General features: G+C 62.6%; 46 protein-coding genes and 1 tRNA gene (1 of these 47 cut by a window edge). 32 read left to right on the forward strand and 15 right to left on the reverse strand.

Annotated elements, in window-relative coordinates:
* The 15 genes from QO207_RS07565 to QO207_RS07635 all read left to right on the forward strand — a co-directional run.
* Nucleotides 1–1015: the 3' portion of an efflux transporter outer membrane subunit gene (locus QO207_RS07565; RefSeq protein ID WP_301531864.1), read on the forward strand. The gene continues 473 nt to the left of window position 1, outside the view; only the last 1015 of its 1488 coding nucleotides appear in the window; its start codon lies beyond the left edge, outside the window; the stop codon is at nucleotides 1013–1015.
* Between the two features lie 14 nt (nucleotides 1016–1029).
* Nucleotides 1030–2214, forward strand: coding sequence for an efflux RND transporter periplasmic adaptor subunit (locus tag QO207_RS07570; RefSeq protein WP_301531865.1), 1185 nt, complete (start codon nucleotides 1030–1032; stop codon nucleotides 2212–2214).
* A 13-nt stretch (nucleotides 2215–2227) separates the two neighbouring features.
* Nucleotides 2228–3766, forward strand: a complete 1539-nt coding sequence (locus QO207_RS07575) for a DHA2 family efflux MFS transporter permease subunit (RefSeq protein WP_301531866.1) — start codon at nucleotides 2228–2230, stop codon at nucleotides 3764–3766.
* Between the two features lie 73 nt (nucleotides 3767–3839).
* Nucleotides 3840–3915 (forward strand) — tRNA-Thr (locus tag QO207_RS07580).
* A 328-nt stretch (nucleotides 3916–4243) separates the two neighbouring features.
* Nucleotides 4244–5221, forward strand: coding sequence for a glycosyltransferase family 2 protein (locus QO207_RS07585; protein ID WP_301531867.1), 978 nt, complete (start codon nucleotides 4244–4246; stop codon nucleotides 5219–5221).
* A 5-nt stretch (nucleotides 5222–5226) separates the two neighbouring features.
* The gene (gene rfbB / locus QO207_RS07590) at nucleotides 5227–6285 is read left to right on the forward strand and encodes a dTDP-glucose 4,6-dehydratase (protein ID WP_301531868.1); all 1059 of its coding nucleotides are present in this window, start codon (nucleotides 5227–5229) and stop codon (nucleotides 6283–6285) included.
* Entirely contained in the window at nucleotides 6282–7190 is a 909-nt protein-coding gene (gene rfbD / locus QO207_RS07595; protein WP_301531869.1) for a dTDP-4-dehydrorhamnose reductase, read from the forward strand. Before rfbB ends, rfbD begins: the two co-directional genes overlap by 4 nt.
* Nucleotides 7187–8068 carry a glucose-1-phosphate thymidylyltransferase RfbA gene (rfbA, locus tag QO207_RS07600; RefSeq protein ID WP_301531870.1) on the forward strand — a complete coding sequence of 294 codons (882 nt, stop codon included), beginning with the start codon at nucleotides 7187–7189 and terminating at the stop codon, nucleotides 8066–8068. Before rfbD ends, rfbA begins: the two co-directional genes overlap by 4 nt.
* Complete coding sequence (gene rfbC, locus QO207_RS07605) at nucleotides 8068–8613, forward strand: dTDP-4-dehydrorhamnose 3,5-epimerase (protein ID WP_301531871.1); 546 nt, start codon at nucleotides 8068–8070, stop codon at nucleotides 8611–8613. Before rfbA ends, rfbC begins: the two co-directional genes overlap by 1 nt.
* The gene (locus QO207_RS07610; RefSeq protein WP_301531872.1) at nucleotides 8613–9431 is read left to right on the forward strand and encodes an ABC transporter permease; all 819 of its coding nucleotides are present in this window, start codon (nucleotides 8613–8615) and stop codon (nucleotides 9429–9431) included. Before rfbC ends, QO207_RS07610 begins: the two co-directional genes overlap by 1 nt.
* Entirely contained in the window at nucleotides 9421–10770 is a 1350-nt protein-coding gene (locus QO207_RS07615; RefSeq protein WP_301531873.1) for an ABC transporter ATP-binding protein, read from the forward strand. The genes QO207_RS07610 and QO207_RS07615 overlap by 11 nt, the downstream gene beginning before the upstream one ends.
* Nucleotides 10767–11540: a class I SAM-dependent methyltransferase gene (locus tag QO207_RS07620; RefSeq protein WP_301531874.1), complete on the forward strand. Its 774-nt coding sequence runs from the start codon at nucleotides 10767–10769 to the stop codon at nucleotides 11538–11540. Before QO207_RS07615 ends, QO207_RS07620 begins: the two co-directional genes overlap by 4 nt.
* Nucleotides 11537–12619, forward strand: coding sequence for a DegT/DnrJ/EryC1/StrS aminotransferase family protein (locus tag QO207_RS07625; protein WP_301531875.1), 1083 nt, complete (start codon nucleotides 11537–11539; stop codon nucleotides 12617–12619). Before QO207_RS07620 ends, QO207_RS07625 begins: the two co-directional genes overlap by 4 nt.
* Before the next feature lie 131 nt (nucleotides 12620–12750).
* Nucleotides 12751–17469, forward strand: coding sequence for a glycoside hydrolase family 99-like domain-containing protein (locus QO207_RS07630; RefSeq protein ID WP_301531876.1), 4719 nt, complete (start codon nucleotides 12751–12753; stop codon nucleotides 17467–17469).
* Between the two features lie 265 nt (nucleotides 17470–17734).
* Nucleotides 17735–18769, forward strand: coding sequence for an acyltransferase (locus QO207_RS07635; RefSeq protein ID WP_301531877.1), 1035 nt, complete (start codon nucleotides 17735–17737; stop codon nucleotides 18767–18769).
* Nucleotides 18770–18863: 94 nt separating this feature from the next.
* Here the strand turns inward: QO207_RS07635 and QO207_RS07640 are convergent, their stop codons facing one another.
* From QO207_RS07640 to QO207_RS07655, 4 genes are read right to left on the reverse strand one after another with little or no spacing between them, the layout of a single operon-like run.
* A complete protein-coding gene (locus QO207_RS07640; RefSeq protein ID WP_301531878.1) occupies nucleotides 18864–19100 on the reverse strand; it encodes a phosphopantetheine-binding protein in 237 nt (78 codons plus the stop codon).
* A 3-nt stretch (nucleotides 19101–19103) separates the two neighbouring features.
* Nucleotides 19104–20036: a ketoacyl-ACP synthase III gene (locus QO207_RS07645; protein WP_301531879.1), complete on the reverse strand. Its 933-nt coding sequence runs from the start codon at nucleotides 20034–20036 to the stop codon at nucleotides 19104–19106.
* Between the two features lie 12 nt (nucleotides 20037–20048).
* On the reverse strand, nucleotides 20049–20633 hold the full coding sequence (locus tag QO207_RS07650) for a hypothetical protein (protein WP_301531880.1): 585 nt from the start codon (nucleotides 20631–20633) through the stop codon (nucleotides 20049–20051).
* 10 nt (nucleotides 20634–20643) lie between these two features.
* Nucleotides 20644–21693, reverse strand: coding sequence for a DapH/DapD/GlmU-related protein (locus QO207_RS07655; RefSeq protein WP_301531881.1), 1050 nt, complete (start codon nucleotides 21691–21693; stop codon nucleotides 20644–20646).
* Nucleotides 21694–21822: 129 nt separating this feature from the next.
* Between QO207_RS07655 and QO207_RS07660 the strand changes: the two genes are divergently transcribed.
* The 7 genes from QO207_RS07660 to QO207_RS07690 all read left to right on the forward strand — a co-directional run bounded on the left by QO207_RS07660 (nucleotide 21823) and on the right by QO207_RS07690 (nucleotide 32676).
* The gene (locus tag QO207_RS07660; RefSeq protein WP_301531882.1) at nucleotides 21823–23655 is read left to right on the forward strand and encodes a cache domain-containing protein; all 1833 of its coding nucleotides are present in this window, start codon (nucleotides 21823–21825) and stop codon (nucleotides 23653–23655) included.
* The gene (locus QO207_RS07665; protein WP_301531883.1) at nucleotides 23652–25046 is read left to right on the forward strand and encodes a sigma-54 dependent transcriptional regulator; all 1395 of its coding nucleotides are present in this window, start codon (nucleotides 23652–23654) and stop codon (nucleotides 25044–25046) included. The genes QO207_RS07660 and QO207_RS07665 overlap by 4 nt, the downstream gene beginning before the upstream one ends.
* Before the next feature lie 587 nt (nucleotides 25047–25633).
* Nucleotides 25634–27085, forward strand: a complete 1452-nt coding sequence (gene arcD / locus QO207_RS07670) for an arginine-ornithine antiporter (protein ID WP_301531884.1) — start codon at nucleotides 25634–25636, stop codon at nucleotides 27083–27085.
* Nucleotides 27086–27101: 16 nt separating this feature from the next.
* Nucleotides 27102–28358 carry an arginine deiminase gene (gene arcA, locus QO207_RS07675; protein WP_301531885.1) on the forward strand — a complete coding sequence of 419 codons (1257 nt, stop codon included), beginning with the start codon at nucleotides 27102–27104 and terminating at the stop codon, nucleotides 28356–28358.
* A gap of 138 nt (nucleotides 28359–28496) precedes the next feature.
* Nucleotides 28497–29507, forward strand: a complete 1011-nt coding sequence (locus QO207_RS07680) for an ornithine carbamoyltransferase (protein ID WP_301531886.1) — start codon at nucleotides 28497–28499, stop codon at nucleotides 29505–29507.
* A 72-nt stretch (nucleotides 29508–29579) separates the two neighbouring features.
* Nucleotides 29580–30512: a carbamate kinase gene (gene arcC / locus QO207_RS07685; RefSeq protein WP_301531887.1), complete on the forward strand. Its 933-nt coding sequence runs from the start codon at nucleotides 29580–29582 to the stop codon at nucleotides 30510–30512.
* A gap of 265 nt (nucleotides 30513–30777) precedes the next feature.
* Entirely contained in the window at nucleotides 30778–32676 is a 1899-nt protein-coding gene (locus tag QO207_RS07690) for a beta-ketoacyl synthase (protein ID WP_301531888.1), read from the forward strand.
* A 235-nt stretch (nucleotides 32677–32911) separates the two neighbouring features.
* Here the strand turns inward: QO207_RS07690 and QO207_RS07695 are convergent, their stop codons facing one another.
* Complete coding sequence (locus tag QO207_RS07695; protein WP_301532076.1) at nucleotides 32912–33736, reverse strand: HDOD domain-containing protein; 825 nt, start codon at nucleotides 33734–33736, stop codon at nucleotides 32912–32914.
* Nucleotides 33737–33926: 190 nt separating this feature from the next.
* Here QO207_RS07695 and QO207_RS07700 point away from each other — a divergent pair, with 190 nt between their 5' ends.
* Together QO207_RS07700 and QO207_RS07705 are read left to right on the forward strand one after the other, a co-directional pair.
* A complete protein-coding gene (locus tag QO207_RS07700; RefSeq protein WP_301531889.1) occupies nucleotides 33927–34466 on the forward strand; it encodes a type 1 glutamine amidotransferase domain-containing protein in 540 nt (179 codons plus the stop codon).
* Between the two features lie 88 nt (nucleotides 34467–34554).
* Nucleotides 34555–35751 carry a class I SAM-dependent rRNA methyltransferase gene (locus QO207_RS07705; RefSeq protein ID WP_081515305.1) on the forward strand — a complete coding sequence of 399 codons (1197 nt, stop codon included), beginning with the start codon at nucleotides 34555–34557 and terminating at the stop codon, nucleotides 35749–35751.
* 144 nt (nucleotides 35752–35895) lie between these two features.
* Here the strand turns inward: QO207_RS07705 and QO207_RS07710 are convergent, their stop codons facing one another.
* Nucleotides 35896–36210 (reverse strand): hypothetical protein, encoded by a 315-nt coding sequence (locus QO207_RS07710; protein WP_301531890.1) that lies wholly within the window; start codon nucleotides 36208–36210, stop codon nucleotides 35896–35898.
* Between the two features lie 374 nt (nucleotides 36211–36584).
* On the opposite strand from QO207_RS07710, the gene ilvD reads away from it, so the two are divergent.
* Entirely contained in the window at nucleotides 36585–38423 is a 1839-nt protein-coding gene (gene ilvD / locus QO207_RS07715) for a dihydroxy-acid dehydratase (protein WP_301531891.1), read from the forward strand.
* A gap of 56 nt (nucleotides 38424–38479) precedes the next feature.
* Here ilvD and QO207_RS07720 read toward each other — a convergent pair whose 3' ends face one another.
* A complete protein-coding gene (locus tag QO207_RS07720; RefSeq protein ID WP_301531892.1) occupies nucleotides 38480–38923 on the reverse strand; it encodes a prepilin-type N-terminal cleavage/methylation domain-containing protein in 444 nt (147 codons plus the stop codon).
* A gap of 269 nt (nucleotides 38924–39192) precedes the next feature.
* Here QO207_RS07720 and QO207_RS07725 point away from each other — a divergent pair, with 269 nt between their 5' ends.
* Both QO207_RS07725 and QO207_RS07730 read left to right on the forward strand, forming a co-directional pair.
* Nucleotides 39193–40584, forward strand: coding sequence for a nucleobase:cation symporter-2 family protein (locus tag QO207_RS07725; RefSeq protein WP_301531893.1), 1392 nt, complete (start codon nucleotides 39193–39195; stop codon nucleotides 40582–40584).
* Between the two features lie 48 nt (nucleotides 40585–40632).
* The gene (locus QO207_RS07730; protein WP_301531894.1) at nucleotides 40633–41100 is read left to right on the forward strand and encodes a metallophosphoesterase family protein; all 468 of its coding nucleotides are present in this window, start codon (nucleotides 40633–40635) and stop codon (nucleotides 41098–41100) included.
* Nucleotides 41101–41187: 87 nt separating this feature from the next.
* Here QO207_RS07730 and QO207_RS07735 read toward each other — a convergent pair whose 3' ends face one another.
* Both QO207_RS07735 and QO207_RS07740 read right to left on the reverse strand, forming a co-directional pair.
* Nucleotides 41188–42561, reverse strand: coding sequence for a GTPase/DUF3482 domain-containing protein (locus QO207_RS07735; protein ID WP_301531895.1), 1374 nt, complete (start codon nucleotides 42559–42561; stop codon nucleotides 41188–41190).
* Nucleotides 42554–43939, reverse strand: coding sequence for a DUF2868 domain-containing protein (locus tag QO207_RS07740; RefSeq protein ID WP_301531896.1), 1386 nt, complete (start codon nucleotides 43937–43939; stop codon nucleotides 42554–42556). The genes QO207_RS07735 and QO207_RS07740 overlap by 8 nt, the downstream gene beginning before the upstream one ends.
* A gap of 164 nt (nucleotides 43940–44103) precedes the next feature.
* On the opposite strand from QO207_RS07740, the gene QO207_RS07745 reads away from it, so the two are divergent.
* The 4 genes from QO207_RS07745 (at nucleotide 44104) to QO207_RS07760 (ending at nucleotide 47356) form a co-directional block, all read left to right on the forward strand.
* Nucleotides 44104–45126, forward strand: coding sequence for a hypothetical protein (locus tag QO207_RS07745; RefSeq protein WP_301531897.1), 1023 nt, complete (start codon nucleotides 44104–44106; stop codon nucleotides 45124–45126).
* On the forward strand, nucleotides 45123–46190 hold the full coding sequence (locus tag QO207_RS07750; RefSeq protein WP_301531898.1) for a hypothetical protein: 1068 nt from the start codon (nucleotides 45123–45125) through the stop codon (nucleotides 46188–46190). Before QO207_RS07745 ends, QO207_RS07750 begins: the two co-directional genes overlap by 4 nt.
* 20 nt (nucleotides 46191–46210) lie before the next feature.
* Nucleotides 46211–46723, forward strand: coding sequence for a dihydrofolate reductase (locus tag QO207_RS07755; protein ID WP_301532077.1), 513 nt, complete (start codon nucleotides 46211–46213; stop codon nucleotides 46721–46723).
* Between the two features lie 336 nt (nucleotides 46724–47059).
* A complete protein-coding gene (locus QO207_RS07760; RefSeq protein WP_301531899.1) occupies nucleotides 47060–47356 on the forward strand; it encodes a zinc ribbon domain-containing protein in 297 nt (98 codons plus the stop codon).
* A gap of 37 nt (nucleotides 47357–47393) precedes the next feature.
* Here the strand turns inward: QO207_RS07760 and QO207_RS07765 are convergent, their stop codons facing one another.
* Both QO207_RS07765 and QO207_RS07770 read right to left on the reverse strand, forming a co-directional pair.
* Entirely contained in the window at nucleotides 47394–49184 is a 1791-nt protein-coding gene (locus QO207_RS07765; protein WP_301531900.1) for an acyl-CoA dehydrogenase C-terminal domain-containing protein, read from the reverse strand.
* A 2-nt stretch (nucleotides 49185–49186) separates the two neighbouring features.
* On the reverse strand, nucleotides 49187–50422 hold the full coding sequence (locus QO207_RS07770; protein WP_301531901.1) for a 3-hydroxyacyl-CoA dehydrogenase: 1236 nt from the start codon (nucleotides 50420–50422) through the stop codon (nucleotides 49187–49189).
* 104 nt (nucleotides 50423–50526) lie between these two features.
* On the opposite strand from QO207_RS07770, the gene QO207_RS07775 reads away from it, so the two are divergent.
* A complete protein-coding gene (locus QO207_RS07775) occupies nucleotides 50527–51426 on the forward strand; it encodes a LysR family transcriptional regulator (protein ID WP_301531902.1) in 900 nt (299 codons plus the stop codon).
* A 128-nt stretch (nucleotides 51427–51554) separates the two neighbouring features.
* On the opposite strand, the gene QO207_RS07780 is transcribed toward QO207_RS07775, so the two are convergent.
* The 4 genes from QO207_RS07780 to QO207_RS07795 form a co-directional block, all read right to left on the reverse strand.
* On the reverse strand, nucleotides 51555–52157 hold the full coding sequence (locus QO207_RS07780; RefSeq protein ID WP_301531903.1) for a nitroreductase family protein: 603 nt from the start codon (nucleotides 52155–52157) through the stop codon (nucleotides 51555–51557).
* 143 nt (nucleotides 52158–52300) lie between these two features.
* Nucleotides 52301–53800 carry an NAD(P)/FAD-dependent oxidoreductase gene (locus QO207_RS07785; RefSeq protein WP_301531904.1) on the reverse strand — a complete coding sequence of 500 codons (1500 nt, stop codon included), beginning with the start codon at nucleotides 53798–53800 and terminating at the stop codon, nucleotides 52301–52303.
* 127 nt (nucleotides 53801–53927) lie between these two features.
* On the reverse strand, nucleotides 53928–55853 hold the full coding sequence (locus tag QO207_RS07790) for an ATP-dependent DNA helicase RecQ (protein WP_301531905.1): 1926 nt from the start codon (nucleotides 55851–55853) through the stop codon (nucleotides 53928–53930).
* A gap of 190 nt (nucleotides 55854–56043) precedes the next feature.
* Entirely contained in the window at nucleotides 56044–57585 is a 1542-nt protein-coding gene (locus tag QO207_RS07795) for a phosphoenolpyruvate carboxykinase (RefSeq protein WP_301531906.1), read from the reverse strand.
* Nucleotides 57586–57671: the final 86 nt, after the last annotated feature.

Raw genomic sequence — 57671 nt, forward strand, 5'->3', positions numbered from 1 at the left:
CGCCTGGGAAGCCGCTCTTGGCCAGGCCAATGCCGCCGAAGTCGACCGCCAGGCCGCCGCCATCACCCTCTCGACCAACGTCGCCCGCTCCTACAGCGAACTGGCCCACGCTTTCGTCGCCCGTGACCTGGCCAAGGACGAACTGGACCGCTCGCAGCATCTCTTCCAGCTCAGCCAGAAGCGCATGGACGCCGGCCTCGACAGCAAGGTCCAGCTGCAACAGACGCAATCCCAGGTCGCCAGCGCCAAGCAGCAACTGGCAGCGGCGGAACAGGACATCGCCAGCGACCGCATCGCCCTCGCCGTGCTGCTCGGCCAAGGCCCGGACCGCGGCCAGGAACTGCAGCGCCCGCAGGTGCTCAAGCCCGGCGCGCTGAGCCTGCCGTCGAACCTGCCGGCCGAGCTGCTGGGCCGCCGCGCGGACATCGTCGCCGCACGCTGGCGGGTCGAGGCTGCCTCGAAAAGCATCGATTCGGCGAAGACCGAGTTCTATCCCAACGTGAACCTGGGAGCGATGGTCGGCCTGGCCGCCATGCACACCAGCGACGTGCTGAAGGCGCCGAGCCGGTTCTTCCAGATCGCCCCGGCGATCTCCCTGCCGATCTTCGATGGCGGCCGCCTGCGCGCCAATCTCGCCGGCAAGGACGCCGACTACGACCTGGCCGTCGCCCAGTACAACAAGACCCTGGTCAACGCCCTCGGCGAGGTCAGCGACGACCTCGGCAAGCTGCGCTCACTGGAGCAGCAGATCGACGACCAGCGCGATGCCCGTGATATCGCCAAGTCCAACTTCGACCTGGCCATGCGCCGTTACGGCGAAGGCGTCGGCAACTACCTCGACGCCCTAAGCGTGCAGCAACAGCTGCTCCTTGCCGAACGCCAGCTGGCCAGCCTGGACGCCCAGCGCATCGACCTCTCGGTGCAACTGGTCCAGGCCCTGGGCGGTGGCTACCAGCCCGACACCACTTCCACTCCCGCCCCGCTCGCCCAGGCGAACGCGGCCGCCGCGCACTGAACGAGGCACCCGACATGAGCACCGCCACCCAAGAAACTCCCACCAGCAATCCCAAGCGCAAACGCTGGTTGCTGATCCTGCTCGCCGTGGTGATCCTCGCCGGCATCGCCAGCCTCGCCTGGGAAATCCTCTACGGCCGCTGGCACGAAGACACCGACGATGCCTACGTGAACGGCAACGTCGTGCAGATCACCCCGCAGATCACCGGCACCGTAGTCAGCATCGGCGCTGATGACGGAGACCTGGTGCAAAAGGGCCAGGTGCTGGTGAAGTTCGACCCCAGCGACGCCGACATCGCCCTGCAGCAAGCCGAAGCCAACCTCGCGCGCACCGTGCGCCAGGTGCGCGGTCTGTTCAGCAACGTCGACGGTTACAAGGCCGACGTGGCCGCCAAGAAGGTCGCCCTGACCAAGGCCGAAGCCGACTTCAAGCGCCGGCAGAACCTCGCCAACGATGGCGCCATCTCCCAGGAAGAACTGGCCCACGCCCGCGACGCCCTGGACACCGCGCGCAGCTCGCTGACCAGCTCCGAGCAGCAACTGGACACCAACCGCGCCCTGGTCGACGACACCGTGATCGCCTCGCACCCGGACGTCAAAGCCGCCGCCGCGAAGCTGCGCCAGGCCTACCTCGATGACGCCCGCGCGGTGATCATCGCACCAGTCACCGGCTACGTCGCCAAGCGCACCGTGCAGGTCGGCCAGCGCGTGCAGCCGGGCGCCGCGCTGATGGCGGTGATCCCGCTGGACCAGGTGTGGATCGACGCCAACTTCAAGGAAACCCAGCTCAAGCACATGCGCATCGGCCAGCCGGTGGAAATCCGCTCCGACCTCTATGGCGGCGAAGTGAAGTACTCCGGCACCGTCGACAGCCTCGGCGTCGGCACCGGCAGCGCCTTCTCGCTGCTGCCGGCGCAGAACGCCACCGGCAACTGGATCAAGATCGTCCAGCGCGTGCCGGTGCGCATCCGCATCAACTCCGAGGAGCTGGCGAAGAACCCGCTGCGCATTGGCCTGTCCATGGACGTCAACGTCAGCCTGCATGACCAGAGCGGCCCAGCCCTCGCCCAGCAGTCCCCGCACGAGGCGGTGTTCTCCACCGACGTGTACCAGGAGCAACTGGCTTCGGCGGACCATCTGATCGAGAAGCTGATCCAGGCCAACCTGGCCGATGCCAACCACAGCACCGCGCAGCGCTGATCCGACTGCCACCATGAGCCAGCCCAACAGCAGCAGTTTCAGCCCGCCCAGCCTGGTGATGGCCACCATCGGCCTGTCGCTGGCGACCTTCATGCAGGTGCTCGACACCACCATCGCCAACGTCGCCCTGCCGACCATCTCCGGCAACCTCGGGGTCAGCTCCGAGCAGGGCACCTGGGTAATCACCTCGTTCGCGGTGAGCAACGCCATCGCCCTGCCGCTGACCGGCTGGCTGAGCCGCAAGATCGGCGAGGTGCGGCTATTCATCGCCGCCACCCTGCTCTTCGTGATCGCCTCGTTCCTCTGCGGCGTCGCCCAGCAGATGGGCATGCTGGTGGGCTTCCGCGCCATCCAGGGCTTCGTCGCCGGGCCGCTCTACCCGATCACCCAGACGCTGCTGATCTCCATCTACCCCCCGGCGAAAAGGGGGATGGCACTGGCACTGCTGGCGATGGTGACGGTGGTCGCACCCATCGCCGGGCCGATCCTCGGCGGCTGGATCACCGACAGCTACAGCTGGCCGTGGATCTTCTTCATCAACGTGCCCATCGGCCTGTTCGCCGCCATGGTGGTCTACCAGCAACTGCGCGCGCGCCCGGTGGTGATCAAGCACGCCCCCATGGACTACATGGGCCTGGCGATGCTGGTGATCGGCGTCGGCGCCCTGCAGATCGTGCTCGACAAGGGCAACGACCTGGACTGGTTCGAATCCGGGTTCATCATCGGCGGCACGGTGCTCGCGGTGATCGCCCTGGCGGTCTTCGTGATCTGGGAGCTGACCGACAAGCACCCGATCGTCAACCTGCGACTGTTCGTGCACCGCAACTTCACAGTGGGAACCCTGGCGCTGGTTGGCGGCTACGCCGGCTTCTTCGGCATGAACCTGTTGCTGCCGCAGTGGCTACAAACACAGATGGGCTACACGGCAACCTGGGCCGGCCTGGCGGCGGCGCCAATCGGCATCCTTCCGGTATTCCTCTCGCCACTCGTCGGACGCTACGCGAACAATTTCGATCTTCGCCTGCTCGCCGGCCTGGCGTTCCTGGCGATGGCGGCGACCTGCTTCATGCGCGCCGACTTCACCACCGACGTCGACTACATGCACATCGCCCTGGTGCAGCTGTTCATGGGGCTGGGTGTGGCGTTCTTCTTCATGCCGATCCTGAGCATCCTGCTCTCCGACCTGCCGCCAGACCAGATCGCCGACGGCTCGGGCCTGGCAACCTTCCTGCGGACCCTGGCCGGCAGCTTTGCCGCGTCCTTGACCACCTGGATCTGGAATCGCCGCGCCACCATGCACCACGCCTACCTGACCGAAAACCTCAGCCAGTACGACCCGGCCACCCGCGCCACCGTCGAACAACTGGGCGGCCCCGGCCAGCACAGCGCCGCCCTGCTGGAGCGCATGGTGGAGAGCCAGGCCTACATGATCAGCACCATCGACTACTTCACCCTGCTGGGCTGGCTGTTCCTCGCCATGCTGGTGGTCATCTGCCTGGCCAAACCACCCTTCGGCGCCAAGCCCGGCGCGGCAACGGCGGGCGGCCACTGACCGAGACCTGCATCACACTGAAAAATCAGTGGTTTACACCCGGGGCGGCGTGGCTATAATGGCCGCCCTCCTTGCCGGTATAGCTCAGCTGGTAGAGCAACTGACTTGTAATCAGTAGGTCCCGGGTTCGACTCCTGGTGCCGGCACCACGTATAGAGACATGACAAAGGCCCACTACGAAGTGGGCCTTTGTCTTTTTCGGGGCTTGATTTCTGACGGACGGATGCTGGACTTTCAGAACCTTCCTCGTCACGAACCATCTAATACGCGCTTTGTACCGAGCACCAACAGCACGACTGTGCTGGGGGCGGCGCACCGAAAAAAGACATAGGTTTACGGACCTGTCTGCATGAATATAATGACCGCACTCACGCCAAGGCCAATGCCATACGGCCAGCAGATAAACCTGCCTGGAGCATCCCGAAGCACCAACAGGAAACACATTAGAAAGCGGATGGAACCGCCGGGGGCAGTAAAGTGATCGCCAACACTGCGGTACAGGGATACTTCGACCAAGTCGCCAGTAGCCGGCAGGAAATGCGGGTTGCCATTCTCCTTTCTACCTACAACGGTGCTGCCTTTCTCAAGGAGCAGCTCGACTCGCTGATTTCCCAGACCCACAAGAATTGGGTCATTTTCGCGTCAGACGACGGCTCAAGCGACGCAACCCTGGAGATTCTGGCCATCTACAAGGAAAAGCTGGGCGAGGACCGCATGAATATTGTCAGCGGCCCACGCAGAGGTTTCTCGGCGAATTTCCTTTCTCTGCTCAAGCAGCCCTTGGCAAACGCCGACTTCTATGCATTCTGCGACCAGGATGATGTCTGGGCGGCAAACAAGTTAGAGCTTGCACTGAGCTGGTGCATGACCATTCCGTCCGAGCAGCCGGCGCTGTATTGCGCGCGCACCCAACTGATCGACGAGTCCGGCGCGCCCATCGGGCTTTCTCCGCTGTTCTCTGCACCGGCGAGTTTCCGCAATGCGTTGGTGCAAAGCATTGCCGGCGGCAACACCATGGTTTTCAACAGATCTGCACGACATCTGCTGATGAAGACCCGGGAAGGCGATCACATAGTCTCCCATGACTGGTGGGCGTACCTGGTCGTGTCGGGGTGCGACGGGGCGATCCGTTACGACCCCACTCCCAGCGTTGGCTACCGCCAGCATGGCAATAATCTGATCGGATCCAATGCCCGCCTCCGTGATCGCCTTCAGCGCCTCAAAAGGATGTTCCATGGTACGTTCAAGGAGTGGAACGACTCCAACCTGCATGCCATGCAGGCCATCCATCCGGATCTGAGCTCTGAAAACCGCCAGACGCTTGTCCTCTTCGAGCAGGCACGGCATTCGCCTTTCCTAAAGCGCCTTGCATTGATCATTCGATCCGGCGTCTACAGGCAGACTCCCCTCGACAATATTGGCCTGACCGCTGCCGCCATTTTCCAGAGGCTATGACCTAAATGACTATTCTCGTAACCGGCAGCGCCGGGTTCATTGGTGCAAACTTCGTCCTCGACTGGCTATCCGAACACGATGAGCCCGTCGTAAGCCTCGACAAGCTGACCTATGCCGGAAATCGCCAGAACCTGGGCAGCCTGGTAAATGACCAACGCCATCTGTTCGTTCAAGGCGATATTGGCGACTCAGATCTGGTGACCGAGCTGCTCAGCACTCACAAGCCTCGCGCAGTGCTCAATTTCGCTGCCGAATCCCATGTGGACCGCTCGATCCACGGACCGGAAGACTTTATTCAGACCAACATCGTCGGCACTTTCCGATTGCTCGAAGCCGTACGGACACACTGGAGCCAACTCGGCGAAACCGAAAAGGCCCAGTTCCGCTTCCTGCATGTATCTACCGACGAAGTCTACGGCTCCCTGGGCCCCACTGATCCGGCGTTCTCCGAGCAGAACAAGTACGAGCCCAATAGCCCGTACTCGGCGTCCAAGGCGGCCTCCGACCACCTGGTACGTGCCTATCATCACACCTACGGCCTTCCCGTCCTGACCACTAATTGCTCGAACAATTACGGTCCGTATCATTTCCCAGAAAAGCTGATTCCGCTAATCATCCACAACGCACTGGTAGGAAAACCTCTGCCTATCTACGGCGATGGTCAGCAGATTCGAGACTGGCTGTACGTCAAGGACCACTGCTGCGCGATTCGCCGAGTCCTGGAAGCAGGCGAACTGGGCGAAACCTACAACGTGGGCGGCTGGAATGAAAAAGCCAACATCGATGTCGTGCACACTCTTTGCGACATTCTGGATGAAGAGCAGCCGCGCACCGATGGAAGGACCTACCGCGACCAAATTGCCTTCGTCAAAGATCGACCGGGACATGACCGTCGTTATGCAATTGACGCCACGAGGTTGGAGCGCGAGCTCGGCTGGAAACCGGCCGAGACTTTCGAAACCGGCATTCGGAAAACGGTACGCTGGTACCTGAGCAATCAGGATTGGGTCACGAACGTAACCAGCGGCGCATACCGTGAGTGGGTCGGCAAGCAATACGCATGAACAAGATTCTACTTCTCGGTGCTAACGGCCAGGTCGGTTGGGAACTCCAACGCTCTCTGGCGCCTCTGGCGCAGCTTACGATCTGTGACCGGCAGCATGCCGATCTCTCGGATCTAGCCGGCCTGAAGCAGCTGATTGTCGATGAACAGCCCGATGTGATCGTCAATGCCGCCGCCTACACGGCAGTGGATAAAGCCGAAAGCGACATGGTGGCCGCTCGGCGAATCAACGCCGAGGCAGTGGCACTCATAGCGAGTGTTGCTCAAGAACAGAATGCACTGTTCGTGCATTACTCCACTGACTATGTATTTGACGGCAGTGGCGATGTGCCGTTCTCCGAGCAAGCAGCTACTGGCCCTCTGAGCGTATACGGCCAAACCAAGCTCGAAGGTGAGATTGCAATCCGCGAAAGCGGCTGCAGCCACCTGATCCTGCGGACAAGTTGGGTATTCGCCGCCAGAGGGGCGAACTTCGCCAAGACCATGCTGCGCCTGGCGAAAGAGCGCGACGCACTCAACGTCATCGCCGATCAGTTCGGCGCCCCAACCAGCGCGGAGCTGATAGCCGATGTCACCGCGCACATTCTCAAGCATCTTGCTGCAGCCCCTGCGACGCTTAGAGAAGCTGCCGGTACCTACCACCTGGTAGCAAGTGGCGAGACGAGTTGGCACGGCTATGCCCGCTTCGTTATCGAGGAAGCTGGGCAGCTAGGCTGCGAGTTGCGTACCAGGGCAGAGAACATTGCACCCATTACTACCAGCCAATATCCGCTGCCCGCCCAGCGACCGGCCAACTCGCGCCTGTCCAACGACAAGCTACAAAACACCTTCGACCTGAAACTTCCCCCATGGGAATTCCATGTCCGTCGAATGATTAGAGAATTGGTGGATCAGGACGCCATATGAAGCGCAAAGGAATCATCCTCGCCGGAGGGTCTGGAACCCGCCTGCATCCAGCAACACTGGCAATCTCCAAGCAGTTGCTGCCGGTTTACGACAAACCGATGATCTATTACCCGCTGAGCACTCTCATGCTCGCCGGCATCAGGGATATCCTGATCATCTCCACCCCGCTGGATACGCCGCGCTTCGAGCAATTGCTGGGAGATGGAAGCCAATGGGGACTGAATCTGCAGTACGCCGTCCAGGCGTCACCCGACGGGCTAGCTCAGGCGTTCCTTATCGGCGAGCAGTTCATTGGTAACGATCTCAGCGCTCTCGTTCTTGGCGACAACATTTATCACGGGCACGACTTCCAGGAGTTGCTGCTCAACGCAATGCAGCGTAGTCAAGGCGCCAGCGTCTTCGCCTACCATGTGCACGACCCTGAGCGTTACGGCGTAGTTGAGTTCGATCAGCTTGGCAAAGCCATCAGCCTGGAAGAGAAGCCAGCCAATCCCAAGTCCAATTACGCGGTCACCGGTTTGTACTTCTATGACAAGCAGGTCGTCGATATTGCCAAGAGCATCAAACCCTCCGCTCGCGGCGAGCTCGAAATCACCGACGTGAACAAGGCTTATCTCCAGCTCAACTCGCTTTCCGTGGAGATCATGGGCCGCGGTTATGCCTGGCTGGATACCGGCACCCACGACTCTCTGCTGGAGGCCAGCCACTTCATTGCCACGCTGGAAAACCGGCAAGGCCTGAAAGTGGCGTGCCCGGAAGAGATAGCATTCCGCCAGAAATGGATCAGTGCAGAGCAGCTTGAAGCACTCGCGGCTCCACTGACCAAGAATGGCTACGGCCAATACCTGAAACGCCTGCTGGTTGAGACAGTCTACTGATGAAAGCTACCCGCCTTGCGCTCCCCGATGTTGTTCTGTTCGAGCCCAGAGTGTTCGGCGATGAGAGAGGCTTTTTCTTTGAAAGCTTTAACCATCGTCAGTTCGAGGAGGCAGTAGGTCGCTCCGTGAACTTTGTACAAGACAATCACTCCCGCTCTTCCAAGGGCGTCCTGCGCGGCCTGCACTACCAGATCGTCCAGCCCCAGGGAAAACTGGTCCGCGTGGTGTCCGGCGAGGTATACGACATCGCAGTGGACTTGCGGCGCTCCTCACCCACATTTGGCCAGTGGGCCGGTGAATACCTCAGCGCGGAAAACAAGCGCCAGCTTTGGGTTCCCGAAGGTTTCGCTCACGGCTTTCTTGTGCTTTCCGACCACGCCGAATTCCTCTACAAGACAACCGACTACTATGCACCGGGGCACGAGCGCTGCATCGTCTGGAATGACCCCGACCTGGCTATTACCTGGCCTGGATCCGAGGCCCCCATACTGTCGGAGAAAGATGCACGAGGTGGCCGCTTCGAATCTGCCGAGGTCTATGACTGATGCAGAAGCATCCTGTTTCACCACGGGAATTGCTCGCCAGCCTGTGGCGTAATCGAGTTCTGATTCGCGCAATGATCAAAAGGGAAGTGCTCGGCCGCTACCGCGGATCCTTCCTGGGTGTGCTCTGGTCGTTCTTCAATCCGGTCTTCATGCTGATCGTCTACACATTCGTTTTCAGCGTGGTATTCAAAGCTCGCTGGAGCGCCGGCAGCGACTCCAAGACCGAGTTTGCCCTGGTGTTATTCGCTGGCCTTATTGTTTTCAATCTTTTTTCCGAGGCCATAAACCGGGCGCCCGGGCTTATCCTGTCAAACGTAAACTACGTCAAGAAGGTTGTATTCCCGCTCGAAGTGCTGCCGTGGATATCGCTAGGCTCTGCCTTTTTCCACTTCATCATCAGTCTTTGCGTGTGGATAACCGGCTATATCGTGTTGTTCGGCCCCCCCCCTGCCACAGCCGTATACCTTCCCCTGGTACTTCTGCCATTGGTTCTGCTGACGATGGGCCTTTCCTGGTTCCTGGCCTCCCTTGGGGTGTTCATGCGCGACGTGACGCAACTGATTGGCATCATCACGTCGGTGATGATGTTCCTGTCACCCATTTTCTATCCCGTCTCCGCACTACCTGAGAAGTATCAGCACCTGATATTCATGAACCCCCTCACCATTGTCATTGAACAGGTAAGGGCCGTTCTATTCTGGGGAACAGCTCCCGACTTCGGCAACTTAGCGATCTATGTGATCGTCGCTTCGTGCATCGCTTGGCTGGGTTTCAGCTGGTTCCAGAAAACGCGCAAGGGGTTCGCCGATGTCCTCTGAGACTGCAATCAGGATCGAAAGCCTGAGCAAGTGCTATCAGGTCTACGCGCAGCCTCGGGATAGGCTCAAGCAATTCCTTCTACCCAATCTCCAGCGCTTGGCGAAGCTTCAGCCCAGGCAATATTTCCAGGAGTTCTGGGCACTTCAGAATGTCTCATTCGAGGTAGGAAGAGGCGAAACGGTCGGTATTCTCGGGCGAAACGGCAGTGGAAAATCAACGCTTTTGCAGTTGATCTGCGGAACACTGAATCCCACCGCCGGCACCATCGAAGTCAACGGCCGCATCGCGGCTCTGCTTGAGCTGGGTTCGGGTTTCAACCCCGAATTTACCGGGCGTGAAAACGTCTACTTGAGTAGCACCCTGCTTGGCATGAGCCTCGAAGAAATCAATGAGCGCTTCGATAGCATTGCCGCCTTTGCGGATATCGGCGAGTTCCTCGACCGCCCGGTAAAAACCTACTCCAGCGGCATGTTCGTTCGCCTCGCCTTTGCTGTGAATATCATGTCGCAACCCGAAATCATGGTGGTCGATGAGGCCCTGGCCGTGGGTGACATGAGTTTCCAGGCAAAGTGCATGACCGCATTGCGCCGAATTCAGGATAACGGCGCTACCGTGCTATTTGTCAGCCACGACATTGGTAGCGTCAAAAGCCTGTGCTCACGCGCCGTTTACCTTGAGCGAGGCAATCTGGTCGCGGTTGGCAAGGCTGCAACTGTGGCAGAAGACTATGTCCGCATGATGCGCGAAGAGATGAATTCGCAGCACCGGGATTCGTTGCAAATCAAGGCCGACGTTGCAGAAGAGCCTCTCGAGACCAGCGATCCGGAAACGGCTTCGCTGTCGGAAAGCGAGTCGCAGCACGACGCCTTCGAAACACGAGTAGCGCAGTTCCGTTATGGCACCGCCAAGGCGAAGATCATTTATGCGGAATTGCTCGACATCGATGATGAACCAGTACTGTCCATTGAATTCAATCAGTCGGTAAAAGTCCGTTTCCGATTCCGGGTGACTGAAGAAATGACTCTGGCACCGAGTTACTACATCCTTGATGACAAGAAGAACCTCATTGCCGGTGCAGGCCCCCGTCAATTGGACATGGCGCTCCCGGTTTGCAAGCCAAACACGGAGTACGTAGCGACCTATCTGACTGAGCTTCCATTGCACGAAGGCAACTACAGCATCCAGATCCAGCTCAATCGGCCGATCATTCTGGACGAAACCGCAGAGTTTCTCGACGTTATCGATGATGCCATCCTGTTCAATGTGCAGCGCAGGCGCAATGGGCGCATCTGGACGAAGACCCTGCTCCCTAATCGCCTGGAGATCGTCGGCGCATGAAAGCTCTGTTATCCCGCATTAGCAGAGCTTTCCAGGCGAGCAAGGCTCAGCTCCAATGCCCTCTTTGCAAGACCGCCGATATCTCGTTCACCCCGTTGGACAGTTACTACCGAGATAACGCCAAAGCAAACGGCTACCAGTATTTTGGCCAAGGCGAAATGACGGCTGTCGACAGTTACTCCTGCAGCGCCTGTGGTGCATCGGACCGCGAGCGCCTATACGCCTACTGGGTAGAGCAGATGATTGCCTCTGGTCGGCTACATGAAGGGCACCGGCTTATCCACTTCTCTCCGGAACCAGCTCTGGGCGCCCTTATCCAGCAGAAAGGCCTATTCGATTATTCGACAGCCGACTTGGTCATGCCAGGTGTCGACTATCACGCGGACCTGATGGATCTGCCATTCGAGGATGAAAGCGTCGACTTCTTCATATGTAGTCACGTACTTGAGCACGTGCCCGACGATCGCCAGGCTATCCGCGAGTTGCACCGGATCACACGCAAGAGCGGAGTCGGCATTCTCATGGCCCCCATCATTCTCGGCCTGAAGCACACTGACGAAGAGGCGTCGCCCTGCTCTCCCGAAGAGCGATGGCGCAGATTCGGCCAGGACGATCATGTACGTCTCTATGCGCACAACGATTACGTTCAGCGCATTCAGGAAAGTGGTTTCAAGTTGAAGCAACTGGGCCAGGCTCACTTCGGTGCGCAACTATTCAGAAGCCTCGGCCTCAAGGACACCAGCATCCTCTATATAGTGAGCAAGTCATGATTCCAGTGACACGCACCTTCCTGCCAACCTTCGAGGAGTACATGGAACAGGCGAAGGGCATCTGGGAGAGTGGCCAACTGACCAACAACGGCGCTCAAGTTCGCTCGTTGACCAGCGCAGTGAGCCAGTACCTGGGAGTCAGCCACCTCGAATTGATGAGCAACGGTACGCTCGCCTTGCAACTTGCCATCCGCGCGCTGGATCTTCGAGGCGAGATAATCACCACCCCCTTCAGCTACGTGGCGACGACCAATGCCATTCTCTGGGAGGGCTGCGAGCCGGTATTCGTCGATATCGACCCGCAAACACTATGCATCGATCCACGACTGATCGAAGCAGCCATCACGGATAAAACCTGCGGCATCCTGGCGACCCATGTCTACGGCTACCCCTGCGCCATTGAGACCATCGAATCCATCGCGAAAAAGCATGGCCTCAAAGTCATCTATGACGCCGCACACGCCTTCGGCGGCAAGCTCAACGGCTCCTCGCTGGCCTCTTTCGGTGACTGCAGCACTCTGAGCTTCCACGCCACCAAACTTTTCCATAGCGCAGAAGGCGGAGCAGTCGTTGCAGCGGACCCGGAAGTGGCACGCAAGCTCTTTCTGCTGAGCCGATTCGGCCACATTGGAGAGGACAACTACCTCTGCCTGGGAATCAACGCAAAGATGTCGGAGCTGCATGCCGCCATGGGCATGGTCATGCTCCCCAAGGTCGACCAGATCATTGCTGCACGTCGGCAATGCTCCTTCTGGTATGACGAGCATCTGCAAGGCTGTCACCTCGCCCGCCCTCATGCGCCGGAGGGGCTCGAATATAACTACGCCTACTATCCAGTGGTGTTCGATGACGCCAGAAGCATGAAGCTTGCGCTGGCCAAGCTGATCGAACATGACATACGTCCGCGGCGCTACTTCCATCCTGCCTTGAACACTCTGCCATTCCTAGAGCAGCCTGGGCGCTATAGCTGCCCGGTCGCGGAAAGCATGGCCGAGCGGGTACTCAGCTTACCGATGTTCGTTGGTCTGACTGAAGAATCGATCAAGCAGATAAGCGGCATACTGCGCAGTTGCAATTGACGCACCATGCCGCCTCGTGTGCTCGTCCTTCGCGACGGCAATACCGGCACGCTTCCGGTTAACAGCACATGCAGCGCGGAATGACCAGGCGATCAGCATTTTCAAAATTTCAAGAAGCAAGGCACTTGATGATGGACAAGCTCCCCCCAAAGGTTTCAGTTATTCTCACCTCGCTTAATCACGGCAAGTATGTGGGTGAAGCTATCGAGAGTGTGCTTGCACAAACCTTCGCCGATTTTGAATTGATCATTTGGGACGATGCATCCGACGACGACTCATGGGAAGTCATCCAGCGTTACTCGGACCCCCGCATCAAGACATTCCGCAACACGAAGCGCGGTCGAGCAATCGTTGGCATCAACCGCTGCATTAGCGAAATTGCACAAGGTCAACTCCTAGCGATCCATCACTCCGACGACGTCTGGCACTCTGAAAAACTAGCCCGACAAGTCGCGTTCCTGGAGGCGAATCCGGAAGTAGGTGCAGTCTTTACCAACGCCAATATCATTCTCGAAAACGGCGACCCGCTTCAGGACGAAAATCACTTTTATTACAATGTCTTCGCGCAACCCAACCGCAGCAGGCATGAGTGGCTCAGGCAGCTTTATCTTCAAGGCAATGTGCTGTGTCACCCCAGCGTCCTGATCCGCAAGGAGTGCTACCGGACGTGCGGTGCTTATCGCCATGGTTTCGGCCAACTGGGTGATTTCGACATGTGGGTTCGGCTGTGCCTGCACTACCCCATTCATGTGCTTCCACAAAAGCTGGTCGACTTCCGCATCCTGAATACTCAGCGCAATAACAGCGGCAACAGGTTCGACAGCAGAGTTCGAAGCGATGTCGAACTTGTCCATGTGCTGCGCCATTTCCTGGCGCTCGAAAACTTTGACGAGTTGGTACAGGTTCTTCCAGACACGCGTATGTACAAGGCGGGCGAGCACTCCAGCATACCGTTCGCTTTGGCCATGGTCACTCTGGAAATCAGTTCGAATCCTGTATATCAACTTTTCGCCTTTGACATCCTGTTCAAACTTATCTTCGACCCGCAGAGTGCTCCGGAGATTAAACAGGTTTACGATTTCGACTATCAATCACTGATCGTGCTGACCGGCAGATATGACATATTCCGGGATGAGGCGCTTACACAACTGAAAGCTGAAATGACAGAGCAAGTCCGACTGCACGAAGAAAGCAGGAAAGAGCAGGAACTCCTCCTGAATACCGCCCGCTCGGATATTGCGCGAAGCAGCTTGAAAGTCACCGACAGAGATCAGCAGATTTCCGAACGCGATCAGCACATCGAAGAATTGAAGACGGCGCTAGCCAATCTTATCGAGCAGAACCAAGAAGCGAGCCATGCCAGTTACTTGGAAATTGACCGCCTGAGCTACAACCTGGCGGCAATGCGCAACTCGACCTCCTGGCGAATGACAGCTCCGCTGCGGTTTCTGATTTTTAACGCTAAGCGGATCGTACGCCTGCTGAGAAGACTGCCGGGAATGATCCAGCAGGCAGGCGGAGTGAAGGAGTCGTCGGCAAAGGCGATCCAGGTACTTCGACAGGAAGGCCTGACCGGGCTCAAGATGCGTATCCGCCGTCAAGGTGCATTGGTTCAGCAAAAGGAAGTTTTACAGGCTGCATTGATTGCGCAAAGCAAAGTCATGGAAGTCCAGCCGTACTACCTGGACCCCAACGAGAATGTCGCCGTTGCTGCTCCCAGTAACCGCCGCATAGGTGTTCACCTGACAGTATCCGGGCCTGGTGATGTACAGGGCTTCATTGCCAGAACCAGTCAATGGCAATTACCACTCTCTGTCTACGTCACAATACTCGGCAATGGCCATAATGACGCCGTCGAGCAACTGCTTCGACAAGCACTACCAAAGCTGGAAAAGCTTGTCATCCAGGTCAGCACTGGCGTAGCAGGGTTCCCGGCGAGCACAGGGCAGTATTACAGCGAATTGCTGGAGCATGAATGGCTCGGTCTGTTCGACCTGACCCAACCACACACATCCTCAACGCTGGATATCATGCTCGGCGCCCCAGGTGGTTCCGCGCAGCACATCTACAAGTTGCTCGGGGAGCTTGCTCAGGATTCGAGTGTTATCTACCCAGAGTTCCACTCATCACAACCTCAAGAGCCCACCGGCTGGGGTAACGAGCATCAGCGTAGAGAGTTGGAGCTTTTGCTCGAACAACTGGGCGCCACTCAGTTGCAAGAATTCTCCAGCATCGACTTCCCGCGTCAGGGCATGCTCTGGGGCCGTACACCCGCTCTTCAGCAATTCCTGGAGCTGAGTCGAACGAACGCCGACGTCGTTCATCTGGATACATTGAAGCGCCTGCCATTATTGCTGGCCGGTCTTGCCGGCGGCAGCATCAAGTGCTTGCACCAGGGAGACTCGATCAGCGACTTCCGCCATTACGAAGAATCACACGACTTCTCGGGCTCGATCGTCCACGACGATGTGAAGGTGCTGTCGTACTATCTTCCGCAATTCCACCCTACTCCTGAGAACGACCTTTGGCACGGCAAAGGATTCACCGAGTGGACCAAGGTTCGAGCTGCCAATCCGCTGTTCAAGGGACATTTCCAACAGCATATTCCCCATCCTGACAGTGGTTACTACCTGCTGGACTCGCCTGAAACGTTGCGAAAGCAGGCAGAACAGATGCGCGCTGCCGGTGTGTATGGTCAGGTCTTCTATCACTACTGGTTCACCGGAAAACTGATCCTCGAAGAACCGGTGCGCATGCTGCTGGACACGCCTGATATCCAGATGCCCTTCTGTTTCTGCTGGGCAAATGAAAACTGGACACGCCGCTGGGACGGTAATGAAAGTGAAATCCTGCTCGGCCAGAACTATTCCGCCGATGATGCCAAGGCTTTCATTCAGTACCTGATTCCGTTCTTCAAGGACCCGCGCTACATCCGCGTCAACGACCGCCCGGTACTGTCCATTTATCGTCCATCCTCTATCCCCGATACAAAAGAGTATCTGGATATCTGGGAGAGCGAATGTGCCGCTCATGGGATCGCCCGTCCATATGTAGTCGCCGTGCTCACCCGCGGCACAGTTGACCCGCGCGACCATGGCATGGACGCAGGGACCGAACGCGTCCTGCATGACTGGACTGACGGTGCAGTAGCCGAGCGCAAGCACGAACTCCAGCAGTACACCCATATGGCAGGCAGTGTGTTGGAGTACGCCAACGTCGCAGATTTCTACATGGCCCAGACCGATGCCAAGGAGTTCCCCTACTACCGTTCGCTGGTTCCAACCTGGGACAACACGGCGCGCTATGGCGATCGCGCACTGCTTCTGCACGGCAGCACCCCAGAGAAATTCCAGCAGTGGCTGGAAAGTTCCATCCAATACAGCAAGAAGCATCTTCCGTCCAATGAGCGCTTCATCCTGGTCAATGCCTGGAACGAGTGGGCAGAGGGCGCACACCTGGAGCCCGACACTCGCTTCGGATATAGCTACCTCAACTCTGTTGGCCGCGCTCTTTCAGGCCTTTCCTATGGGCGCCAGCTTACGCCGGTAGAGCAGCAAAGCCGGCCGACCAAACTGGCCATGCAAATCTCTACCGAAGCGCAGGAACTGCTGCATCAGGACAGCGATCTGCATCGCCGCTTCCTGCTCTGCCTGGGTGCAGCAGTTTCCGAACTGAAGAACTGCAGCGTTGGCGCTGTAGACAAAGCCCTCGCTGCTCATCTCGCACTTCCTTGTGTGACAGCAGACGAGTCCGACTTCGTGCTATCGATCACACGGCCGGCGCTTTTCGACCATGAGCTTCTGCTCAAACTGCTCGACATGGCGCAATCAGCTCCTGGCTCAGTCGTCATTCCCAACGATTACAGAGCCGGAACATCCCTGGTTCAGTGCACGGAAAACGGCTCGGTAACCGAAGCCGAGGCTTACCAGAGCTCCATGCGCCTGGCGCCCTCGCACCTGCCTGAAGGCAGGCTCAAAAATATTCGCCTGAGAACTGAGGCCTATTGCTTCCCGAGCCATCCCTGGTCGAAATCGGCGGATAGCGCTCCTCAGGTAACCACCATCATGCGCTTCCACAAATCCGGCAGCCTCGCCCCGCTGAAGAACGCCCTGTACTCCTTGGCGGCCATGCACAACTGCACCGTCACACCGCTGATTACCGCCCAGGATCTCAGTGTGCAGCAGAAGGCGGATCTAACCGTTCTGCTGCAGACGATTCCGTTGCCCCATGGTGCAGTCCCCCGCGTGGAGTACTACGAGACCCTCAATGGAAAGGGGGACTTGCGCTCGAAGATGCTGAACCACGCGCTGAGCCTGGTGAGCACACAGTATGCGGCCTTCCTCGATTATGACGATCTGATGATGCCCCACGCTTACGACTGGATGGTTTCTCGGCTTGAGAAGACGGGCAAGGCCGCGACTTTCGGCAGGATCTACGCAACGCTCTACAACGGCCATACCGGTGAAATCCTGGAGCGAAAGGCCAACTTTGAGTATGGCTATAGTTACGACGATTTCGTCAGCAACAACCACACCCCGCTGCATGGCTTCCTCCTGGACATCCAGAAGATGGATGTCACCAGTTTGATCTACCACGATGATCATCGCTATATGGAAGATTACTTCCTTACCCTGCAATTGTTCACCCGTGAAAACACCGACTGGGAAAGCCTGCGGGACAACGTATACGTAGGCGATTACATTCACAGCATCGAGCGGGAACACACGCTAGCCATCACCGACAACGCCGAGCGGCAAAGACTGCTGGCAGATCCGGAGTACCAGGCTTGCGACAGGCGTATCAATGACCTGCGCAAGAAGTTGAGCAGCGGAGAGCGGCTGAGCAACTGACACCAGTAACATCCGGACAATCAACCGATTGTCCGGGCATCTCCTTGCGCCCAAACCCCGAAAGCTCCATTCAGCCGGCAAGCCTGGCAGCCCCCATCGAACCTGATAAGCTCCTAGCTTCTAGGTGCGATGAAGGCAGGCCGTCAACTGGCCAGCATGGTCTGCGTTTGCTGATGGAAGGGCCTGTACAGACAGGTCTGCTCCTATCAATTGCAGTGACCAAGCATCGTGCAAATTTCAATGCAAGAGCTTCAATGGGCCGCGAATGAAAGCAGGTGATTGGGCAAGGAATGCATTTGGACAACTGACACAAGTCATCTACCAGACCGCGCCTGCTGCAAAGGAGCGCGTGGCCAGGTACCCCAACTTTGACATTCTCCGACTGCTACTGGCAGTTGAAGTAGCCTTTGTGCATGCCTGGGCAACAGTGGAGCCAAGCTTCAATTGGAACCCATACATCATGGCCGTTCCGGCATTTCTGGCGATCAGCGGCTTTCTGGTTCTGCAAAGTTATGCGGAGTCCGGCGCCTGGGGAGTGTTCCTGAGAAAGCGAGCCCTTCGCATTCTCCCCGCCCTGCTGGTATCACTGGCGCTCTGCCTGGTCTTGTTCGATCTCCGCGCTGCTTACAACTCGTTCCTGAACTGGATTACCGGTGGCATTTATACGCTACCCGGAATAGCCAATGGCCCTCTCTGGTCGCTGGCCTGGGAGGAGGTCGCCTATCTGGTGCTCGCTGGGCTCTGGGTAATCGGCGCATACAAACGCCCCTTCACCATCTGGGCGCTGTTAGCACTGTCTTTGCTGATCTGCTGGGTAACCTTGGGTATTGACCCGCACACTCGGATGATTCTGTTCCTGGGCCCAGCATTCTTCATCGGAAATCTCATGTATCTGTACCGTGATGCTCTGCTGAAGATACACCCGATCGTTCCATGGATATTCTTTTACATCATGCTGCAGTGGCGCTTCGTACCAGACGCCAATCTCATGGGCGGGGCATTTCTATTGATGGTCCAGGCATTTGCCGTGGTCTGGGCAGGAATGGCGGGAGCACGAATAATACCATTCAAACTTCCCGACCTCAGCTATGGTGTTTATATCTACCACATGCCAATCATCTTGTTCCTGTTTACCCGTTTCAATATAACCACCCTGCCGTCAATGCTCCTGCTACTGGCAGCTTCGGTTATCCCTCTGTGCTTGGCCAGCTGGTATCTCGTTGAGAAACCAGCACTTCGCTTGAAGAAAAAGAGCGCCACAATCAACAAGGCCTACACTGTCGCTGCCACCTCGCAGTAGAAAATTCGCAACTTGAGTACCGAGGTAGAAAAAAATCAGGAGCCCATAGGCTCCTGATTTATCTCTACTACTTAGTACCCCCAGGGTTCTGCCATTATGCATTCGCCTGCAGGAAAGCTATAATTTGCGCAGGAGTCTTCAGCAAGTCAGCCTGCTCCTCCGGAATGGTGATGCCCGTCTTCTCCTGGACATCTACCAGAACCAGCATGACATCGAGGGAGTCAACTCCAAGGTCAGCCAGGGTGAGCCCCATTTTATCTTCGCTCAGCTTTAGGCCAGCAACGTTACGCTCAATTGCTTCAATGACCTCGGCATAAAACTTTTCCGCCATGAATTACCTCGTTACTCTTGAATAAATTGCGCTGGCCCATGATAGCCCCACGCCGAAGCCGGAAAAAACAAGGGTCTGCAGAGCAGGTTCATCCAGGTACTTTTCCAGCAAAACAGGAATAGATGAGGAGACCAGGTTACCAGTGAACTCCAAATTGACGGGAGCACGATCCTGGATATCCCCGATTCTCTTGATCGTATTCTCCAGCATGAACCGACTTCCTTGATGCAGCAGGAAAAGATCAATCTCTGACTTATCGACCTCCTCCGACTCCAACAGTTCTTGAATCTGCTTTGGAACGTCCATCAAGGCAAAGTTGAAAACAGCGCGACCGTTCATCACAAGTTTCCCGTCGACCTTTATAAGTGCCGATTCTCCGCGAGTGGAGAATTTGCAGGCCTGAGAAACGAATTTTGGCGTGTCACTCAATAACGTGACAGTTGCTCCGTCCCCGAAAAGCAGCGAGGTGTTCTTGTCTTCGGGATCAAGAATTCGAGAGTAAGGATCACAAGTGAAGAGCAAGCCCTTCTTCATCCCATGCATCTGCATGAATGAAGCGACTACCTGCAGCCCGTATACATACCCGGAGCACCCCAGCCCTATATCAAAGCCGGCACATTGCTCAGGTGCATCAATAGCCGCCTGAACCAGAGCAGAAGAATGGGGAATCCCCCCATGATCAGGCGTTTGAGTACACACGACGATGCACTCGATGGACCGCGGATCAATCCCCGTGCGGGCACTGAGTGCCTCGAATGCTGCCTGGCAGGCACTGGTGACCGTCTCATCATCACTCAGGCGCGGCAACGTTCTGCAGCCAATCTTGTCGAGCACGAAGCCTTCATCGACATCGAATTGGCTACCCTGCTCCAGATTATCGACTGCTGTGGAGGGGATATAGGATGCAACCGCCTCGATACCGATATTGAATTTCATGTTTCCCCTCATTCAGGCGATGCAAGAAAAATAGATCTCACCGACCTTCTGGCCTGCGCTGTAGACATCGCTGCAAGTCAGTCGCGTACCAATCGACTTGACGATGGAAATACTAATGTCACCTGTCAACGCCAAAGGAATACGCCCCCGATAGCGGCTGAACACCCAGCGCGACGCCTGGCCTTGATAATGCTCCAGGTGGAGCCGTTTGCAGAGCGCCACCATGTTCTCAGCATCCGAATGGGTATCAGCCAGCGGAGAGGCGATAGTGCTCGCATCAATACGGGCAAACCGGGCGATGGCATCCTCGTCGTAGTCGACACGCTCCGCAGAAGCGGAGACCTCCAGCGGATTGAAACAGAGCACAAATCCATCGCCATCGCTGGGCGCCAGCCTTGCCACCACACAGTCACCAGACCTGGCGTCGCGGCGCTCAATGCTGCAGGTGAAGCCGTGCATCATCTGGTGAAAGACCAGGTCCAGCGACGCGGAAGCCACACCCTCTTCCACCAATAATCGCCCCAGCTCATCGAAAACACTGGTGCCATGGACATAGTCGCGTGCTCCCTTGAGCGGAAACGTCACTCGGTTCTTCATGCAGATCACCTCAACGCGTCGGACCTGTGTTCAAGCTTGGCACACGCTTGGCCGGATTACCGAACACCGACGTTCCAGCCTCAACATCCTTCACGACAACACTCCCCATACCGACGGAGGCTTTCCCTCCCACGTGCCGGTTGTCACGAACCCTGACACCCATCCCCAGAGTGGCGCCGGCTCCTATCAGAGAGTGCCCGCCGATCAGATTTCCGACTGACATCCAGACGTTGTCTTCAACCGTTGCACCATGACCGATATTGCTCAGATTGCCGATGATGACACCGTCGCCGATCCTGGTAGACCCGAGCACGCCGCGAGGGATTACGCAGTTGGATCCGATTTCTACATCGCTACCGATCATCACCCCGCAAAGGTGGGGAAACTTCAGGCGTTCGCCATGCAGGCTTCGATAGACAATGATGCCATTGCAGCCAATCACGGTGTTCTCGCGGATAACGCTGCCGCGACCGATCTGCGTCCCAGTCTTTATGACACACCCCGCGCTGATGACCACATCGTCCTCGATGCGGACGCCAGGTTCGACAACTGCGGAGGGATGGATATTTGCCGAACCGGCGATCGTGACTTCGGGGGACATGATTGAGGTGTAAGGGAGAATTTCATTCTCCCGCAGCAGGTCCATGAGTAGTCGGATCAGTCCACCACGCGCATCGTCCACCTGAACGTAACAATTGCGCAAATTCGCAGCTTGAGCACTGCCCTGGGTGATGATCAGGCAGCCCGAAAGATGCTCTTCGCAGTGGTCAAGATCCAGCGCTGCGCAGAAACCGATGGCTTTCGAGCCACCCTTGCGAATATCACAGACGCCCTCCAGACGAGAAACGTCAGCGCCCCATACGCTGATTACCTCGGCCGCGGTAGAATGGCGTAACCTTTCTATTATGTCCTGGCCCGACACTGAGCGTGAAAAGAAGGAAATTTCCATTTTAGATAGACCACCGCTCAGCTGTTCAAGGAGATAGGCTGGGATTCTAATCACGAAGCCCGACCTCTCCAAATACCGGTGATCCAACAGCCGGCTGTTATCCAGCCACATGGCCAGTCTTTGCCAATTGCCTCACGCCGCAACGTGCTGCTAGCCTCCTCGAAACTCAATGTCCTGCGCCGCCCTGCAAAAAGCTCTTCCCACTCTTGCGCCGTCCGAGGCATCTGATCAGGGCCGGTTATGATCTCTCTCAAGCGCATAATTTATTCCTCCACACTGCTCGCACCACGCAACAGGTACCCCCTGGTGCTGGCAAGCTTGCTGCTGGCCTCTCTGCTCTGGCCCCTGCACCACTTCGCCCAGCGCTACTACAGCGAACAACTGGCCGAACAGAACCAGCAGACCCTCGACCTCTACGTCGCCAACCTGCTCGGCACCCTGCGGCGCTACGAAGACCTGCCGCCGATCCTTGGCGAGCTGCCGACCCTGCGCGCCGCGCTGCAGGCGCCTGACAGCCTGGTGGCGCAGAACGCCGCCAACCTGGAGCTGCAGCGCATCCGCGGGCGTACCGGGGCCGATGTCATCTACCTGATCCAGGCGGACGGCATGACCCACGCGGCGTCCAACTGGGACCAGGCCGACAGCTTCGTCGGCCGCAATTTCGCCTTCCGCCCGTACTACAAGGAAGCGACCCAGGGTCGGCCGGGGCGTTTCTTCGGCCTGGGGACCACCTCCAAGCGGCGCGGCTACTATTTCGCCAGCGACGTGCGCGACGGCGGCAAGCTGCTCGGCGTGCTGGTGGTGAAGGTCGACCTGGAACACATGGAGCAGCTCTGGGGCAACACGCCGGAGCAGTTGCTGGTGATGGACTCCAACGGCGTGGTCATCCTGTCGTCCAGCAACGCCTGGCGCTTCCACACCGGGAAAGAACTGTCGCCCGCCAAGCAGCGCGAAATCGCCGAGAACATTCCTTACCCGGTGCTGCACCCGGCGCCGCTGAAGATCGACCAGCGCCGCTGGATCAGCCAGAGCCGGCATCTGCCGGAGACCGGCTGGACGGTGAGCATCTATACACCGCGCACTCAGGTCGATGCTCCCGTGCGCAGCGTCGTGTTGATCGGTGCTGCGACCCTGGTCGCCCTTCTTCTATTGCTGTCGCTGCTGACCATCAGCCGCCGCCACTACCTCGAACGCATCGCCCTGGAAGCCCAGGCCAAGCACGAGCTGGAGCTGCGTGTGCAGGAGCGCACCCAGGAGCTGGAGGGCGCCAATACCCGGCTGCTGGAGGAAGTCAGCAACCGCGAGCAGGCCCAGCGCGAGCTGATGCACGCCCAGGACGAGGTAGTACAAGCCGGCAAGCTCACCGCCCTGGGCACCATGTCCGCCAGCATCAGCCACGAACTCAACCAGCCGTTGGCAGCGATCCGCAGCTATGCCGACAACGCCCGCGTGCTGCTCGACCACGAGCGTTACGACGACGCCCGCGGCAACCTGCAGCAGATCGGCGAGCTGACCGGACGCATGGCCTCGATCATCGGCCACCTCAAGGCCTACGCCCGTGGTGCCCGCCGTGCGCCGGAAAACGTTGCGCTGCAGCCGGCGATCAACGACGCCCTGGCGCTGGTCGCCCAGCGCCGCCAGGCGATGAACGTGGAGCTGCTGCGGGATCTGCCGGATGCCGCGATCTGGGTCCAGGCTGGCGAGACGCGGCTGCGGCAGATTCTCTCCAACCTGATCTCCAACGCTCTCGACGCGCTGACCGAGAAGGGTCTGCCCCGGCGCATCTGGCTGACGGCGGAGCAGACACCCGAACGCATCATCCTGTCCCTGCGCGACAACGGGCCGGGCTTCTCTGAACAGGCGCTGGCCCACGCCCGCGAGCCGTTCTTCACCACCAAGACCAGCGCCAAGGGCCTGGGTCTCGGCCTGGCTATCTGCGACACGCTGCTGCGCACGCTCGGCGGACATCTGGAATTGGGTAATCACCCCGAGGGCGGCGCTCTCGTACAATTGCACCTGTTGCCGGGGATTCCCGGCGTGACCCTGACGCCGCAAGAGGAAACCCGCGCATGAGTTCGGTCGAGCCATTCGACGCCACCACCCAGGTCCTGCTGGTCGACGACGACCCGCACCTGCGCCAGGCGCTCTGCCAGACCCTCGACCTCGCCGGCTTCAAGGTGGTCGCCCTGGGCGATGCGCGGCAGATCGACCCGCAGCAGGCGCGCGACTGGCCGGGGGTGATCGTCAGCGATATCCGCATGCCCAACATTGACGGCCTGCAACTGCTCGAACAGCTGCATGCCCAGGACTCCGGCCTGCCGGTGATCCTGATCACCGGCCACGGCGACGTGCCGCTGGCAGTGAAAGCCATGCGCTCCGGTGCCTACGACTTCCTGGAAAAACCCTTCCCCAGCGACGCCCTGCTCGACAGCGTGCGCCGCGCGCTGGACGTGCGCCGGCTGGTGCTGGAAAACCGCAGCCTGCGCCTGGCCCTGACCGAACAGAAGGAATTGCGCGGCCGCCTGGTTGGCCAGTCCGCGCCCATGCAGCGCCTGCAGCAGCAGGTCGCCTCGCTTTCGGCTATTCAGGCGGATGTGCTGGTGCTGGGCGAGACCGGCTCCGGCAAGGAAGTGGTGGCCCGCGCGCTGCACGATCTGTCCAGCCGCCGCAACGGTCCCTTCGTCGCCATCAACGCCGGCGCGCTGGCCGAGTCGGTGGTGGAGAGCGAGCTGTTCGGCCACGAGCAGGGCGCCTTCACCGGCGCGCAGAAGCGCCGCATCGGCAAGTTCGAATACGCCAATGGCGGCACCCTGTTCCTCGACGAGATCGAGAGCATGAGCCTGGATGTGCAGGTGAAACTGCTGCGCCTGTTGCAGGAGCGCACGGTCGAGCGCCTGGGCTCCAACCAGCTCATTCCGCTGGACATCCGCATCATCGCGGCAACCAAGGAAGACCTGCGCCTGGCCTCGGACGAAGGCCGCTTCCGCGCCGACCTCTATTACCGCCTGAATGTCGCCAGCCTGCGCATCCCGCCGCTGCGCGAGCGCGGCGACGACATCCTCTTCCTGTTCCAGCACTTCGCCGAACGCGGCGCCGAACGCCACGGACTGAGCCCACGCCCGCTGGACTCTGCCCAGCGGGCGCAACTGCTCGCCCACGGCTGGCCGGGCAACGTGCGGGAACTGCAGAACGCGGCGGAGCGTTATGCCCTTGGCCTTGACCTGGGCCTCGATGAATCCCACGGCCAGGCAATCTCGGTCGCTCCCGGCGCCGGATTGAACGAGCAGGTGGAGTCCTTCGAGCGCTCGCTGATCGCCGCCGAAATGGCGCGCTCGCACACCTCCCTGCGCAGCCTGGCCGAAGCACTGGGGCTACCGCGCAAGACGTTGCACGACAAGCTGCGCAAGCATGGCCTGCTGTTTTCCGGCAGTGGCGGAAATTCCGCCGACGATGCCGACAGCTAGGCAAGAATCCGCCTATCCCAACACCTGCTACCAAGGGAGAACTGCGCCGCAGCGCGCTCCCGCGTAGCCTTGGCGCCTGGCACACACCTTGCTCTGCGACATGGGTGCGATTGCCTTGTGCAGCACACCTCGCGACATGCCCGTCATGGCGCGCCCGCCGGGCCACGAACCCGGCGGTGTCCTTCGGCTGAATTGCCATCTCGCGCTCACATCCTGTTGAGCGCACCGCCGGGTGCAGTGATCCTGCCCCGGCCAATTTCCCTTTCCCGCCCTAGCGCTCAGTACTTTCTTACATAACGCTCCCCTGCATGTGTCTGCCGCTTCGCTGGCCGCAACCACACGCCCTGCGCGGGCCTGCCATTTCGGCCGCCATCAGGCGGTCATGAAGTCGCGCTCAAATCTTCACGAAATCCCCTCTAAACCGGGCGCTAATGCAAATCGTCTCCTATGGTTTATCCGGGGTGAGCGGAGCAGGAAGTACCGCTCGAAACATTGGATAGCAAGCTATTGACCTGAATCAGGGGAGCCCCCCCAAGACCGGGCGCCTAATAGCCTCACTCTCCAACTTCCTATAGGGAGATTCTCAAATGTCGCAAGAAAGCAGCCAAAAACTACGGCTGGGCGCATTAACCGCCCTGGTCGTGGGATCGATGATCGGCGGGGGCATCTTCTCCCTTCCGCAGAACATGGCAGCCAGCGCAGACGTCGGCGCCATTCTCATCGGTTGGGCCATCACCGCGGTCGGCATGCTGACCCTGGCGTTCGTCTTCCAGACCCTGGCCAACCGCAAACCCCAACTCGACGGCGGTGTGTACGCTTACGCCAAGGCCGGGTTCGGTGACTACATGGGCTTCTCCTCGGCCTGGGGTTACTGGATCAGCGCCTGGCTCGGCAACGTCGGTTACTTCCTCCTGCTGTTCAGCACCCTGGGCTACTTCTTCCCGATCTTCGGCAAGGGCGACACCGTCGCGGCGATAGTCTGCGCGTCGATCCTCTTGTGGGCCCTGCACTTCCTGGTGCTGCGCGGAATCAAGGAAGCGGCGTTCATCAACACCATCACCACGGTGGCGAAGATCGTCCCGCTGTTCCTGTTCATCCTGATCTGCCTGTTCGCCTTCAAGCTGGACATCTTCACCGCTGACATCTGGGGCAAGAGCAATCCTGACCTGGGCAGCGTGATGAACCAGGTGCGCAACATGATGCTGGTCACCGTCTGGGTGTTCATCGGTATCGAAGGCGCGAGCATCTTCTCCTCCCGTGCGGAAAAACGCTCGGACGTGGGTAAGGCCACCGTGATCGGCTTCATCACTGTCCTGCTGCTGCTGGTGCTGGTGAACGTGCTGTCCATGGGCGTGATGACCCAACCGGAACTGGCCAAGCTGCAGAACCCGTCGATGGCACTGGTACTGGAGCACGTAGTCGGCCACTGGGGTGCGGTGCTGATCAGCGTCGGCCTGTTGATCTCCCTGCTGGGTGCCCTGCTGTCCTGGGTCCTGCTGTGCGCCGAGATCATGTTCGCCGCCGCCAAGGACCACACCATGCCGGAGTTCCTCCGCAAGGAGAACGCCAACCAGGTGCCGGCCAACGCCCTCTGGCTGACCAACATCTGCGTACAGGTCTTCCTGGTCATCGTGTTCTTCACCTCCGGTAGCACCGACGGTGGCATGGACCCGTACACCAAGATGCTGCTGCTGGCGACCTCGATGATCCTCATCCCGTACTTCTGGTCCGCGGCCTACGGCCTGCTGCTGGCAGTCAAGGGCGAGACCTACGAGAACGACTCGGCTGACCGCACCAAGGATCTGATCATCGCCGGTATCTCGGTTCTCTACGCGGTGTGGCTGATCTACGCAGGCGGCCTGAAGTACCTGCTGCTGTCGGCGCTGCTGTACGCGCCCGGCGTCATCCTCTTCGCCAAAGCGAAACACGAAGTGGGTCAACCCATCTTCACCAATGTCGAGAAGCTCATCTTCGCAGTAGTCGTGATCGGTGCATTGATCGCGGCCTATGGCCTCTACGACGGCTTCCTCACTCTGTAACTCCTGGAGACATCTCATGAGCACGGAAAAAACCAAACTTGGCGTCCATTCTGAAGCTGGCAAACTACGCAAAGTGATGGTCTGCTCGCCCGGACTCGCCCATCAACGCCTGACCCCGAGCAACTGCGACGAGTTGCTGTTCGACGACGTTATCTGGGTGAACCAGGCGAAGCGTGACCACTTCGACTTCGTCACCAAGATGCGCGAACGCGGCATCGATGTTCTGGAAATGCACAACCTGCTGACCGACATCGTCGCCAACCCCGAGGCACTGAAGTGGATCCTCGATCGCAAGATCACCGCTGACAGCGTCGGCGTAGGCCTGACCAACGAGCTGCGTTCCTGGCTGGAAAGCCTGGAGCCGCGCAAACTGGCCGAGTTTCTCATCGGCGGCGTGGCCTCCGACGACATCCCGGAAAGCGAAGGCGCCAAGGCGCTGAAGATGTACCGCGACTACCTGGGCCACTCCAGCTTCCTGCTGCCGCCGCTGCCCAACACCCAGTTCACCCGTGACACCACCTGCTGGATCTACGGCGGTGTGACCCTGAACCCGATGTACTGGCCGGCGCGACGTCAGGAAACCCTGCTGACCACTGCCATCTACAAATTCCACCCGGAATTCACCAACGCCGAATACGAAGTCTGGTACGGCGATCCGGACAAGGACCACGGCATGTCCACCCTCGAGGGTGGTGACGTAATGCCCATCGGCAACGGTGTGGTCCTGATCGGCATGGGCGAGCGTTCCTCCCGCCAGGCCATCGGCCAGGTAGCCCAGGCGCTGTTCGCCAAGGGCGCTGCCGAGAAAGTCATCGTCGCCGGGCTGCCGAAGTCCCGCGCCGCGATGCACCTGGACACCGTCTTCACCTTCTGCGACCGCGACCTGGTCACCGTCTTCCCGGAAGTGGTGAAAGAGATCGTTGCCTTCACCCTGCGCCCGGACGAGAAGAGCCCCTACGGCATCAACGTCCAGCGCGAAGACAAGGACTTCATGACCGTCGTCGCCGAATCCCTGGGCCTGAAGAAACTGCGCGTCGTCGAAACCGGCGGCAACAGCTTCGCCGCCGAACGCGAACAGTGGGACGACGGCAACAACGTGGTCTGCCTGGAACCGGGCGTGGTGGTCGGCTATGACCGCAACACCTACACCAACACCCTGCTGCGCAAGGCCGGTGTGGAAGTGATCACCATCAGCGCCGGCGAACTGGGCCGCGGCCGTGGCGGCGGTCACTGCATGACCTGCCCGATCATCCGCGACCCGATCGACTTCTGATCCGCGGCAAGCTTCAGACGCAACTACCACAAACAGAGCGCAAGCACCTCACGAGGCGGCCCCGCAAGGGCCGCCTGCCCCGCCAGCCACGAGCTGTACTGACGAGGCCGAGATTTCCGTCCCACAAGGAGAAAGACCATGGCTTTCAACATGCACAACCGCAACCTGCTCAGCCTGATGCACCACAGCACTCGCGAGTTGCGCTATCTGCTCGACCTGTCCCGCGACCTGAAACGCGCCAAGTACACCGGTACCGAGCAACAGCACCTGAAAGGCAACAACATTGCGCTGATCTTCGAAAAGACCTCGACCCGCACCCGCTGCGCCTTCGAAGTCGCCGCCTATGACCAGGGCGCCAACGTTACCTACATCGACCCGAACTCCTCGCAGATCGGCCACAAGGAGTCCATGAAGGACACCGCCCGCGTTCTCGGCCGCATGTACGACGCCATCGAATACCGTGGCTTCAAGCAGGAGATCGTCGAGGAACTGGCCAAGTTCGCCGGCGTACCGGTGTTCAACGGCCTGACCGACGAGTACCACCCGACCCAGATGCTGGCCGACGTGCTGACCATGCGCGAGCACAGCGACAAGCCGCTGCACGACATCGCCTACGCCTACCTGGGCGACGCCCGCAACAACATGGGTAACTCCCTGCTGCTGATCGGCGCCAAGCTCGGCATGGACGTGCGCATCGCCGCTCCGAAGGAACTCTGGCCGACCGACGAACACGTCGCTGCCTGCAAGAAATTCGCAGAAGAAAGCGGTGCTCGCATCACCATCACCGAAGACCCGAAAGAAGCCGTCAAGGGCGTGGACTTCATCCACACCGACGTCTGGGTCTCCATGGGTGAGCCGGTCGAAGCCTGGGGCGAACGCATCACCGAACTGCTGCCCTACCAGGTCAACATGGACATGATGAAGGCCGCCGGCAACCCGCGCGTGAAGTTCATGCACTGCCTGCCCGCCTTCCACAACAGCGAGACCAAGGTCGGCAAGGACATCGCCGCCAAGTACCCGAACCTGAAGAACGGCATCGAAGTGACCGAAGACGTCTTCGAATCCCCGTACAACATTGCCTTCGAGCAGGCGGAAAACCGCATGCACACCATCAAGGCAATCCTCGTTTCGACCCTCGCCGACATGTAATGCCGGGCCGCCCCCGGACCGCGACAGATTGCCGGTCCGGGGTGCGTTTCCACTCTTTCGGAGGAAATGAATATGCGTATCGTCGTCGCATTGGGCGGCAATGCCCTGCTGCGTCGTGGCGAGCCCATGACTGCCGACAACCAGCGCACCAACGTACGGATCGCTGCCGAACAGATCGCCAAGGTTGCCCCGGGCAACGAGCTGGTGATCGCCCACGGCAACGGCCCGCAGGTCGGCCTGCTGGCCCTGCAGGGTGCGGCCTACGAGAAGGTCAGCCCCTATCCGCTGGACGTTCTCGGCGCCGAGACCGAAGGCATGATCGGCTACATGATCGAACAGGAAATGGGCAACCTGCTGCCGTTCGAAGTGCCGTTCGCCACCCTGCTCACCCAGGTCGAGGTCGATTCCAAGGACCCGGCCTTCCAGAACCCGACCAAGCCCATCGGCCCGGTCTACTCCAAGGAAGAGGCCGAAGCCCTCGCCAAGGAGAAAGGCTGGAGCATCGCCCCGGACGGCGACAAGTTCCGCCGCGTCGTGGCCAGCCCGCGTCCGAAGCGCATCTTCGAGATCCGCCCGGTCAAGTGGCTGCTGGAGAAAGGCACCATCGTCATCTGCGCAGGCGGTGGCGGCATCCCGACCATGTACGACGAATCCGGCAAGAAACTCTCCGGCGTCGAAGCGGTGATCGACAAGGACCTGTGCTCCTCGCTGCTGGCCCAGGAACTGTCGGCTGACATCCTGATCATCGCCACCGACGTGGACGCGGCCTACATCGACTGGGGCAAACCGACCCAGAAAGCCATCGCCCAGGCCCACCCGGACGAACTGGAACGCTTAGGCTTCGCCGCCGGCTCCATGGGTCCGAAGGTCATGGCCGCCATGGAATTCGCCCGCGCCACCGGCAAGGATGCAGTGATCGGCTCGCTGGAAAACATCGTCGCCATCACCCAGGGCAAGTCCGGTACTCGCGTCAGCACCCAGAAAGCTGGCATCGAATACCGCTAAGCCGCCCTCAGCAAAGGCACTATCGAAACGGGAGCCCCAGTGGGCTCCCGTTTTCGTTCAGGGTGTGCTGCAGGATTCATTCAGGAACTCGTCGCCTTCTTCCGACAAATCCTGGCGCGAGCGTGACTCGGCGGTCATCATCCTCGTCAGCTAAAGCATTCCGAATCACTAGAAGCCACGCCTGGCTTTGTGCCACCGGGCTGCCCCTCTTCGGGCCACCGTCGTCCGGCGCGCAAGATGCACTTGCTGAAGGAGTTTCCGAGAGATGTCTCGACTACCGGTCATCGTTGGTTTTGGTGGATATAACGCGGCTGGCCGCAGTTCCTTCCACCACGGGTTCCGCCGCACCGTCCTCGAATCCATGGAGCCCGCCGCCCGCCAGGAAACCCTCGCCGGCCTCGCGGTGATGATGAAGCTGGTCAAGGCAGCCGAGGGCAAGTTCCAGGACAACGAAGGCAACGCCATCGACCTGGCGGCCATCGAACAGCGTTTCGGCGAGCAGATTCGCCAGTCCACCCTGATCCGCCGCATCGAACTGCAATACCTCGACGTCGACGCCGCGCATTGCCACAAGAGCCTGACCGTCAGCGCCGCCGGCGCCCCAATGACCTTCACCAGCCTGCGCAAGCAACTGCCCGAGCCGCTGCCGGCCAACTGGTCGGTGGAAGAACTCGAAGGCGGCGAAGTCCGCGTGATCCTGCACGACAGCTGCGAATTCAAGGTCGACAGCTACCGCGCGCTGCCGGTGAAGTCCGCCGGCCAGCTGCCTACCGGCTTCGAGCCGGGCGAGCTGTACAACTCGCGCTTCCACCCGCGTGGCCTGCAGATGTCCGTGGTCGCCGCCACCGACGCGGTGCGCTCCACCGGCATCGACTGGCAGACCATCTGCAATGCCGTGCAGCCCGACGAGATCGCCGTGTTCTCCAGCAGCATCATGAGCCAGCTGGACGAGAACGGCTTCGGCGGCCTGCTGCAATCGCGCCTGCGCGGCCACCGCGTATCGGCCAAGCAGCTGCCATTGGGCTTCAACAGCATGCCCACCGACTTCATCAACGCCTATGTGCTGGGCAGCGTTGGCATGACCGGCAGCGTCACCGGCGCCTGTGCCACCTTCCTCTACAACCTGCAGAAAGGCATCGACGTCATCACCACCGGCCAGGCCCGCGTGGCCATCGTCGGCAACGCTGAAGCGCCGATCACCTCCGAGATCATCGAGGGCTACGCCGCCATGGGCGCGCTGGCCACCGAGGAAGGCCTGCGCCACATCGAAGGCCGCGACGACGTCGACTTCCGCCGCGCCAGCCGCCCGTTCGGCGACAACTGCGGCTTCTCCCTGGCCGAGTCCGCGCAGTACGTCGTGCTGATGGACGACGAGCTGGCCCTGGAACTGGGCGCCGACATCCACGGCTCGGTGCCGGACGTGTTCATCAACGCCGATGGCTTCAAGAAGTCCATCTCCGCGCCCGGCCCGGGCAACTACCTGACCATGGCCAAGGCCGTGGCCGCCGCCGCGCAGATCGTTGGCGAGAAGAGCGTGCGCCAGCACAGCTTCGTCCACGCCCACGGCTCCAGCACCCCGGCCAACCGCGTCACCGAATCGGAAATCCTCGACCGCGTCGCCACCGCCTTCGGTATCGACGGCTGGCCGGTTACCGCGGTGAAGGCCTTCGTCGGCCACTCCCTGGCCACTGCCAGCGCCGACCAGATGATCTCCGCCCTGGGCACCTTCCGCTACGGCGTCATCCCCGGCATCAAGACCGTCGACAAGTTCGCCGACGACGTCTTCAAGGACCACATCGCGCTGTCCAACAGCGATGTGCGCCGCGACGACCTGGAAGTCTGCTTCATCAACTCCAAGGGCTTCGGCGGCAACAACGCCACCGGCGTGCTGCTTTCCCCCGCCGTTACCGAGAAGATGCTGCGCAAGCGCCATGGCGACGCCGCCTTCGCCGACTACCAGAGCCGCCGCGAAGCCACCCGCACCGCTGCCCGTCAGTACGACGAAGCCGCGACCCAAGGGCGTTTCGAGATCATCTACAACTTCGGCAACGATATGATCGACGAGCAGGCCATCGAGATCAGCGACCAGGGCATCCAGGTGCCAGGCTTCAGCCAGACCATTGCCTACAAGAAGGACCAACGCTTCAGCGACATGCTCGACTGATCGCCGACGTTGAACGAAAAAGCCGGGCAGATGCCCGGCTTTTTCATGTCCAACCATTCACTTCGCGCCTGGCAGGCGCTGTAGGAGCGAGCTTGCTCGCGAACCGCTCAACACCAACCTCTCCGGTGACTCCGTTCGCGAGCAAGCTCGCTCCTACAAGGACGCGGCAAACCCCGCCGGCTGCGTAGGAGCGGATTCATCCGCGATAGCTAACCGCCGCGCCGACGGCCGCAGGTCAATACGTCCCCTGCCCCACACCCAGCTCAAGAATGCTGCTCTTCAGGTTCTCGAAGTCGTACTCGGTCAGCCCGACGTAATCCAGCACCACCGCGCGCACGCTTTCCCACTCGTGGTCCTCGCTCTGGTTGCCCAGCACGCGGTAGGAGCCACAGATGTGTTCGGCCATCTTGAGGATCGCCAGCAGGTTCTTCAGCTGGGTATCGCGGGAGTTGTCCTCGCTGAAGATCGACAGCGCGTTGTGGTGGTTGGCGATGGCCTCACAGACGTGCTCCGGCAGGCGCCAGGAGCGCGCGGTGAAGTAACCCACCACCGCATGGTTGGTGTTCAGCACGCGGTTCTCGGTGTCCACCACGCGGCGCTCGTCGCTGGCGCTGGCGTAGGCCTCCTCCAGCACCGCCATGTAGTGCGGGAAGCGCTTGAGCATCAGCGGAATGCCGCAGTTGTGGAACAGCCCCAGCGCGTAGGCCTCGTCCACTGACTCGTAACCGATGCGCTTGGCCAGGGTCAGGCAGCTCATGGCCACGTCCTGGGCGGTGTCCCAGAAGCGGTTGAGGGTGACGATGGTGGCGTCGGTCATCTCGCCCTTGATCGACTGGGCGTTGATCAGGTTGATCACCGAGCGGCTGCCCAGCAGGTTCACCGCGCGCTGGATCGAGGTGATGCGGTTGGCCAGGCCGAAGAACGGCGAGTTCACCAGTTTCAGCAGCGCGCCGGACAGCCCCGGGTCCTGGCTGATCAGCTTGGCGATCGCCTTCAGGTCCGGGTTGGGCATGAACTGCTCCATCTGCAGGTCAACCATGATCTGCGGCTGCGGCGGCACGCTGATGCCCTGCAGGGCCTGACGGATCTGTTCGGCGGAGAGTTCTTGGGACATGGGGCGCGCTGGCAAAGTTGACGGGGCGCACAGTTTACCCAGAGCCGAGGCTTCTGGAACTGCTGCTTTTGATTGAACTTTCATCGGCGGCTGTGTCGGAACCTTTACACCCAGCGGACGAAATGGGAGACAAGCCATGAGCCACACACTCAAAGGCAAGACCATCGCCATCCTGGTCACCGACGGTTTCGAACAGGTGGAACTGACCGGCCCGCGCGACGCCCTGAAAGAGGCCGGCGCCAAGGTGAAAATCCTCTCCGGCAGCAAGGACAAGGTGCGCGGCTGGAACCACGACCAGCCGGCGGACAACTTCAAGGTCGACGGCACCTTCGAGACGGCGCGCATCGACGAGTACGACGCAGTGCTACTGCCGGGCGGGGTGATCAATTCCGACCAGATACGCAACCTGCCCAAGGCCCAGGAGATCGTGCAGAAGGCCAGCGAGGCCGGCAAACCCATCGCGGTGATCTGCCACGGCGCCTGGCTGCTGGTCTCCGCCGGGCTGGTGAAGGGCAAGACCCTGACCAGCTGGAACTCGCTCAAGGACGACATCAACAACGCCGGCGGCCACTGGGTCGACCGCCAGGTGGTCAAGGACGGGTTGCTGATCAGCAGCCGCAAGCCTGACGACCTGCCCGCCTTCAACAAGCAGCTGATCGAAACCCTGGCCGCCTGAGCACCACCGATCAAAAGCCCGTGCGCCGCGCTCCGGCGGCGCACGTCGCTGCGCTATAATCCCGCTCTTTTTGCCGGAGCCCTTCCCCATGACCCTGCCCAGCCTGCGTCTGAAAGCCAACGCCGAGCGCCGCCTGCGCGCCGGCCACCTGTGGGTCTACAGCAACGAGGTGGACGTTGCCGCCACCCCGCTGAACGGATTCGGCGCCGGCGAGCAGGCCATCCTCGAAATGGCCAACGGCAAGCCGCTGGGCATCGTCGCGATGAGCCCGAACAACCTCATCTGCGCCCGCCTTATTTCCCGCGATACCAAGCACGTTCTCGACAAATCCCTGCTGGTTCACCGCCTGAACGTCGCCCTGAGCCTGCGCGACCGGCTGTTCGACAAGCCCTTCTACCGCCTGGTCTACGGCGACTCCGACCTGCTGCCGGGCCTGGTAGTGGACCGTTTCGGCGACGTGCTGGTCGTCCAGCTCGCCTCGGCGACCATGGAAAAGCACCGCGACGACGTGCTCGCCGCCCTGCTGCAGGTGCTCAAGCCCAGCGCCGTGCTGTGGAAGAACGATTCCAGCGCCCGTGATGCCGAAGGCCTGGAGCGCTACGTGGCGAACGCCTACGGCGAAGTCCCGGAATGGGTAGCCCTGGAAGAGAACGGCGTGAAGTTCGAAGCCCCGGTGCTGGCCGGCCAGAAGACCGGCTGGTTCTACGACCACCGCATGAACCGCGCCCGCCTGCAGCCCTACGTGCAGGGCAAGCGCGTGCTCGACCTGTTCAGCTACATCGGCGGCTGGGGCATCCAGGCCGCGGCCTTCGGCGCCAGCGAAGTGATGTGCGTCGATGCCTCCGGTTTCGCCCTCGACGGCGTCGAGCGCAACGCCACGCTGAACGGCCTCGCCGAGAAAGTCGCCTGCGTGGAAGGTGACGTGTTCGACGCCCTGCGCGAGCTGAAGGCCGCCGACGAGCGCTTCGACGTGATCGTTGCCGACCCGCCCGCCTTCATCAAGCGCAAGAAGGACCTGAAGAACGGCGAGGCCGCGTACCGCCGCCTCAACGAACAGGCCATGCGCCTGCTGTCCAAGGACGGCGTTCTGGTCAGCGCTTCCTGCTCCATGCACCTGCCCGAGGACGACCTGCAGAACATCCTGCTGGGCAGCGCCCGCCACCTGGACCGCAACATCCAGCTGCTCGAACGCGGCGGCCAGGGTCCGGACCACCCGGTGCACCTGGCGATCCCGGAAACCCGCTACATCAAGAGCCTGACCGTGCGCCTGCTGCCCAACGGCTAAGGCACAGCGATAAGGAAAACGGGGCGCCTCCTGACGGGAGCGCCCCGTTTTTCATTGCAGCCGCGGAGGGTTATGCGCCGTACGGGCCTGAAGCTGCGTAGGGCGCATAAAGCGGAACGCTTTATCCGCCACTCCGTCCTGCGATTACTTCATCGGCATCAACGAATCCGCCTCGCTGATCACGGCGTTGCCGGTCTTGCGCTCGAACAGGCACAGCTCGCGGCCCGGCTTGCCCTTCATATGTTTCTGCGCATAGGTCCCACCAATCATCAGCGCCGTGTAGCCCACGCTGTCATCGAACAGCACCGGCGCGCCCAGCACCTTCTTGTTCTGCAGGTGACTCAGCGCCAGGCAGGCTTCGCGTTGCTGCTTGTCCTGGGCCTGCCAGGCCGCGTCGGACGAGGCCTGCACGCTGCCGACGAAGAGTGCAGCGAGCACGGCGATGCGGGTGACTTTCATGGGTTGCTCCTTCAACGATTGGGATCGAAAAGCGTCAATGGCCATTCTGACCACGCCAGGGCGGCGAAAGTCTATGGCTTGTGCCGACCGCCAGCCTTTCCCTGGCGGCAAGGGCCGGCGTAGAATCCGGGGCATTCCTGCCATTTATCCCCCGGCGGGCCTGTGAGCCCCGGCCGAGCAGGCGGTGACCCCGCCAAGCCCCGCGCCGACCTCGCCCATGCAAGGCCATCTGCTGTTTGCATCCGGTGCGTACCGCGCTCACCATACGACTTAGAGTTTGCTCAAGGTCTCGCCGGCCAGCGCTACCCGCTGAACGCCGCCGCACAGAAGACCCGGATCGACTCCCACCGCGACCTGATGCGCAGGAAACCGTCATGCCCGATTACCGCTCGAAAACCTCCACCCACGGCCGCAACATGGCCGGCGCCCGCGCCCTCTGGCGTGCCACCGGGATGAAGGACGAAGACTTCAAGAAGCCGATCATCGCCATCGCCAACTCCTTCACCCAGTTCGTGCCCGGCCACGTGCACCTGAAGGATCTGGGCCAGCTGGTCGCCCGCGAGATCGAAAAACACGGCGGCGTGGCCAAGGAATTCAACACCATCGCCGTGGACGACGGCATCGCCATGGGCCATGACGGCATGCTCTATTCCCTGCCGTCGCGCGAGATTATCGCCGACTCCGTGGAATACATGGTCAACGCCCACTGCGCCGACGCCATCGTCTGCATCTCCAACTGCGACAAGATCACCCCCGGCATGCTGATGGCCGCCCTGCGCCTGAACATCCCGGTGGTGTTCGTCTCCGGCGGCCCGATGGAAGCCGGCAAGACCAAGCTGGCCAACCACGGCCTGGACCTGGTCGACGCCATGGTCGTCGCCGCTGACGACTCCTGCTCCGACGAGAAAGTCGCCGAGTACGAGCGCAGCGCCTGCCCGACCTGCGGCTCCTGCTCCGGCATGTTCACCGCCAACTCGATGAACTGCCTGATGGAAGCCCTCGGCCTGGCTCTGCCGGGCAACGGTTCGACCCTGGCCACCCACTCCGACCGCGAGCAGCTGTTCCTGCGCGCCGGCCGCCTGGCCGTCGAGCTGTGCCAGCGCTACTACGGCGAGAACGACGACTCGGTGCTGCCGCGCAACGTCGCCAGCTTCAAGTCGTTCGAAAACGCCATGACCCTGGACATCGCCATGGGCGGTTCGACCAACACCATCCTGCACTTGCTGGCCGCTGCCCAGGAGGCGGAGATCGCCTTCGACCTGCGCGACATCGATCGCCTGTCGCGCAAGGTGCCGCAGCTGTGCAAGGTCGCGCCGAACATCCAGAAGTACCACATGGAAGACGTGCACCGCGCCGGTGGCATCTTCTCCATCCTCGGCGAGCTGGCCCGTGGCGGCCTGCTGCACACCGACGTACCGACCGTACACAGCCCGAGCATGGCCGACGCCATCGCCGAATGGGACATCACCCAGACCCAGGACGAGAAGGTCCACACCTTCTTCAAGGCCGGCCCCGCCGGCATCCCCACGCAAGTGGCGTTCAGCCAGAGCACCCGCTGGGACACCCTCGACGCTGACCGCGCCGAAGGCTGCATCCGCAGCGTCGAGCACGCCTATTCCCAGGAAGGCGGCCTGGCCGTGCTGTACGGCAACATCGCCCTCGACGGCTGCGTGGTGAAGACCGCCGGCGTGGACGAATCCATCCACGTGTTCGAAGGCCGCGCGAAGATCTTCGAAAGCCAGGACGGCGCCGTGAAAGGCATCCTCGCCGACGAAGTGAAGCCGGGCGACATCGTGATCATCCGCTACGAAGGCCCGAAAGGCGGCCCGGGCATGCAGGAAATGCTGTACCCGACCAGCTACCTGAAGTCCAAGGGCCTGGGCAAGGACTGCGCCCTGCTCACCGACGGCCGCTTCTCCGGCGGTACCTCGGGCCTGTCCATCGGCCACGCCTCGCCGGAAGCGGCCGCTGGCGGCGCCATCGGCCTGGTACAGGACGGCGACAAGGTACTGATCGACATCCCCAACCGCAGCATCAATCTGTTGGTCAGCGATGAAGAACTGGCTACCCGCCGCGCCGAGCAGGACAAGAAGGGCTGGAAGCCTGCCCAGCCGCGCGCTCGCAAGGTGAGCACCGCGCTGAAGGCCTACGCCCTGCTGGCCACCAGCGCCGACAAGGGCGCGGTGCGCGACAAGGCGCTGCTGGACGGTTGAGTCTGGTGGTGACATGAAAAGCCCGGCGTAAGCCGGGCTTTTTTATTGGGTGCCAATCAGGACTTGGCACATCCACCCGTCCCCGGCTTGATACCCCGTTCCTCGTTGCAGATGGTGCCCGAGACCTCCCAGATCAGGTTAGCTTTGGTGCCTGCCTTGGGCTTCAATTCCAGCAGCAGCTCGTTGCCGTCGCTATCGGTCGCGCGAGTGGTGGTCTTGATCAGGCCGTCCTTCACCGAATAATCACCCTTGATGTTGCTGGTCTCGTCGAAATCCTTCGGAATCCCATAGGCGCCAGCATCGCACCCGGTAGTCGACCCCACCTCCGCAACACACAACCCAACAGCCGTCTTGACGCTGGAAATCTCGGCGATCGCGGCCGCCGCCTTCGAGCGCGACGAGTAATCCGAATACAGTGGCAGGGAAACCGAAGCCAGAATCCCGATGATCGCCACCACGATCATCAGCTCAATCAGGGTGAAACCTTGTTGTTTGACCATCTGCGCGTACCTCAGAATTGAGCCGGAAGCCTGGATGGCTCCGGATTCACTCCAGTGAAGTCACGCAAGTGGGTTTGGACATTCGGATACGTCCGCACAGTGGGTTGAAAATTCAGCGCTTTTTTCCGGCGCGAACACTCCTGAGGTGCCGCTGCAAAGGCGCGCCGTAGGAACCTCGGCTTCCCCATTCATCCCGACTTGCCTCATGGCACTGTGCGATCCCGCCGTAGGCCAGTAAAATCGCGCTCTTTTTTCCCGGACCGCCGCCCATGAGCTCTCTCGAGAACCCGTCCGCCGCCAAGGACCAGCCCGACCTGGTCTACGGCCTGGAAGACCGTCCCGCACTGCCCATCGCCCTGCTCGCGGCGCTGCAGCACCTGCTGGCGATCATCGTGCCCATCGTCACCCCTGGCCTGCTGATCTGCCAGGCGCTGGGCGTGTCGCCGCGCGACACGAACCTGATCGTGTCGATGTCGCTGGTGATCTCCGGCATCGCCACCTTCGTCCAGTGCAAGCGCTTCGGGCCGTTCGGCGCGGGCCTGCTGATCGTCCAGGGCACCAGCTTCAACTTCGTCGGCCCGCTGATTGCCGGCGGTGCGCTGATGGTGAAGAACGGCACCCCGGTGGAAGCGGTGATGGCGGCGATCTTCGGCGTGGTCATGGCCGGCTCCTTCGTGGAGATGGGCGTGTCGCGCATCCTGCCCTTCGTGAAGCGCCTTATCACCCCGCTGGTCACCGGCATCGTGGTGCTGATGATAGGCCTGACCCTGATCAAGGTCGGCCTGATCAGCATGGGCGGCGGCTTCTCCGCCATGGCCAACGGCACCTTCGCTAACGGCGAGAACCTGATGCTGTCGGGCCTGGTGCTGGCGATCATCGTCATCCTCAACCGCATTCCGGTGGTGTGGATGCGCAGCGGCGCCATCGTCATCGCCCTCGCCGTGGGCTACGCGCTGGCCGGCTACCTGGGCCGCCTGGACTTCACCGGCATGCACGAGGCGCCGGCCTTCCAGGTTCCGGTGCCACTGCACTTCGGCCTGGGCTTCTCCTGGAGCCTGTTCATCCCGATGCTGGTGATCTACCTGGTCACCTCGCTGGAAGCCATCGGTGACGTCACCGCCACCAGCAAGATCTCCAAGCAGCCGGTCGAAGGCCCGATCTGGATGCAGCGCATCAAGGGCGGCGTGCTGGTGAACGGCGCCAACTCGCTGCTGGCCGGCCTGTTCAACACCTTCCCAAGCTCGGTGTTCGCGCAGAACAACGGCGTGATCCAGCTGACCGGCGTCGCCAGCCGCCACGTCGGCCTGTGGATCGCCGCCATGCTCGTCGTGCTCGGCCTGTTCCCCAGCGTTGCCGGCGTGATCCAGGCCGTTCCCGAGCCGGTGCTTGGTGGCGCGGTGATGGTGATGTTCGGTGCGGTCGCCGCTTCCGGCATCAACATCCTCGCCGGCACCCACCTGGACCGTCGCGCGCTGCTGATCATCGCCGTCAGCCTGGCGCTGGGCCTGGGCATCTCCCAGGTGCCGGAGTTCCTCGCGCACATGCCCCACGCGATCCGCAACGTGCTGGAATCCGGCGTCGCCACCGGCGGCATCTGTGCCCTGCTGCTGAACTGGTTCCTGCCCGAGTCCGACGCCGTCAGGGCCTCGCACAACGACTGAGCCGCCACGACGCCACCCACGGGTGGCGTCGTCGTTTATGCTCCCCGGATGACCACTTCCCTGCGCATCGGCGTCATCGCCGACACCCACGGCCTGCTGCGCCCCGAAGCGCTGGCGGCGCTGCAAGGCTGCGAGCACATCCTGCACCTGGGCGATATCGGCCCCGCCTCACTGCTCGACCAGCTGCGCGAGCTGGCGCCGCTGGACGTGGTGCGCGGCAACAACGACACCGACGACTGGGCCGCCGCACTGCCGGAAACTCTGCTGCTGGAGTTGGGCGGGTTGCGGCTCTACCTGATTCATGACCTAAAGCAGTTGGCCATCGATCCGGCGGCCGAAGGCATCGACGTGGTGCTGGCCGGGCATTCGCACAAGCCGTTGAACGAGATGCGCGATGGGGTGCTGTACCTGAATCCCGGTAGCGCCGGGCCACGACGGTTCAAGTTGCCGATTGCGTTGGCGATCCTGGAGATCGCCGACGGGCAGCCAAGGGTCGAGATCGTCTCGCTCGTCTAGGAGCGTTCGCGAGCAAGCTCGCTCCTACGAAAAGCCGCGTTCCGCCTGTAGGAGCGAGCTTGCTCGCGAACAGCCCCCGCACGGTGTTCACGGTTCCAGCAGATGCGTGGCCAACTGTGCCACCGCCTCCTGCCGCTCGCTCTTCTCGCCGCGTCGGCGGCCATTGAGGGCGGACCACTCCGGATGCGCCCGCGCCTTGCGCAACGCCTCGGGCAGCTTGCCCTCGCGCCACTGCTTGTCTTCCGGCGACTGCACCTGGATCGCCTCCACCGCCGCATGCCCGCGCGTCTGCAATGCAGCCAGCAGTTGCCGCTGACGCAGCGCCAGCAGGCGCAGCACGCCGTCGTCCACTGACAGCTCGCGGCTGCCCTTGAGCTTGCCCAGCAGGCGCTGGCCGTAATGGCCGACGGTCTGCCACGCGCCGCCGGCGATGGCACCCAGCGCTGTGGCCGCGCCGAGGGTCAGGCCGCCGACCAGCAGGTCGATCCCCGCCCCCGCCGCCGCACCGGCCGCGACACCGCCACCCAGGCGAATGCCCAGTTGGCGCAGGGTTTCCGGGTTGAACAGGTCATCGCCCCAGCGCCCGTCCAGCAATGGCAGATCGGCCGCACGGGCATCGTCCTTGCGGAAGGCGTAGAGGCTGAGCAGTGCCTTCACACAGGTGTCTTCGCGCTTGCGCACCTGATTGCGCAGCGCCTCGGTGGCGTCACGCACCGCCGCATCACCGGCGGGTACCAGTTGGCGGCAGGCGGCGACATCCACCAGCAGCTCGGCGATCAGCCGCGCCCCGGCTTCACGGCGAGCGACGGCCTGGGCCTCGTGATCAGCCACCAGCCGATCCAATTGCGGACGCGCGCGCTCCAGCAGCAGCGCCAGGCTTTCGTAGAGACGCCGCTCGCCATCCAGCGGCGGCGCCACGCTGTCGAAACGCACCAGCGCGTGCAGACCGAGACGAGACAACGCCTCGCGCCACTGCTCCTCGCGGTGCTGCGGGCTGGCGACGAAGTTCAGCACCGGCAACAGTGGCCGCGCGCAGGCGGCGAGCACTGCCAGTTCGTCACGGTACTTGGCCAGCACCGGCTCGCGGGCGTCGATCACGTAGAGGCCGGCGTCGGAAGCCAGCAACTGGCGCAGCACCTTGGCTTCCTGCTCGAAGCGGCCGCGGGCCTCGCTGCCATCGAGGAAGCGACGCAGCTTCTCCGGGCCATCCAAGCGCTCGCCGGGGCGCTCCAGGCCATCGAGGAAATCGCGCAGGGCGATGGCGTCCTCCAGACCGGGCGTGTCGTACAGCTCCAGCAGCGGCTCGCCATCCACCGACAGCCGCGCGCCTTCCACATGCCGCGTGGTGCTGGGGCGATGGGACACCTCGCCGAAGCCGACGTCGCGGGTCAGGGTGCGCAGCAGGGAGGTCTTGCCGACGTTGGTGTGGCCGACCACGGCCAGTTTCAGCGCATCAGTCATGCCCGGTCTCCAGCCAGCCCAGGGGCGACGCCGAGGTGTGCGGCAGTTGCAGGCGCTCGATGCCGGCATGCCAGTCGCCCAGGCGTTCGGCATCCAGCGCTTCGCCGGCCGGCGCCTGCAGCAGCCAGACGCGGGTGGCGGCGGCACAGCGCGAGAGTTCGGCGATCAGCGCCAGGGTGCCGCGATCCGGCGAGCGGCGCGGGTCGCAGGCGATTACCAGGCGCGCCGGCGGATAGCGGGTGAGTTGCTCCAGCAGGCGGCGGCGCTGGGCGCCGTCGTCGAGGTCGCCGGCATTGGCGATACCTGCGGCCAGCTTCGGCGGCCAGTTGGGCCGGTCGAGCAGTTCGATGGACACCAGCACGGCGCCATCGGCGGTGCTCGCCGGGGCCTGCGCCTGCGGTTCGATCAGTTCGTCCGGCGCGGCATCGCTGACGCCCAGGCGCTCGCTGGCCGGCATCAGGCGCTCGCGCAGCAGGGCGTAGCCGGGCAGCGAAACGTCCAGCGCCAGCTGCGCCCGCCCGCGCTTCCAGCGCCACAGGCAGAGCAGCCACAGCGCGCCGCGCAGCAGCACGCCATACACCAGCAGGATGCCCACCAGCCAACCGGCCCAGGCGTGGCGCGCGTTCTCGCTGGCCACCAGGGCATCGCCGCTGGCACGCACCAGCTCCGAATCCGGCTGCGGGAAGCCGAGCAGCGATGGCAACGCGCCGAGGCCGTGGGTCAGGGCGATGAAGGTGTCGCCGCCGAGGATGGTGGTCTCCCAGACGAAGCCGTAACGCCGCGTCGCCAGCAGCGCCAGCATCACGCCCAGCGCACTGCCCAGCGCCACCAGCCAGAGGCCGTGGACCAGCAGGCCGAGAGCCCAGCGTGTGAGTTTCTGCCGGTCCAGCAGCACCAGCAGCGCGGGCGCCAGTTGGGCGGCGTGGGCGTCACGGGCGAGCTTGCCGCTCAGCCACAGCCACAGGCGGCCGAGCGCACCGGCGGCCTCGCCGCCGGCGAAGAAGGCCAGGGTCCAGCCCGTCAGGGTAATCAGGTGCAGGCCGAGCAGGCTGGCCAGGGCCCAGAACACGTTGACCGGGCGCAGGCCGTCTCCGAGGGCGGCGAAAGCCAGGCCGCCGCCGGTGAACAGCGCCAGCGCCAGCAGCAGGTAGAGCGCCAGGCGCGAGCCCTGCACCCAGGTGCGCAGAGCGGCGTGTTGGCCGTCGCGTTCGGCGAGCAGCTGCGCGCGGTGTTGCAGGCGGCAGGCAAGGTCACCACCGCTGACGATGGCGCGGCGGTTGGCTTCGCTGTCTTCCAGCGGGCCGACCTGCTCCTCGCGCAGGCGCACGGCCTCGCACAGCCACAGGGATTCGAGGGCGGAAGCGGGGGTTTCGCTCACGGGGTCTCCGACAATCGGTACTCGGCACCAAGGATAACCGCTGCTCGCCGCCGCGTCCCGGCACCGCCGGTAACACCCGCTGGCGTCAACCAAACCAAGGAGGGGCTCTCGCCGCGCGCGGCCAGCCTCACACTCGGAAAAAACAACAAGAATGAGGCCTCGCCATGCTGCGCTCGATGCTCAGTGCCTTGCCCCTGCTGCTGGCCGCCGCCACCGTGGCCGCCGTGGAAACGCCGCCGGTGCGCCCATCCAACTGGGGCCCGGACACCCCGCTGATGCAGGCGGTGCCGCCGCGCGTGCTCGACGCCAACGTCAGCGCCCGGCAGTCCGACAGCAATACCTCGCAACTGTGGATCAGCCACACCGACTTCCGCCTGCACGACGACATCGGCTTCTTCATCCGCAAGATGCTGATCCAGATGAGCCCGGTTGCCGGCGCCGGCACGCCGCTGATGCTGGATGACCCGAAATCCATGGTCGCGCGCATCCAGGCCGGGGACATCTTCGTCGCCGACGCCACCCTCGCCAGCCTGCTCAACGAAGAGCTGCGCAACGCCAACGCGCCGGTGCGCAACCTCAGGCTCAGCACCCGCGCCGGCGGCCAGGAAGTCCACGGCGAACTGCTGCGCAAGGGCCGCTGGCGGCCGCTGCGGATGGTCACCGGGATCGAACAGGCCGGGCCGCTGAAGGTGGCGCTGGTGCCGCAGCGGATCTTCGTCGACGGGGTGGACGTCACGCCCTCGCTGACCGCCGCCTCCATCGAGATGTCCGAGGTGCTGCAACTGCACACCGCGCACATGCAGCTGATCGGCAACCGCATCCTGGTCGACCTCGACGGCCTGTTCCCGCCGCCACGCCTGGACTTCACCGTCAGCCACCTGAAGCTCGCCGACGGCGGCATGGACCTGCTGCTGGGCAGCGACCTGGCCGACCTCAAGTGGCCGCAGCTCAAGGCGCCGCAGAGCTACATGTTCATCGAAGGCGGCGACATCAAGATGGCGCGGACCATCCTGGTGAAGGCCTACGCGCTGTTCACCAGCCTGAGCCCCGACGCGCCGCTGCTGTTCAACCTCTACGACTACCGCCGCCAGCTGCAGTACGGCGAAATCCGCCTGCGCGAGGACGGCATGGTGCACATAGCCGTCTCGCCCGTTAAGGCGCCCGCCCCGGAGGAGAAAGCCCTATGAGAACCCTCCTCGCTTCCCTGCTCTGCCTCGCGCTGGCCGGCCAGGCCGTCGCCGAGAGCGCCATCGACAAGCAGCAGCGCGAACTGGGCGTGCTGCGCCAGGGCTGGTTCCAGCAGACCCCGCCGGCACCGGACTTCAAGGCCAGCCGCCCGGGCGGCCTGCGCGATTCCGGCCAGGACGGCGTGGGCATCCTGCTGAACAACGTGGACATGTACTTCCAGGGCGACATCGGCTTCCACAGCCCGCTGCTCAAGGGCTGGCTGGTGCCGCTCAAGGCCGGCGCGCCGATCGACTTCGACCGCCCGCAGGACATGCGCATCAACGTCTCCGAGGGCGAGGTGATCCTCAGCCCCGAGCAGCTCGGCAACCTGTTCAACCAGCACATCCTTGCCTACCCGGAGACCATGCTGCGCGAGTTCAAGCTGAGCATCGAAGGCGACCGGCTGCTGGTCTCCGGCGAGGTGCAGCCGCTGGGCGTCGGTCCCTGGCTGCCGCTGCGGCTCTCCGGCACGGTGAAGCTCGACGGCGACAACCTCGACTACCAGCCCGACAGCGTGAAGGTACTCGGCGTGCCCAGCTACGGCGCCATGAGCCTGGTGGGCCTGCGCCTGGATTCCCTGGTGACCCTGGAGCGGCCCGGCGCGGTACTGCAGGACAACGTCATGCACCTGAACTACCACCAGGTCTTCCCGCTGGTGGGCATCGACGGCCGCGTCGAATCCAGCTGGCTGGACGCCAAGGGACTGCACCTGAAATTCGCGCCGAAGCAAGGCGCCGCCTCGCTGGCCTTCGAGCCGCCGCGCCAGGCCGGACAGTCCTACATCTGGCTGCAGTCGGGCGACCTGAAGATCTTCGAAATCCTCATCACCTACTCGCAGGTGCTGCTCAAGGCCGAGCGCCCGGACCAGACCCTGGCGTTCAACCTCAAGGACTACCGCAAGGTACTGGCCACCGGCATCACCCAGGTCAACGAAGACGGCACCTTCTTCATGCGCGTTCCGCCCCCCGCCGGCCCCGCCGACGGCGAGCGACTGGTATCCTCTGGCAACGGGAGTTCCCGCTGATGTTCACCACTGGAGTCGAGATGACCCAAGCACTGCCCCTGGCGATGATCGCCGCCCTTGCCGAGAACCGCGTGATCGGCGTCGACAACCGCCTGCCCTGGCACCTGCCGCAGGACCTCAAGCACTTCAAGGCGATGACCCTGGGCAAACCGGTGATCATGGGCCGCAAGACCTGGGATTCCCTCGGCCGCCCGCTGCCGGGCCGACTGAACATCGTGGTCACCCGCCAGGCCGGCCTCCAGCTCGAAGGCGCGGAAGTCTTCACCAGCCTCGACGCCGCCCTGGAGCGCGCCGAGCAGTGGGCCAGGGAGGAGGAAGCCGACGAGCTGATGCTGATCGGCGGCGCCCAACTCTACGGCGAAGCCCTGGGCCGCGCCGAACGCCTCTACCTGACCCGCGTGGGCCTTAGCCCGGCGGGCGACGCGCACTTCCCCGAAGTGAACGCAAGCCAGTGGCACCTGGCGTCGAGCATCGAGCACGACGCGGAAGGCGAGACGCCGGCCTATGCGTTCGAGGTTTGGGAGCGGGCCTGAGTTTGAAGTTGAGAGCCCCTCTCCCCAGCCCTGGCTGCGCGCCCCGCTCCGAAGGGAGAGGGAGCCGTTCGGAGCAAAATGAACGCACTGTGTTCGCCGGTGACGTAAGCAAGTTCGCCTCACTCGAATATCCCCTCTCCCTTCAGGGAGAGGGTTAGGGAGAGGGACCGCCCAGCTCCGAACTACCAAAAGAAAACGCCGCCCCGGTCACCCGGCGCGGCGTTTTTCATGGGCACTCATGCGTGAAATCTCCGCTCACAATCCCCGCCCTTGACCCTGTAGCAACTACAGGCCGCCCAATGACTCCACCCCACGACGGGAAACGGGAGGTACATCATGGGTTGGCTCGAACGTTTGATGATGGGCGGTCACCACGGCCGCGGCGGCTATGGCGGTCGTCACGGTGGCGGCCATGGCAGCTACGACGCGCCGGACTGGCGGGAAGCACCGCCGAGGCCGGCAGCAGCACCGATGACCACCTGCGCGCAATGCCAGGCAGCCATTGCCCTGGGCGCCCAGTATTGCCAGCACTGCGGCGCCTCGCAGAAACCCACCCTGTGTTCCGGCTGCGGCGATAGCCTGGCACCCCAGGCGCGTTTCTGTGCCCGCTGCGGACAGGAGCGCAGCACCTGAGCCGGGCGGCCTCCGCGAGTGGAAGCCGCCCTGGCGGTCAGAACGCGAAGTGCTCCGCGTCCAGCGCCATCAGGCAGTCCGCGCCGCCCAGCAGGGCCTCGCGGTGCATGCTGGCACGCGGCAGGATGCGCTTGACGTAGAACTCGGCGCTGGCGAGCTTGGCGCGATAGAAGTCCGCGTCCCCCTCGCCCGTCGCCAGCTTCGCCTGCGCCACGCCAGCCGCCTGTAGCCAGAGGCCGCCGAGCAGCACGTAGGAGCAGTACTGCAGGAAGTCCACCGAGGTGGCGCCGATTTCCTGCGGGTCGCGCTGGCAGGCGGCGATCACTTCGCTGGTGAGGCTGCGCCATTCCAGTAGGCGTTGCCGCACGGTTTCCGCGAGACCTGCCAGTTCAGTGCGCACGCCGACGGTTTCGCAGATCGCTGCCAGTTCGCCGATCAGCGCGTTCAGCTCCGCGCCGCCGTCGCCCAGCAGCTTGCGGCGGATCAGGTCGAGCGCCTGGATGCCGTTGGTGCCTTCGTAGATCTGGGTGATGCGGCTGTCACGCATCAGCTGTTCCATACCCCATTCGCGGATGTAGCCGTGGCCGCCGTAGACCTGCACGCCGAGGCTGGAAACTTCCTGACCGACGTCGGTGAAGAACGACTTCACGATGGGGATCAGCAGCGCCGCGCGCTTGCTCGCCGCCTTGCGACCGTCCGCCTCGGGATGGCCGTGCTCCAGGTCCAGTTCGCGGGCGCAGAGCGCGGAAATCATCCGGCAGCCCTCGGTGAGGGTCTTCTGGGTCAGCAGCATGCGGCGCACGTCCGGGTGGACGATGATCGGATCAGCGGCCTTGGAGGGCTCCGCCGCACCGGTCAGAGCGCGCGATTGCAGGCGCTCGCGGGCATAGGCCAGCGCGCCCTGGCAGGAACGCTCGGCGATGCCCAGACCTTGCAAACCGACCTGGAAGCGCGCGTCATTCATCATGGTGAACATGCACGCCAGGCCCTGGTTGGCCTGGCCAATCAGCCAGCCGGTGGCGCCGTCGAAGTTCATCACGCAGGTGGACGCGCCCTTGATGCCCATCTTGTGCTCGATGGCGCCGCAGCTCAGGGAGTTGCGCGCGCCCGGCGTGCCGTCGGCGTTGGCGATGAACTTGGGCACCAGCAACAGGCTGATGCCCTTCACTCCGGCCGGCGCATCCGGCAGGCGCGCCAGCACCAGGTGGACGATGTTCTCGGAGAGGTCCTGCTCGCCACCGCTGATGAAGATCTTGCTGCCGCTGACACGGTAGCTGCCGTCCGCCTGCGCCTCGGCGCGGGTGCGCAGCAGGGCCAGGTCGGTGCCGGCCTGGGGCTCGGTGAGGCACATGGTGCCGCTCCACACGCCGCTGACCATCTTCGCCAGGTAGTCTCGCTGCAGCTCCGGCGCGCCGTGCTTGTACAGCGCCAGCACTGCACCCTCGGTGAGGCCGGAATAGACGCGGAACGACAGCGAGGCGGCCATCAGCATCTCGTGGAAGCTGGCCGCGACCATCTGCKGGAAGCCCTGGCCGCCGAATTCGGTCGGCCCGGTCATGCTGGCCCAGCCGTTGTCGCAGTACTGCTGGTAGGCCTCGCGGAAGCCGTCAGGCGTGGTGACTTCGCCGTTGAGCAGGGTCGCGCCCTGCTCGTCGCTGTTGCGGTTCAGCGGGGCCACCACTTCGCCGGTGTAGCGCGCGCCTTCTTCCAGCACGCCGTCGATCAGCTCGCGGTCGAGGCCGTTGCCCAGCAGCTCGCAGTGGCCGCTGACGTCGAACAGTTCGTGGAGGACGAAGCGCATGTCGCGCAGGGGTGCCTGGTAACTCATGTTCAGTGCTCCTGTTTCACGTCGGCGAAGCGGCCATTGGCGGCGGCCAGGCGCTCGATCAGCGCCGCCGGCTGCCAGTGCGCACCGTGCTCGCCGGCCAGGTCACGCAGGCGCGCCAGCACGCTCTGCAGGCCCTGGGCATCGGCCCAGGCCATTGGGCCGGACTTGTCCTTCGGGAAGCCATAACCATTGAGGTAAACGGTGTCGATGTCGGCGCTGGTGGAGGCGATGCCTTCGTCGAGGATCTTTGCGCCTTCATTGACCAGCGCCAGCAGGCAGCGCTCGAGGATTTCCTCGGCGCCGATGTCGCGGCGCTGGTAGCCCAGGCGCTCGGACTCGCGCAGCACCAGGGCATCCACTTCCGGGTCGTGCTCGGCCTGGCGGCTGCCCGGCTCGTAGTGATAGAAGCCGTTGCCGCTCTTCTGGCCGAAGCGGCCCATCTCGCACAGGCGGTTGTCCACCTGCACGGTCGGCGCGTCCTGGCCCTTGCCGGCCAGCTCGCGGGCGCGCCATTCGAGGTCGATGCCGACCACGTCGAACATGCGGAACGGCCCCATGGCGAAGCCGAAGCCCTGGATCGCCGCGTCCACCTGATGCGGCAGCGAGCCTTCGAGGATCAGCCGGCGCGATTCCTGGACGTACTTCTCCAGCATGCGGTTGCCGATGAAGCCGTGGCAGTTGCCTGCGACCACGCTGACCTTGCCCATGCGCTCGCCCAATTCCAGCGCCGCTTCGAGCACGGCGGGAGCGGTCTTCGCGCCACGCACGATCTCCAGCAGCTTCATGATGTGCGCCGGGCTGAAGAAGTGCAGGCCGAGGACCTGGGACGGCCGCGAGGTCACCGCGGCGATGGCGTCGACGTCCAGGTAGGAAGTGTTGGAAGCCAGGACGGCCGAGGGTTTCAGCGCCGCATCCAGCTCGCGGAAGATCGACTGCTTGAGCTCGAGGTTCTCGTACACCGCCTCGATCACCAGGTCCACTTCGCGGATCGCCGCGTAGTTCGCCGCCTGGGAGATGCGTGCACGACGACGGGCCGCTTCGGCCTCGTCGATGCGGCCCTGGCGCACGTTGTGGGCATAGGTGTCGGCCACGGCGCCGAGGGCCTGGGTGAGCATCTGCGGGTTGTTGTCCAGCCACAGGACCTGCACGCCGGCGTTCGCCAGGCACATGGCAATGCCCCGGCCCATGGTACCGGCGCCGATGACGGCGGCGCTGGCGATGCGGATGTTCTGGCTCATGTTGTTCCTCTTGTCAGCCTGAAACGCTCGTTTGAAGACCACTCACCTTAGGGAAGGCGGTACTATTTTTGAAATTTTGAGTTGTGATAAGTGGAATTCAGCCAGTGAATATGACCACCTTCGACCTCAACCTGCTGCGGGTGCTGGATGCACTGCTGCGCGAGCGCAACGTCTCGCGTGCGGCGGAGCGCCTGTCGCTGAGCCAGCCGGCGGTGAGCAACGCGCTGAACCGCCTGCGCGAACTGCTCGATGATCCGCTGCTGGTGCGCGTGGGCCGGGCCATGCAGCCGACGCCACGGGCGCTGGAACTGGAAGCGCCGATCCGCGATGCCCTGCAGCGCATCGGCCAGAGTCTGGCCGGTGGCGACACCTTCGACCCGGCGCGCAGCCGCCAGCGCTTCACTCTGGCGCTGACCGACTATGTGGAAGCGCTGTGCATGCCGCACCTGCTCGAAAGTCTGGGCAGCGCGGCGCCGGGCATGGGCCTGAGCATCCAGCACCTGACGCCGACGCTACCCGCCGAGGCGCTGGACAAGGGCAGCCTGGACCTGGTGCTGGGCCGCTTCGAGGAACTGCCGGCACGCTTCCAGCGCCGCCCATGGGCCAGCGAAACGCTGCGCCTGCTGGCCCGGCGCGGGCATCCGCAGGTGGACGGCGGGATCGATCTGGAGACCTTCCTCGGCCAGCGGCACCTGTGGGTTTCCGGCGGGCAGACCAAGGGCATGGTCGACCAGTGGCTGGCCAGCCAGGGGCTGAAACGGCAGATCGCCTACACCACGCCCAACTACCTGCAGGCGGCACATCTGGTGGCGACCACGGATTTGCTCACGGTGCTGCCGACGCGGCTGGCGGCGCATTTTGCCCAGCTGCTGCCGTTGCAGGTGCTGGAGCTGCCGTTCGACGTGGGGCAGTTCCACCTGGAGCTGGTCTATCTCGCCCAGCGCGAGAGGGATACGGCGTTGCAGTGGTTGGTGGAACGGATAGTGGATTCCGCGCCGGAGTAACGTTGTAGGAGCGAGCTTGCTCGCGAACCTGCCCCACGTCGGTGTATCAGATGACCTCTGTTCGCGAGCAAGCTCGCTCCTACAAAGAGCAAAAACAAAAACGCGCCCGGAGGCGCGTTTGGACGGGATCAGAAGCGATCGCGAACGATCGTCTCTTCCAGCGGCAGGCGGCCGATGCGCGGCCGGGCTTCCACCGCCTGCTTGCCCACGGCGATCATCAGGCCGATGGCATGGCTGGCCGGCAGGTTGATCAGCTTGCCCACGGCGTCGAAGTCGAAGCCGACCATCGGCACGCTGTCCAGGCCGCGGCCACGGGCGGCGAGCATCAGGGTCTGCGCCACCAGGCCGCTGCTGCGCATGGCTTCGTCGCGCTGGGTCTGCGGCTTGTCGCGGTAGTAGCCGTCGATGGCGCCGATCATGTAGTTCTTCACTTCGACCGGGGCGCCGTCCCACACGCGCTCGGCGTTCTGCTCCCAGCTGTCGACCTGCGCGCAGACGATCACCAGCATCGAGGCATCGGTCATCTGCACCTGGTCCCAGCCGGCTGCGCGAATCTGCGCACGCAGCTCGGGATCGCTGACCTCTACCAGACGCACGTGCTGCAGGTTGAAAGAGGTCGGTGCGAGCAGCGCCTGTTGCAGCAGGTCGTCCTTCTCTTCGCGGCTCATCACATAGGAAGTGTCGAAACCACGAATGGAACGGCGGCTGCGGATGGCGTCTTCGATCAGCATGGAAAATCCTCTGGCTGGCATGGGCGGGAATGGCGCGCATGGTAAGCCGAGAGGCCGCCCCGTTGCAGAGCGGCGTATCGATAATGTCTATGCGATTACCTGATGGATCGAGCGCCCGCCGCCAATGACGGGCGCCCCGAGGGTCAGCTCTCCAGCGCTTCCACCGGCGCCGCCGCAGCCTGGCGCTGCTTCGGCGAGGTAAAGGCCAGATAACCATCCTCGACCTTGCCGAAGCGCAGCAGGGCGAGGTCCAGCGCGTAGTTCTGGTAGAGCTTCCACGGCGTGCGGTCGCCCTGCTTGGGCATGCGGTCGGCGGCGCGCTGGATGTAGCCGGAGTTGAGGTTGAGGAAGGGCTCTTCCTTCACCGATCCAGCGGTCTGGCGTGGCGTGCATTGGCGCATGCCGACAGCATCAAGGTGGTTGATCAGGCGGCAGAAGTACTCGCTGGAAAGGTCGGCCTTGAGCGTCCAGCTGGCGTTGGTGTAGCCGACGATGGCGGCGAGGTTGGGCAGGTCGCGCAGCATGATGCCGCGGTAGCCCATGCTCTGGGTGACGTCGAAGGGCTTGCCGTCGATGGCCAGCTCGGCGCCGCCGAACATCACCAGGTCCAGCCCGGTGGCGGTGACGATGACGTCCGCTTCCAGCACCTGCCCGGACTTGAGCAGGATGCCCTTCTCGCAGAAGCGCTCGATATGGTCGGTGACCACCGAGGCGCGGCCCTGGCGCAGCGTCTTGAACAAGTCGCCATCGGGCACGCAGCACACGCGCTCGTCCCACGGCTTGTAGCGCGGGCTGAAGTGGCGCATGTCGAAGTCCTTGCCCAGCTGCAGGTTGGCCAGCTTGAGCATGAGCTTGCGCACCGCGCCAGGGAACGCCTTGGAGGCCATGAAGAAGATCATCTGCATGGTCACGTTGCGCGCCCGCGCCTGGCGGTAAACCCACTTCTCCGGGAGGAAATTGCGCAGGAAGTTGGAGATCGGGTCCTTCGCCGGCAGGGTGATCACGTAGGACGGCGAGCGCTGCAGCATGGTGACGTGGGCGGCCTTGTCGGTCAGCGAGGGAACCAGCGTCACGGCGGTGGCGCCGCTGCCGATCACCACGATGCGCTTGCCGCTGTAGTCGAAGTTCTCCGGCCACAGCTGCGGGTGGATGACCTGCCCGGCAAAGCTCTCGCGCCCGGCGAAATCCGGGGTGTAGCCGGCGTCGTAGCGGTAGTAGCCGGTGCACATGAAGAGGAACTGCGCACTCATGCGTACCGGCTGTTCGTCGTCGCCGCGCTGCACGACGAGGTTCCAGCGCGCGCTGGCGCTGTCCCAGTCGGCCTTGAGTACGCGGTGGCGGTAGCGGACCTTGTCCTCGACGCGGTATTCGCGGGCGGTCTCGCGGATGTAGTTGAGGATCGACGGACCGTCGGCGATGGCCTTGGGGTCGGTCCAGGGCTTGAAGTTGTAGCCCAGGGTGTACATGTCCGAGTCGGAGCGGATGCCCGGATAGCGGAACAGGTCCCAGGTGCCGCCCATGGCCTCGCGGCCTTCGAGGATGGCGTAGGACTTGCCGGGACACTGCTTCTGCAGGTGGCAGGCGGCGCCGATGCCGGACAGGCCGGCGCCGATGATCAGTACATCCAGATGCTCGGTGGACATGCGTGGGGGCTCCTTGCTGCAACGCCCTGAAGAGTCTAGGCGGAAATGCCTTTTCCACACCCTACAAGGAGCCCCGCCGGCATCACGCCGACCTTTAGTCGTGCGTGGCACCGGCGTCTTCAGGCGGTCACAGTTGCGCCTGCACCCAGTCGCGGACCTGGGCGTAGGGGTAGTCCTCCAGCGTCGCGTAGCCCGGCAGCGTGCGTGCCTTCATACGAGTGAAAGCCGGCACGCTGATGCCGCAGAGGAAGCGCGTCACGCAGTCGGCGCTGGGCGCAAGTCCTCGGGCGCTGCGGTACTTCTCCAGGAAGGCGGCGCAGCGGCTGTGCAGCGCCTGGCCATCCAGCGCCGGCAGCGCGGGCGGCTCCGGCAGCCGGGCAACATGGCCAGCGCAGACCGAGCAGTGCCCGCACTGGCGCGGCGCCTGCTGGTCGCCGAAGTATTCGGCCAGGCGCCAGCTCAGGCACTCGGTGCTGCCCAGCAGTTCGAGCATGGCGCCGATACGGGCGATCTCGCTTTCCTCGTGGCGCTTGAAGTAGCGGTGCAGTTCCTCGCTGAGGTTATCCACAGAGAAGGAGGCATCGCGCACCGAGTAGACCTCGGTCATCTGCTTGCTCTCCAGCTCCGCCCAGCCGCGCTCCTGGAAGTAGTCCAGCGCCTTCACTACCCGTGCACGCTCGGCGCCGTGGCGGCTGTAGAGGGTGTCGAAGTCCAGGGTCGCCCAGGTCTTGGCGCGGGCCGAGGTGGTAAGGATGGCGTCGACGAACTGGCGCCGCTCGCCCTGGAAATGACCCAGCAGTTCGGCGGAATCGATCAGCAGCTTGTAGCGATATTCGGCGAAATAGGCGAAGCGCGGGGCGATGATGCCGCGTAGCTCCAGCTGCACCAGCAGTGTCTTCAGGGGCAGCTGGCGGATGTTCGACTGGTCCGACAGCGGCACCAGCATGGTTTCCCACTGGCCATTGGGCGCTTGGCGAATCTCTTCCAGCACGTTGCGGATGCCTTCGCGCTCGGGGGTGTCGCCGTAGACGAAGTTCTCCAGCACGTTGAGGCTGTCGCGGTTGGCCAGCACCAGGCATTCCGAACGCTGGCCATCACGGCCGGCACGGCCGATCTCCTGGCTGTAGTTCTCCAGCGACTTGGGCAGGTCGTAGTGCACCACCTGGCGGATGTTGCTCTTGTCGATGCCCATGCCGAAGGCGATGGTGGCGACGATGCAGTTCAGCCGACCTTCCATGAAGCGGCGCTGGATGCCCTCGCGTTCAGGGTGTTCCATCCCGGCGTGGTAGGCGCAAGCGGGAATGCCGCGCTCGGCCAGGTGCGCGGCGACTTCCTCGGCGGTCTTCTGCTGGGTGACGTAGACGATGGCCGGCTGCCCGGCACGCTCGCCCAGCCACTGCACCAGGCGCGCACGACGGGCGGCGCTGGCCACCGGCTCCACCTGCAGGTCGAGGTTGGCGCGATAGAAGCCGGTGGTGACCACATCGGCCTCGGCGATGGCGAACTTGCTGCGCATGTCGGCGATCACCGCCGGCGTCGCGGTGGCGGTGAGCAGCAGCACCTGGGGAATGCGGAACTGCTTCTGGTAGTCCGGCAGCTTCAGGTAGTCGGGACGGAAGTTGTGGCCCCATTCGGAAATGCAGTGCGCCTCGTCCACCACCAGCAGGGAAATCGGCACTTCGCTGATGAAGTTGCGGAAGCGCTCGTTCTTCAGACGCTCCACCGAGATCATCAGCACCTTCAGCTCACCGCTGCGCGCCCGCGCCATGGTCTGCGCGGTCTGTTCGCGGCTTTGCGCCGAGTCGATGCTGGCGGCAGCGATGCCGTGGCGGGCGAGGAAGGCGAGCTGGTCCTGCATCAGCGCCAGCAGCGGCGAGACCACCAGGGTCAGGTGCGGCAACAGCAGCGCCGGCAGTTGATAACAGAGCGACTTGCCCGAGCCGGTGGGGAAGATCGCCGCCGCCGAGCGCCCGGCCAACACGGCGCTGACCGCCGCCTCCTGGCCAGGACGGAACTGGCGGAAGCCGAAGACGCGTTCGAGGGTGTCGTGCATGGGATGTACTCCTTTACTAGGCAATCCACCCAGCCTAGAAAGCGACATTGTAGGAGCGAGCTTGCTCGCGAACAGCCCAACTCCGGTTCGCGAGCAAGCTCGCTCCTACGAAGAGCACCTCGGAGCAGGACCGTTCCCAGGCGCAAATGAAAAAGCCGCCCGAAGGCGGCTCTTTCCCGAACAGGCTCGCTTACAGCTGCGGGCCGGCGTTCTTGATGGCGTCGCTCACGTCGAACTTCTGGAAGTTGTCGATGAACTTGCTGGCCAGGCCCTTGGCGGCTTCGTCGTAAGCAGCCTTGTCTTCCCAGGTGTTGCGCGGGTTGAGCAGGTTGGTCTCGACGCCCGGAACGACCTTCGGTACGTCCAGGTTGATGATGTCCAGGTGCTCGGTCTCGGCGCCGATCAGAGCGCCGCTCTGGATGGCAGCGATCACGCCACGGGTGGTCGGGATGTTGAAGCGCTTGCCGACGCCGTAGCCACCGCCGGTCCAGCCGGTGTTGACCAGGTAGACCTTGGAACCGAAGGCCTTGATGCGCTTGATCAGCAGCTCGGCGTAGACGCCGGCCGGGCGCGGGAAGAACGGCGCGCCGAAGCAGGTGGAGAAGGTCGACTTGATGCCGCCGCCCGAACCCATTTCGGTGGAACCGACCAGCGCGGTGTAGCCGGACAGGAAGTGGTAGGCCGCCTGCTCGTTGTTCAGGATCGACACCGGCGGCAGAACGCCGGTCAGGTCGCAGGTCAGGAAGATCACGGCGTTCGGCTCGCCGCCTAGGTTCTGCTCGGAGCGCTTCTCGACGTTCTCCAGCGGGTAGGCCGCGCGGGAGTTCTGGGTCAGGCTGTCATCGGCGTAGTTGGGGGTGCAGTTTTCGTCGAGAACGACGTTTTCCAGCACGGCGCCGAACTTGATGGCTTTCCAGATGACCGGCTCGTTCTTCTCGGACAGGTCGATGCACTTGGCGTAGCAGCCGCCTTCGATGTTGAAGACAACGCCTTCGCCCCAGCCGTGCTCGTCGTCGCCGATCAGGTAGCGGCTTTCGTCAGCGGACAGGGTGGTCTTGCCGGTGCCCGACAGGCCGAAGAACAGGGTGACGTCGCCCGCTTCGCCGATGTTGGCGGCGCAGTGCATCGGCAGCACGTCCTTTTCCGGCAGCAGGTAGTTCTGCACGCCGAACATGGCCTTCTTCATTTCACCGGCGTAGCGCATGCCGGCGATCAGCACCTTCTTCTGGGCGAAGTTGAGGATCACGCAGCCATCGGAGTTGGTGCCGTCACGCTCGGGCACGCACTCGAAGTTGGCGACGTTGAGGACCTGCCACTCTTCGCGGCCGGCCGGGTTGTACTGCTCGGGCTCGATGAACAGCGCGCGGCCGAACAGGTTCTGCCAGGCGGTGGCGGTGGTCATCTTCACGGCCAGGTAGTGATCCGCGGCGGAACCTACATGAACGTGGGAGACGAAGTGTTCCTGGGCGTTATTGAAGGCCTGGACACGGTCCCACAGGGCATCGAACTTGTCGGCCGGGAACGGACGGTTGATGGCGCCCCATGCGATGGAATCCTTGCTGCCCGGCTCTTCGACGATGAAACGGTCGGCAGGCGAGCGGCCGGTGCGGTGGCCGGTTTTCACCACGAGCGAGCCGTTGTCGGCGAGTTCGCCTTCGCCGCGGCGAATGGCTTCTTCCACCAGTTGGGCAACGCTGATATCGGTGTAAACGGCTTTATTGGCTTGCGTCATGTGGGTCCCCGTCGGCCGAAGCCGAGTCCTCCAAACATTGCGTAGTGACTTCTGATTCCCACTACCGCGGAAAAAAGTCGCGGGAT

The organism is Pseudomonas sp. CAN1 (genome assembly GCF_030462585.1).
Classification (GTDB): Bacteria; Pseudomonadota; Gammaproteobacteria; order Pseudomonadales; family Pseudomonadaceae; genus Pseudomonas.

Excerpts from the sequence above, each read along its gene's own strand:
- QO207_RS07570 (WP_301531865.1), top strand. The coding sequence starts at position 1,030 with ATGAGCACCGCCACCCAAGAAACTCCCACCAGCAATCCCAAGCGCAAA.
- QO207_RS07575 (WP_301531866.1), top strand. The coding sequence starts at position 2,228 with ATGAGCCAGCCCAACAGCAGCAGTTTCAGCCCGCCCAGCCTGGTGATG.
- rfbB (WP_301531868.1), top strand. The coding sequence starts at position 5,227 with ATGACTATTCTCGTAACCGGCAGCGCCGGGTTCATTGGTGCAAACTTC.
- rfbD (WP_301531869.1), top strand. The coding sequence starts at position 6,282 with ATGAACAAGATTCTACTTCTCGGTGCTAACGGCCAGGTCGGTTGGGAA.
- rfbA (WP_301531870.1), top strand. The coding sequence starts at position 7,187 with ATGAAGCGCAAAGGAATCATCCTCGCCGGAGGGTCTGGAACCCGCCTG.
- rfbC (WP_301531871.1), top strand. The coding sequence starts at position 8,068 with ATGAAAGCTACCCGCCTTGCGCTCCCCGATGTTGTTCTGTTCGAGCCC.
- QO207_RS07610 (WP_301531872.1), top strand. The coding sequence starts at position 8,613 with ATGCAGAAGCATCCTGTTTCACCACGGGAATTGCTCGCCAGCCTGTGG.
- QO207_RS07615 (WP_301531873.1), top strand. The coding sequence starts at position 9,421 with ATGTCCTCTGAGACTGCAATCAGGATCGAAAGCCTGAGCAAGTGCTAT.
- QO207_RS07620 (WP_301531874.1), top strand. The coding sequence starts at position 10,767 with ATGAAAGCTCTGTTATCCCGCATTAGCAGAGCTTTCCAGGCGAGCAAG.
- QO207_RS07625 (WP_301531875.1), top strand. The coding sequence starts at position 11,537 with ATGATTCCAGTGACACGCACCTTCCTGCCAACCTTCGAGGAGTACATG.
- QO207_RS07630 (WP_301531876.1), top strand. The coding sequence starts at position 12,751 with ATGGACAAGCTCCCCCCAAAGGTTTCAGTTATTCTCACCTCGCTTAAT.
- QO207_RS07635 (WP_301531877.1), top strand. The coding sequence starts at position 17,735 with ATGAAAGCAGGTGATTGGGCAAGGAATGCATTTGGACAACTGACACAA.
- QO207_RS07640 (WP_301531878.1), bottom strand. The coding sequence starts at position 19,100 with ATGGCGGAAAAGTTTTATGCCGAGGTCATTGAAGCAATTGAGCGTAAC.
- QO207_RS07645 (WP_301531879.1), bottom strand. The coding sequence starts at position 20,036 with ATGAAATTCAATATCGGTATCGAGGCGGTTGCATCCTATATCCCCTCC.
- QO207_RS07650 (WP_301531880.1), bottom strand. The coding sequence starts at position 20,633 with ATGAAGAACCGAGTGACGTTTCCGCTCAAGGGAGCACGCGACTATGTC.
- QO207_RS07655 (WP_301531881.1), bottom strand. The coding sequence starts at position 21,693 with ATGTGGCTGGATAACAGCCGGCTGTTGGATCACCGGTATTTGGAGAGG.
- QO207_RS07660 (WP_301531882.1), top strand. The coding sequence starts at position 21,823 with ATGATCTCTCTCAAGCGCATAATTTATTCCTCCACACTGCTCGCACCA.
- QO207_RS07665 (WP_301531883.1), top strand. The coding sequence starts at position 23,652 with ATGAGTTCGGTCGAGCCATTCGACGCCACCACCCAGGTCCTGCTGGTC.
- arcD (WP_301531884.1), top strand. The coding sequence starts at position 25,634 with ATGTCGCAAGAAAGCAGCCAAAAACTACGGCTGGGCGCATTAACCGCC.
- arcA (WP_301531885.1), top strand. The coding sequence starts at position 27,102 with ATGAGCACGGAAAAAACCAAACTTGGCGTCCATTCTGAAGCTGGCAAA.
- QO207_RS07680 (WP_301531886.1), top strand. The coding sequence starts at position 28,497 with ATGGCTTTCAACATGCACAACCGCAACCTGCTCAGCCTGATGCACCAC.
- arcC (WP_301531887.1), top strand. The coding sequence starts at position 29,580 with ATGCGTATCGTCGTCGCATTGGGCGGCAATGCCCTGCTGCGTCGTGGC.
- QO207_RS07690 (WP_301531888.1), top strand. The coding sequence starts at position 30,778 with ATGTCTCGACTACCGGTCATCGTTGGTTTTGGTGGATATAACGCGGCT.
- QO207_RS07700 (WP_301531889.1), top strand. The coding sequence starts at position 33,927 with ATGAGCCACACACTCAAAGGCAAGACCATCGCCATCCTGGTCACCGAC.
- QO207_RS07705 (WP_081515305.1), top strand. The coding sequence starts at position 34,555 with ATGACCCTGCCCAGCCTGCGTCTGAAAGCCAACGCCGAGCGCCGCCTG.
- QO207_RS07710 (WP_301531890.1), bottom strand. The coding sequence starts at position 36,210 with ATGAAAGTCACCCGCATCGCCGTGCTCGCTGCACTCTTCGTCGGCAGC.
- ilvD (WP_301531891.1), top strand. The coding sequence starts at position 36,585 with ATGCCCGATTACCGCTCGAAAACCTCCACCCACGGCCGCAACATGGCC.
- QO207_RS07720 (WP_301531892.1), bottom strand. The coding sequence starts at position 38,923 with ATGGTCAAACAACAAGGTTTCACCCTGATTGAGCTGATGATCGTGGTG.
- QO207_RS07725 (WP_301531893.1), top strand. The coding sequence starts at position 39,193 with ATGAGCTCTCTCGAGAACCCGTCCGCCGCCAAGGACCAGCCCGACCTG.
- QO207_RS07730 (WP_301531894.1), top strand. The coding sequence starts at position 40,633 with ATGACCACTTCCCTGCGCATCGGCGTCATCGCCGACACCCACGGCCTG.
- QO207_RS07735 (WP_301531895.1), bottom strand. The coding sequence starts at position 42,561 with ATGACTGATGCGCTGAAACTGGCCGTGGTCGGCCACACCAACGTCGGC.
- QO207_RS07745 (WP_301531897.1), top strand. The coding sequence starts at position 44,104 with ATGCTGCGCTCGATGCTCAGTGCCTTGCCCCTGCTGCTGGCCGCCGCC.
- QO207_RS07750 (WP_301531898.1), top strand. The coding sequence starts at position 45,123 with ATGAGAACCCTCCTCGCTTCCCTGCTCTGCCTCGCGCTGGCCGGCCAG.
- QO207_RS07755 (WP_301532077.1), top strand. The coding sequence starts at position 46,211 with ATGACCCAAGCACTGCCCCTGGCGATGATCGCCGCCCTTGCCGAGAAC.
- QO207_RS07760 (WP_301531899.1), top strand. The coding sequence starts at position 47,060 with ATGGGTTGGCTCGAACGTTTGATGATGGGCGGTCACCACGGCCGCGGC.
- QO207_RS07770 (WP_301531901.1), bottom strand. The coding sequence starts at position 50,422 with ATGAGCCAGAACATCCGCATCGCCAGCGCCGCCGTCATCGGCGCCGGT.
- QO207_RS07780 (WP_301531903.1), bottom strand. The coding sequence starts at position 52,157 with ATGCTGATCGAAGACGCCATCCGCAGCCGCCGTTCCATTCGTGGTTTC.
- QO207_RS07785 (WP_301531904.1), bottom strand. The coding sequence starts at position 53,800 with ATGTCCACCGAGCATCTGGATGTACTGATCATCGGCGCCGGCCTGTCC.
- QO207_RS07790 (WP_301531905.1), bottom strand. The coding sequence starts at position 55,853 with ATGCACGACACCCTCGAACGCGTCTTCGGCTTCCGCCAGTTCCGTCCT.
- QO207_RS07795 (WP_301531906.1), bottom strand. The coding sequence starts at position 57,585 with ATGACGCAAGCCAATAAAGCCGTTTACACCGATATCAGCGTTGCCCAA.